Origin of the sequence: Polaribacter sp. 11A2H, from assembly GCF_011379025.1 — a bacterium.
Classification (GTDB): Bacteria; Bacteroidota; Bacteroidia; order Flavobacteriales; family Flavobacteriaceae; genus Polaribacter.
In genome coordinates this window covers 57,672-115,342 of the sequence record NZ_WTLD01000009.1, presented here as the reverse complement: position 1 = coordinate 115,342, position 57,671 = coordinate 57,672, and the positions used below count along the sequence as shown (strand labels likewise).

The following is a 57,671-nucleotide window of genomic DNA, read 5'->3' as shown; positions in this document are numbered from 1 at the left end:
TCTGGCTTTGTTAATTCACCAATAGGAAATAATGCTTTTGTTAATTGTTCTTGAGATAATTGACATAAAAAATAAGACTGATCTTTATTATTATCTTTACCTGCTAATAATTTATATACTGGTTTTCCGTCTATAATTTCTTCTCCTTTTCTACAATAATGACCTGTTGCAACATAATCTGCACCTAATTTTAAAGCGATATCCATAAAGACATCAAACTTAATTTCTCGGTTACAAAGTACATCTGGGTTTGGCGTTCTACCTTTCGAGTATTCATCGAACATATAATCTACAATACGTTCTTTGTATTGCTCACTTAAATCTACCACCTGAAAAGGAATTCCTAATTTTTCTGCAACAATCATTGCATCATTAGAATCTTCTAACCAAGGACATTCATTAGAAATAGTAACAGAATCATCGTGCCAATTTTTCATAAAAAGCCCAATTACCTCATACCCTTGTTCCTTTAATAAATGTGCAGTAACACTACTATCTACACCACCAGAAAGACCAACAACTACTCGTTTCATTTTTATTTTTTGAGGTTGCAAAGATACAAATTAGAAATGGTTTTTATAGATTGAAAGAATTGATGTAACCATTGTTTTGATTTATATAAGTTTGCTAATTTTAAAAGTAGCATTCTAAAAATATAAATCCCAAAAAATTAATCTTCTTTTTTACGAGAGAAAGTACTTTTCTGTCTTAGTTCTTTTTCCGTGGCCACTTCTCCGTCCAAATAATACTCCCAATTGCCAACTCTTATTCCGTTTTTATAATTTCCGGTTTCTAATAACTTTCCGTCTAGTTCAAAGTATTTTGCCAAACCGGTTAACTCCCCGTTTTTATAAGTAAGCTCCTCTATAAGTACTCCATTACTAGCGTATCTAGTTTTTACACCATCTAACAAACCATTTTTGTAATTAGAAAACTCTGTAACTTGACCATCTTGATAGTAAATTATTTGGGCACCGTGTAATTTACCTTTTTTATAATTTTCTTCTGACATGATTACACCATCAGGATAAAAATATTTCCAATTACCAACACGGTCTTTCCCCTTTAAAACTCCTTCTGTTTCTATTTTACCTTTTAAAGTAAAAAACTTAACATAAAGCGAATCTGAGTTTTTATAAAATGTTTTAATAATTACCGGATGCGCAGAACTTGTAATGTCGTAAAACTTAAAAACACCTACCTCTTTACCGTTTTTAAATTGACCAACATAACGTATTCGCTTATTCGAATAATATTTTTTCCAAACGCCTACCCTTTCATTATTTGCATTTAATTGATTAATTTTTTGTGCATTAAAATTTTCACTTGTAAAAAAACAAGCAAAAAATAGTAAAATAAAAAACAGTCTTTTTATCTTTATCATTCAAATATAATTTAAAACAAAGATACATTAATAGTGTCAAAAACAAATCTCCTTTTTGTAACCGAACAACTCCACAACATGGAAACCCCTAAAAGGGAAAATCGACAAAGAGTTGCCAATATTATTTTAGAAAACCCACAACTATTTAAAGAACTGGTTACTATTACGTTTACTATTGAAAATAAAGTTTCTATAAAGGCTGCTTGGATTTTAGAATGGATTTGCACACACCATCATTTAGAATGGGTTTTACCGCATTTAGATACTTTTACTTCAGAAATAAAAAACGTAAAATTTGATAGCGCCATAAGACCATGTGCTAAGGTTTGTGAACATTTAGCAATTGCCTATTATGCAAAAACAGAAAATAATACACAAGAAAAGCTTACAAAAAACCACATAGACAGCATTGTAGAAACAGGTTTCGATTGGTTAATTTCTCCACAAAAAATTGCAGTAAGAGGCTATACGATGAATACTTTATATTTATTTGGATTAGAAAAAGAATGGATTCATCCAGAATTAAAACATTTAATAGAAACTAAAATCATACATGAAAGCAAAGGCTGTAAAGCGCGTGGAAAATTCATTTTAGGTTTGATTGAAAAAAGAGGTTAATAAGACATGGACTTCTTTGAAAAAAATTATTTGCAGAGATTTAAGCAGAGTTTCAAAGAAAAATATAGTTAATAGGACGTACAAAAAGACACTAATTTTACAGATTTCAGGGATTAAATTGTTCTCATTCAAATAATAATAACATCAGAATATGATTTATTAATTATTTTGGCTAAAGCCAATAATACTCACTATTATCAATCACAGGCTAAAGCCTGTGCCTATAAAAAAACAAATTTTTAAATTTAAACTATTCAAAAAAAAACATTTAGAAGATTATAAATAGCCTGTGGATTTATCCACAGGAATTCAATTTTAAACGTTATCAAGGCTTTAGCCAAACTTCATCATCCAGCAAGGTTATTTCTATTTAAAAACACCTACAGAATTTAATAAAAAAAATCGTGAATTCGGGGCTGTTAAGTTTTGAAACTTCAACTATTTATTTGTGATAATCCTAGAAATTCGTGTATAAAAAACATCATAAATCTGCTAAATTCACTATTTTTGCAATTAACAACATAACGAAAAAATGGAATTAACACAATTAAATGCCATCTCTCCTATTGATGGTCGCTATAGAGGTAAAATATCAAAATTATCAGATTATTTTTCGGAAGAAGCTTTAATAAAATACAGAGTTCGAGTAGAAATTGAATATTTTATTGCTTTGTGTGAAATCCCATTACCTCAATTAGCAGATTTTAACAACGATTTATTTGACGATTTACGTAAAATTTATATTGATTTTACTACAGAAGATGCTCAGAAAATAAAAGATATTGAAAGCATTACAAACCACGATGTAAAAGCTGTTGAATATTTTATAAAAGAAAAGTTTGATGCATTAGGTTTACAAGCACATAAAGAGTTTATCCATTTTGGATTGACTTCTCAAGACATAAACAATACCGCTATTCCGCTTTCTATAAAAGAAGCAATGAATGATGTTTATGTACCTCATTATTTTGAACTTTTAGAAAAATTACAAGAATTAGTTATTGAATGGAAAGATATTTCTATGTTGGCAAGAACACATGGTCAGCCAGCATCTCCAACAAGATTAGGGAAAGAAATAGACGTTTTTGTGGTACGTTTAAAAGCGCAATTCAACTTATTAAATGACATACCAAGTGCTGCCAAATTTGGTGGAGCAACAGGTAATTATAATGCACATAAAGTAGCGTACCCAAATATAGATTGGAAAGAATTTGGAAGTACTTTTGTACAAGGAAAATTAGGTTTACACCACTCTTTTCCTACAACTCAAATAGAACACTACGATCATTTAGCGGCTCTTTTTGATAATTTAAAACGTATAAACACTATTATTTTAGATTTAGATAGAGATTTCTGGACATACGTTTCTACAGATTATTTTAAACAAAAAATTAAAGCAGGTGAAGTTGGTTCTTCTGCAATGCCACATAAAGTAAATCCTATCGATTTTGAAAATTCTGAAGGAAACTTAGGTTTGGCAAATGCAATTTTTGAGCACCTTTCTGCTAAATTACCAGTTTCTCGTTTACAACGTGATTTAACAGATAGTACTGTTTTACGTAATGTTGGTGTACCATTTGGTCATACAATTATTGCATTTACATCTACCTTAAAAGGATTGAATAAATTATTGTTAAACAAAGAAAAGTTTGCGCAAGATTTAGAAAACAATTGGGCAGTTGTTGCAGAGGCAATTCAAACTATTCTAAGACGTGAAGCATATCCAAATCCTTATGAAGCATTAAAAGGATTGACGAGAACGAATGCTAAAATCAACCAAAAATCTATTGCAGACTTTATTGATACTTTAGAAGTTTCATCAGAAATTAAAGAAGAATTAAAAGCAATTACACCAAGTAATTATACAGGTATTTAAGCTATGTTAAAAACAGAACCAAGAAACAAGAATCAAGAATCAAGACAAAAGGATGCTAAAAAACAGTATCCTCTTGTATCTTGTTTCTTGGTTTTATTCAGTATTATATTTTTCTCTTGTCAGTCAGATATAAAAGATAACTCAGATCGCTTTAAAAAAGGTGTTTTTGAGATTCCTGCAGGAAATGGATATAGTAAAACAACCATCACTAGAAAAGATAGCCTTCAAATTGAAAAGTATGATAAAATCATAAGTATCTCTAATGATAGTACTTCTGGAGAAAAAAAGATAAAACATATTGATACATTATATATCAAATGGAAAAATAATTTTTTCTATACTTTAAAGATGAAATCTCCAAAAAAAGAGATCGATAAGGAACCTATTTATGTTCAAATTACGAAAGTAACAGATAGTTCTTTTAGTTTTTCTGCAAAAATTGGCTTTAGTAAATTTGCTACAGATGGTACTATTTATAAGGTGAAATAAATTACATAAACTTTTGTTTAAAAGAATACTCAGCATTTTTTTCCTTTTCCTATTGATGATACCAACATCAATAGAAATACTGCATGATTTAGCAAATCATGAGCACGCTGTCTGTACCTCTATTACAGATCATCACATACATAAACAGCATTTAGACTGTGCTGAATTCCACAAGCAATTAACCATATTCTCTATGGACTTTACATCTAATTATGATGTAATTCCCAAACACTTTTACGCTTCAACTTTTATTGATAAACCACAGAGAGTTAAAAAGGTTTATCGATCTATAAAACCTCCGAGAGGCCCCCCTTATTTTACTATTTAAATATATCATTGTGAAAGAGAAATAATTGAAAAAATCTATTAATTCCATTTCACTGTGTACTGTATTAAAACCCTTTGTGTTAAAAAACCTAAGGGTCTAAATTAATTTTAATAGTAAAATAACATCAATGAAAACATTTATAAAATTGCTACTTTTAGTAGCAGGGTTTTCTGTGAATGCACAAAACAGCATTTCAGGAACTATTACAGATAGCAACAATAATCCATTGGAGCAAGTACAAATTTATGCACAAGAATTGCATAAAGGAACCACAACCAAAGAAGACGGAAGCTATATTTTAAGAAACATTCCGAAGGGAAAAATAAAAATAACTTTTAGCTATTTAGGGTTTAGAACATTTTATAAAATAATTGAATTTAACAAAGAAAACATAACTCTAAACATTCAATTACAAGAAAGTCCATTTAACATGGATGAAGTTGTAATATCTGCTCCTTTTAATAAATTACAGTCAGAAAATGTAATGAAAATAGAAAGCCTTTCTGCTAAATCTATTATTAAATCTGGCGCGACCTCTCTTGTAGAAGGAATTACAAATATCCCTGGAGTTTCGCAAATATCTACGGGAGGTTCTATAGGAAAACCTGTAATTAGAGGTTTAAGCGGTAATAGAGTTTTAGTCTACACGCAAGGTATTCGTTTAGAAAATCAACAATTTGGTGGTGAACACGGTTTAGGTATTAACGATGCCGGAATAAGTAATATTGAGGTAATAAAAGGACCTGCATCTCTACTTTATGGATCGGATGCACTAGGTGGTGTTTTATATCTAATTCCAGAAAAATTTGCGGCAGAAAACTCTAAAGAACTAAATGTTAGTCATCGTTTTTTTGGTAATACATTAGGAACAAATACATCTGTTGGTGCTAAATTATCTTCAGAAAGCTGGAAATTTTTAGCAAGAGGAACGTATGCAAATCATGTAGATTATAAAATCCCTACGGATGAAAGAGTTACCAACACCCGTTTTAACGAAAAAGATTTTAAAACAGGAATTGCTTATTCTAAAAACAATTTTACATCAGAGGTTCGTTATAATTTTAACAGATCTAAATTAGGCTTGCCAGAAGAAGGTGTTGCAGAACAATCTACCAGTAGAACGCTTTTAGAACCTTATCAAGCAATAGACAATCATATTATAAGCTCTCATAATCATTTCTTTTTGGGCGATTCTAAAATAGATTTAGACTTAGGGTATACTTTTAATGATAGACAAGAATTTGAAGAGCATCATGACGAACATGAAGATGAAGATGACCATGGAGATGAACATGGAGAAGAAGAACATGAAGAAGCTGCTTTAAGAATGAAATTAAAAACATTTAGTTATAATGCTAAATATCATTTTCCTAAAATAGGAAATGTTGAAATTTTAACCGGAGTACAAGGATTACATCAAACAAATACCAACTTTGGAGAAGAGATATTAATTCCGGATGCAACTATAAACGATTTCGGAGTTTTTACCACGGCTTACTATTCTTGGAATAGAAATACATTACAAGCAGGAGTGCGTTATGATAATAGAAATATAGAAACAGAAAGACACGAAGTTGCACATGAAGACGAAATCCATATTTTTGAAGCAGTTGATAAATCTTATAATAGTTTTACATCTTCATTAGGTTTTAAAACCTCTATAACAGACAATTTTGTAGCAAGAATAAATATAGCAACTGGTTTTAGAGCACCAACTTTAGCAGAATTATCTTCTAACGGAGTGCATCATGGTACCAATAGATTTGAAAAAGGAAACAACAATCTTGCCAATGAAAAAAATACGCAGTTTGATCTTTCTTTAGAATATAAAACAGAACATTTTGAGTTGTTTGCAAACGGATTCTATAATTTATTAAACGATTATATTTTTATTTCTCCAACAGGAGAAGTTGAAGACGGAGAGCCTGTTTATAGTTACTTACAAGAAGACGCTAAATTATATGGTGGTGAATTTGGCTTTCACTTACACCCACACCCTTTAGATTGGTTGCATTTAGAGAGTTCTTTTGAAACCGTAATTGGCGAACAAGATAATGGAGATTACTTACCTTTAATTCCAGCTAATTCTTGGAAAAATACGCTAAGAACTGAATTTGACATAAAAAAATGGATGCAACAAGGTTACGCTTCATTAACTTTAAAAAGTACATTTTCTCAAAATAATATTGGTCCATTTGAAAGCTACTCACCTAGTTATAACCTAATCAATTTTGGTCTTGGTGGAGACATCTCTTTAAATGATATTACCTTTTCTACAAGTTTATCTGTAAACAACCTATTGGATACAAAATATATAGATCATTTATCTAGATTAAAATCTGATGAAATTTTAAACCAAGGAAGAAATATAATCTTAGGAATTAATTTTAATATATAAAAAGCACTAAGAAGTTTAAAAAAAGTGCTGTACTTAAAATACAGCACTTTTTTTATTTCACATATTTTGTTTTCTTAATCCTACTTAAAGAAATAAAAGCAGCTAGAAAGAAAACGGCTAATGCCAATACACTAGACTGTATTGATATCATTGAATTTAAGATTCCGAAAGTTACCATACCTACTACTAAGGCTATTTTTTCTGTCACATCAAAAAAGCTAAAATAAGATGCATTATCTTCTGTTTTTGGTAGCATTTTTGAGTATGTAGATCTTGCTAAAGACTGTATAGCTCCCATTACCAAACCTATTAAGGCTCCTAAAATATAAAAGTACATTTCTATATTCGGAGTGTCTTTAGTTAAGTTAAAACCTATAAAACAAACCAACCCCCAAATAGCAATGGTAATTTTTAATGTTTTTATATTCCCTATTTTATTTGACAATCTAGAAAATAAAAAAGCGCCTATAATTCCTACAAACTGAACTAATAAAATAGTTGCAATTAAGTTTAAAGTTTCTAAACCTAAAATAGTCCCAAAAATACCTGCCATTAATATAATCGTTTGCACGCCGATACTCCATAAAAAGAATGAAATTAAAAATATCTTTAATTCTCTGTATGCAAATAATTCTTTAGCAACTTTTTTTATCTCTTTTAATCCTTTCGCAAAATAATTGTCTTTAGGTATTTCTTTTTTCTCTTCGTTTGGCAATTTAGCATAGGTTATTTGTGCAAAACCAAGCCACCACAAACCTACTAAGACAAAAGATAATTGTGAGCCAAATTGTTTATCATAAAAACCAAAAACTTTAGTTTCTATTAAAACTAAGCACAAAAGCAATAATAAAATAGAGCCCAAATACCCTAACATAAACCCTTTTGCACTTGCATTGTCTTGTTGTTCTGGTAAAGCTACCTCTGGTAAATAGGCGTTGTAAAACACTATACTTCCCCAGAAACCAATACTTGCTAAAATGGTAAAAAGGATTCCCACCCAAAGCGTTTCTTTTCCTGTAAAAAAGAATAAACACATTACAGAGAGCGCACCTAATAAACAAAAACCTTTTAAAAATTTCTTTTTATTACCAGCATAATCTGCAATACCAGAAAGCATTGGCGAAATAAAAGCTACCACTAAAAATGAAAAAGCCATTGCATAATTATACAAGGTTGTCGGATTCCAAAGTGTGCCTAAAAAAGTAATTTTTCCTGCTGCATTTGCAAAACCTTCCGAAGCGGTTAAGCCTGCATAATAAATAGGAAAAATAGCGGTACTAATTACTAAAGAATATACTGAATTTGCCCAATCATAAAAAGCCCAAGCATTGATTAATTTTTTATCTCCAATTTTTAACATAAAATCTATTTTATAAAAAAACCGTTCAAAAAAATATCTTTTTTTGAACGGTTACAATATAGGAAATCTATTTGTTTCCTTATTTTTTATTTATACCTTTTACTTGGCATTATACTCTGCAGCATATTTTTTAGCCGTTGGTAAATAATTTCTTAAATCTTGTATTCTAGACTCATTAGAAGGGTGTGTACTTAAAATTTCTGGTTGAGAACTTCCGTTAGATAAATTACTCATTCTTACCCAAACCTCAGCAGCTTCTGTACCATCATAACCTGCCATAATCATAAAAACCAAACCTAATCTGTCTGCTTCTTGTTCATGAACTCTACTGTATTTTAACATTCCTAAACCAGTAGTAACACCAAATGCAGTATTCCATAATTGTTGAGATTCTTCACTTTTACCAGAAGTACCCAATGCTACGGCAACACCACCTAATTGTTGTAATTGTCCTTGAGACATTCTTTCTTGTCCGTGTTTTGCAAAAGCATGCGCAACCTCATGCCCCATTACTGCTGCAACTCCGTTTTCATTTGCACAAATTGGCATAATACCCGTATAAAAAACAACTTTCCCTCCTGGCATACACCAAGCATTTACAGTTTTATCATCTACTAAATTAAATTCCCATCTATAAGAATCTGCTTCTGAGCTCATATTATTTGCTCGCATAAAACGATCTACTGCTGCAGCAATATTTTTACCAACATTTTTAATTTGGTTAGACATTGCAGTATTTGTAGATAATTTATTTTCTTCTAAAAAAGTACTGTATTGGGCAAAACTAGTAGGTAACACTTGTGCATCACTTACAAAGTTAACACGACTTCTCCCCGTAATTGGTACGGTACTACATTCTACAAAAAGTAAAACTGTTAAAACTAAAACTGCTATTTTTTTCATCTATTTATTTTTATGATCACTAATTATTAAGACACATCTATTTCTAAATTGTCACTACAAGGTAATTCTTTATAATTCTATAAAATTACATATTCTATCTTTATCAAAAAAATAATTTATTGCTGAAAGTTAAATCTGTAATTTTCTGATAAAATTTTCGTCTAAAATAAAAACATTTAAAAATTATGAAAAATATATTCTCCTTGCTAGTTGTAATTTTAATGATTAGCTGTAGTAGTAAAGCACAGACTCCATCCAAAGAAAAAAACACATACACTATTGAAAAAACAAATGCTGAATGGAAAAAAGAATTGACAGCTAAACAGTACTATATATTGCGAGAAGCGGGTACAGAAAGACCTTTTTCTAGCTCTTTTAACAAAAACAAAGCAAAAGGAACTTACGTTTGTGCTGCTTGTAAAACACCTCTATATAAATCTGAATACAAATATGATTCTGGTTCTGGTTGGCCTGCATTTGACAGAGCAATAACGAAAAATGTAGAGTTAGATGTAGATTATAAAATAGGGTATGCAAGAACAGAATTAAAATGTAATACATGTGGTGGCCACTTAGGACATTCTTTTGATGATGGCCCAAAAAACACTACTGGAAAACGTCATTGTATTAATGGTGATGCTTTAGAATTTATTGCTAACTAATCAATAGAAATAAATAAAATACTTTATTTTTAGTTAATTTCTTGTTAATAATGCATATATTTAAAAAAATAACTCCATTATAATTAAAAAGAAATTTTCATTGATTAAAGAATCACTTTTAATAATACTTGTTTTATTTGTATTTGAAGCTTATTCTCAACAGACAAAACGAACTCTTTTAAATTCTACAATATCTACTGTAGGTAGCAATTCTGTACAATCTATTTCTAAAAATAAAATAAGGTACCAAATTGCGCAAAGCATTGGTCAATCTAGTATTATTGGCACAAAAAGTACTAGTAAAATAAATGTTCAACAAGGGTTTTTAAATAATAGTAAAATATTTAACATCAATAATTCTAACTTAGATATTATTGATGAATCTCTTAGACTTGTAATTTCTCCAAATCCTTTTATAGAATTTATAACACTTAACTTCTCTAAAGAAACTAAGCATAAAATTCATATACGAATTTATGACATCAATCGTAAAATCATCTTTACAAAAGAATACACCCCTACAGACAATTTACTTATCCCCCTTAAACATTATAGTATAGGAACTTATATTATACGCATACAAAGTGGCACTAGTACATTTACAGAAAAGCTTCTAAAAACAGAATAAGAGATGTTGAAAAATATCTCACATATTATAATTATAACTGTTATATTTATTTTCATAAATTATACAACAGAAGCACAACAGGTCTATATTGAAACTGGTTTTGAAAATGCCTATTTTAAAAATTATGTAAATAATTTAGGTAATAACTCTTTAGATTTAAGTTATTCAAAAGCACAAGATTTTTTTATGGAAGGTGGTTTTAGGTTTAAATTATATGAAGAAAGATATACTTGGGATTTAGGTCTCGGATACAACAAATATAAAATTAACATTGGTTATTATTCAGGTAATATTAGCATACCAGCAACCTATGATTTAAGTTATATAACCTTAAAAGCAGGCGCTAATTTTGCTATTGTTAATGAAAGACGATTAAAAGTACAAATACACGCACATGTTTCTTACGATTGGCTTATTGCTGGAGCAAGGACCTCTAAAGACAATACAGTTAATTTATACAAGGAAAATACATTCGACAAAAATCTACTTAGAATACACAGAGGAATAAGTGTAGAGTATGTTATTCATGATAATCTATCTACCTATATAAAATATAATGTAGCCGATAGTTTTAAAGAAAAAAGCCAAGACAGTAATATAGAAGAATCATATTCATTTCACACCAAGGCATTTTCGTTCGGATTGTTATTCTATATTTTAAGATTAAACAATAGAAGACGATTCTAAAAACATGAAATTTTCGCATAAAACACTGCTTATTTTACTTTTATTAGCCAGCACTTTTGTGTTTGGTCAAACACCAGGTTTTAATTATCAGGCGCTAATTTTAAATACTAAAGAAATTCAGATTCCTGGAACAGATGTATTAGAGAACCAGGTTCCTTTAGGTCTAGAAGAAATTGCTTTGCGTTTTACAATAACAAATAAAGCAGGTACAGAATACATAGAAGAACATACAATTAATACAGATGAAAACGGAATGGTTTCCGTTATTATAGGTGAAGGAACCCCCATTAACAATACTTTTTATGATATTAATTGGGATGGAAAATTAAAATATTTAAATGTTGAATTAAATATTTTGAACAATAACGATGGTTTTGTCTTTTTAGACAGTCAGAAGATACTATACATACCTCAACCTGAAAATGGAAACGGAAATAGAAATGGAAACATAAAAATAGTAAACTCTTTAGGAGACTTATCTCCTCCTTTTCAATTGGGAGATATTATTTGGCTTACAAATTATGGTATAAATAACACCCCATCATTAATGATTTGGGATGACACAAAATGGATTCCTATTAATGATGATTTTGATCCTACAAATGAATTTGGACTTATAGTAGTAAATAATGATAGCTTTAGAGATATACAATTTAAAGATCCTGTAACTGGAGATCAAGTGTGGAACCAGACTTGTAAATGTATTGAAATATTTGATGGAACTCATTGGGTATCTTCTAAAAACACCGAGGCAATAAATGGACTTTATACAAATGGTGATAACATAAAACTAGGGGGCATTTTAATTGAACCGACTATAATTACTACAGATGTAAGTAACACATTTGCCATTGCAGGGTTATTAGAAAGTACAAATACCGAAGATAAAATAATTGTAATAGATAAAAGTACCGGTGTCTTAAGACAAAAACCTACTTCTACTTTCCTTCAAAAAAAACAAGTAGTTATAATTGCTTATGAAGGACAAATTGATTTTACTACTCCCCTAAACATTACAAATACGGATAAAATAGACGTTTATAGAAATGGTGTTCGTATCAATTTTACAGCAATTAATACTACTACTATAAAATTAGAACGAGAAGCAAAATGCTACCAAGACGATAAAATTAGAATAGTACAATTCTATTAAATGATAATAAAAACTAAAAGCCTGTGAATAAAAACAAATGAAAATGAAAACGTAAAAAACTAAATCAATTAAAAATGAAAACTATGAAAAGAAATTATTTAAAATTAACAGTATTAAGCCTTATAATAATGATAAGCACTGCAATAAACGCGCAAAGAACGAATACATCAACAAATGCTGCTACAGATTTTACAAAACAAGCAAATACTGTTTTAGGTGAAGCTGGCGGTTCTATTAAAGTGATTGATAATAAAGGTACAATTAAGTATTTACAATCTAGTAATGGCGTAACAATGTTTACTGATACCGCACCCAATGGAGGTATAATTACCACCTGGCAATTAGGAGGCACTTTAACTGATGATACTTATATTGATGCATCTGGAGCTATTTTTGCAATTACAGGAATTGATGGAATTGATGCTACGGCCGGAGATGCCGAAAACTCTGCTGCTACTGCTTTTGATACCACTGGGTACTCATTATTAGTTAGGGATGAAGCTAGTGGCGAAACAAAAAAACTTTTATTGACAAACTTTATTGACGTTCTATGGGATGAAACAGAATTAACTGCAGATGTAACAACCGATTTTACTGTGGATGCTATTGGTATGTTAGCAACTACAAACGTTAATCGTGTATCTGTTTATAGAAATGGGGCTAAATTAAGATCTGGTACAGATTATACAATTACAACAGTTAATGAAGTCAACATAGTTGTCGCTGCATTAGGTGGTGCTGCTTATACTGGAGATGTTTTTGAAGTACACTTTATTAAATAAATAGCATATTTAAAATTATGACTTGTAAATTACAGGTCATAATTTTACTTTTCTTAAAATAATTCTAGTCGTTTATAAAAGAATTAGTTCTCTTAACTTTAAAATTATTTTTTATCAATAAAAATGCACAAATTTCTAAAACTACATATTATATCTTTTTTACTACTGCTAGTAAATTGTATGTATACACAAGAAATTCGTGTTATAAATAGTAAAGGTACCATACTGAATGTAAGAAATAATACAGTTACAACCTCTAATACGGGTAATCTAAATCCAGTAGAAAACGATATTTGGTTTGATACCTCCTCCTCACCCACTACTATTAAAATTTATAACGGAACTACTTGGGTAAAACTATCTCCAACAGCTACCGAAGGATCTATATTTTTTGGAAGTGTAACAGGTGAACTAACAGAAGATAATTCTCAATTATTCTGGGATAATATCAATAATAGATTGGGTATAGGAACAAGTTCTCCAACCAATAAACTTCATGTTACAGGGGCCATGAGAACGGAAGGCATTTTAAACTCTGATGGCACTTTAGGTAGACCATCATATAGATTTAAAAATGATACAGATACAGGAATGTACAGCCCTGTCGCAGATGAAATTAGCTTTTCAGTTGGTGGTATTGAAGCTCTAAACATAGATGAAATATCTAATAATACTACTGTAACAATAAAACAGACATTAAAATTAAATGGTCATATTCTAGATGAAAATAATTCTGCAGGAAATACTGGACAAATTTTATCTGCAACCACTACTGGTACAGGTTGGGTAAATTCTTCAACTATAAATACGGATACTCAAAAAATTGATATTTATACTTTAAATGCAGATGGTAAAAATTTAGAAATTTCATTAGAAAACGATGCAGAAATAGCAAAACAAACCAATTTATCTGCGTTAATAATTACAGGAGATGTTTCCGGAACTTTGGCTGCAGCAACCGTTAAAAAAATACAAAGCATAGATGTTTCCAACATAAATCCAATAGACGGACAAACTTTAGTTTATGATAGTACAATTTCTAAATATATTCCTAAAACAACTTTTACACCTACAGTAAGCGAATGTTACCCAAATGCAATACAAACAGTTGCAGAATCTTCCAATTTTACAACCATCAACTTTCAATCTCAAGATTTTACTCCCAACTCTTCAGACTACACTAATACTTCAGATGGTATTATTGTACTTAAAGCAGGACGTTATAAAATTACTTACAGAATTACATCCGAAGTAATAAATAATGTTCGAGTTGGAGGAGAATTTCAACTTATAAAAAATACAATATCAGTAAATAACACAAAATCTTATAGCTATCAAAATAGTAGTTTGGTGAATAAAAGTACTGTAATGATGGTGAAAATTTTAGATTTACTTAAAAATGATAAAATTGGAGTTGAAGGTAGAGTTTTCGAGAGTGATAGAGGAATTCCAGATAGTTTAACTATAATACCCTCTGGAACTATGTTAACTATTGAAAAAATTAATTAAGATAAGTAGTTCATTAAATCGATTATGTTTAAAAAAGTAATATGTCTGTTTGAGTTGAATAGTATTGTATAAAAAATAGCACTTGCTGAAAAAAAACAACTATTTACAATTAAACAATGCTATAAAGACATATTTAGTCTTAACAATTAGTAACGTATTTTTTTGTATCTTACTTTCTTAATCTATTATTAATGGAAAAAGAGGCAATTGCAGATTTATTAGAAGAAAAATACACCGATTTATTTAAATGGTTAGAAAAGGAACCCAATGATAACTGGGAAAAAGGACCTGATGGTAAATGGACCGTTGGCCAGCAAATACAGCATTTAGTAGACAGTTTACAACTTTTAAACAATGCCTTAAGTTATCCTCGATTTTTTTTAAAATATAAATTTGGATTGTGTAATAGAAAGCCTAGAAATTATAAAACGATTGTAAATAAGTACCATCAAAAATTACTAGAAAATAACGATAAAACTAAAGCATATAACCAAAAGGTAAAAAAGCCATTATTAAAAGATAGAGAACGTCTATTAACTAGACTACAAATACAGAGTAAAAAACTACAATATAAAATTAAAAAAATTAGTGATGTTAATTTAGACACATTGGTACTTCCGCATCCTTTAATGGGAAAAATGACGATTAGAGAAATTATTATGTGGACGGCATATCACACAGAACATCATACAGAAACATTAATAATGACTTATAGTGAAGAGTTTTATTGCTAAACTTACTTAGTTCTAAATTACTCAATTTTACTTAGTGATAAAATCATCGATTTTAAAATTATATTATTACATAATTTAATTAGAAACTTCGTTGTTACTTTACATATTTTCTTTTAATTGATATTAAATCCACTAATAAGTATCTTTAAATACATATTTTCTAATTCTGATTCAATAAAAAACTATTCTAATTCATATATTTGTATTTCCTAAAAAAGAAGACGAATTATGTTTAATAATTTAAGCGATAAATTAGATAAAGCTTTACACACCTTAAAAGGTCATGGTAAAATTACAGAGGTTAATGTTGCAGAAACATTAAAAGAAGTTAGAAGAGCATTATTAGATGCCGATGTAAACTTTAAAATAGCCAAAGAATTTACCAAAAGAGTTCAAACCAAAGCATTAGGTCAAGACGTATTAACAACGTTAAACCCAGGGCAATTAATGGTAAAGTTAGTTAAAGATGAACTAACAAACTTAATGGGTGGAGAAACTGTAGGTGTTAATTTAGGGGGTTCGCCAACTGTAATTTTAATGTCTGGTTTACAAGGTTCTGGTAAAACTACTTTTTCAGGAAAATTAGCAAACTTTCTTAAAGATAAAAAATCTAAACAAGTTTTATTAGTTGGTTGTGATGTGTATAGACCTGCAGCAATAAATCAATTACAAGTTGTTGGAGAACAAATAGGAGTAGAGGTTTATGCAGAAGTTGGTAACAACAACCCTGTAGAAATTTCTCAAAACGCTATAAAGCATGCAAAAGCTACGGGTAAAAATGTAGTTATTATTGATACCGCTGGTCGTTTAGCTGTAGATACAGAAATGATGAATGAAATTTCTAACATTCATAAAGCTGTAAATCCACAAGAAACTTTATTTGTGGTAGATTCTATGACAGGTCAAGATGCTGTAAATACTGCAAAAGCCTTTAATGATATCTTAAATTTTGATGGAGTTGTTCTTACAAAATTAGATGGAGATACTCGTGGTGGAGCAGCACTATCTATTAAGTCTGTTGTTGATAAACCAATTAAATTTATTGGTACTGGAGAAAAAATGGATGCAATAGATGTATTCCATCCAGATAGAATGGCAGATCGTATTTTAGGGATGGGAGATGTTGTGTCTTTAGTAGAAAGAGCGCAAGACCAATACGACGAAGAAGAAGCTAGAAAATTACAGAAAAAGATTGCTAAAAATCAATTTGGTTTTGATGACTTTTTAAGTCAGATTCAACAAATCAAAAAAATGGGTAGCATGAAAGATTTAGTAGGTATGATTCCTGGAGCTGGTAAAGCAATGAAAGATGTAGATATTGATGATGATGCTTTTAAAGGTATTGAAGCAATTATTCATTCTATGACACCAGAAGAAAGAAGCACACCAACAACTATAAATGCCAGTAGAAAAAAGAGAATTGCAAAAGGATCTGGAACTTCTGTTAATGAAGTAAACCAATTAATGAAGCAATTTAACCAAATGAGCAAAATGATGAAGATGATGCAAGGTGGCGGCGGCAAAAAGATGATGCAAATGATGCAAGGAATGAAGTAAGTTTCTAGTCTCAGTTTTCAGTAACAGTTCAAACTAAAATTATGGATTTTAAAGAATTATTGGCTTATAAAAAGGCATTTAATTTATCAATGAAAATCTTTGAATTGTCTAAATCTTTTCCAAAAGAAGAAAAATATTCATTAACAGATCAAATAAGAAGAAGTTCACGTTCTGTTTGTGCAAATATTGCTGAAGCCTATAGAAAAAGAAGATATCCAAAACATTTTATAAGTAAATTGACAGATTCTGATGGTTAAAATTCAGAAACAAATACTTGGTTAGATTTTGCATTGGCTTGTAAATATATTTCCGATAATGATTACAATAATTTTTCTAATCAAAGTAAAGAAATAGGGAAATTAATAAATTATATGATTAATAATCCAGATAAAATTGGAGTTAAAATTAATTAAATTAAAGAAAATAAATATTTGCCGTTAAATTTACAGCGTACAAACTGTGACTGAAAACTGCGACTGAATACTGAAAATATGATTTTATTAGACGGAAAAAAAACATCTGCAGATATTAAAGAAGAAATTGCTTTAGAGGTAAGAGATTTAAAAAGTAAAGGAGCTGAGACGCCACATTTAGCAGCAATAATCGTTGGAGACGATGGTGCAAGTATTACGTATGTAAATGCTAAAGTAAAAGCTTGTGAGCTTGTTGGTTTCGAATCTACTTTAATTAGATTACCAGAAGATACTACCGAAGAAGATTTATTAAATGAAATTGCAATTTTAAATATTGATAAAGACATTGATGGTTTTATAGTACAACTTCCTTTGCCTAAACATATAGATGAACAAAAAATATTAATGGCTATAGATCCTGATAAGGATGTAGACGGATTTCATCCAACGAACGTTGGAAAAATGGCTTTAAACTTACCTACTTTTATCTCTGCAACTCCTTTCGGAATTTTAGAGTTATTAGAAAGATATAAGGTTGAAACTTCTGGAAAACATGTGGTCGTTTTAGGTAGAAGTCATATTGTTGGTAGCCCAATGAGTATTTTATTATCGCAAAAAAGAAAGGTTGGTAATGCAACCGTAACGATGTGCCATAGTAGAACTAAAAACTTAAAAGAAATAACTTTACAAGCAGATATTATTATTGCTGCAATTGGTATTCCAGAGTTTTTAAAAGCAGATATGGTAAAAGACCATGTTACGGTAATAGATGTTGGTATTACTCGTTTAGAAGATGCAACTAAAAAAAGCGGATTTAAATTAGTTGGTGATGTCGCTTTTGATGAAGTTGCTAAAAAATCTGATTTTATTACTCCTGTTCCTGGAGGAGTTGGTCCAATGACTATTGCCATGTTATTAAAAAACACTTTACTAGCTTGCCAAAGAAAAAGCTAATTTTTCATAGAACATAAAAAAAGCGATGCATTAAATGCATCGCTTTTTTTATGTCTTATATATTCTATTAAATATTGTTTTCGGCAAATTCTTTTCTATAAATTTTTACAATCACTAAAAATAGACTGATTAATAATGGTCCAAAAATTAAACCAATAAACCCGAATAAAGGTACCCCAACAATAACACCAATTAAGGTAATTAAAGGATGTACATCATCTAATTTTTTTAAAACCAAAAGCCTTATAATATTATCTGTAGAGCCTACTACTACTATTCCATAAATTAAAATTCCCCATGCAGCAAATCCATCTCCAGAAGCTAACGTTAAAATAAAAACGGGTAAAATACCAACAAAAGTTCCTATAAAAGGAATCATAGAACCTACGGTAACAATGGTAAACCAAAAGAATGGGTTATTTATATCGAAAATTAGAAAACCTATTAATGCAATAATACCTTGTGCAATAGCTACTAAAGGAATTCCTATGGTATTAGAACGAACCATAGACTGTGCTTCTGCTCCTATTACTTTTAAATTTACTTCATTTATTGGTAGGTACCTATATAAAGATTTTCTTAATATCTTTTCATTTACCAACATAAAGTATAGTATAAAATACATTAACCCAATAGATATAAATATATTAAATGTACTCCCTACAAAACCTTGTAAGTTATCGGTTATCCAACCAGAAACCTCAGCGGCATCTATACTGTCTGTAAAATTATAACCTACTTTACCTTCTAAAGAAGTCATTTGTGTTTTTAATTTTTTTATAACTTCTTCAGAATTGCCTACTACACCACTCACTTTATTAGCCAACATTAGTAAAATACCAGAAATTGGTAAGAGTATCCCTATAAAGGAAACTAGTATTAAAAAGGCTGCAGCAAGATTAGGTTTCCAATTTTTATTTACTAAAAAAAGCATCGCTTTTCTTAATAACACAAAAATGGTTACAGCTCCTAAAACACCTGATAAATAAGGCATTAATTCCCTGAAAATTAAAATCAAAATAAATAAAATAAGAAATAAAACAAAAATCTGTCTTATTATTCTTGGTGCAATAGTATCTTTCATATTTAGTAGTTTCTCGCAATTTAAAAATAATATAATGCTAATATTATAACAATCAATTTAGAAAGTATCGCAAATGTAATTTATGCTTCTTCTCTATGTACCAAATCTACAGCAAAAGCAGGCAAACAAATTGCCATATACTCACAGGGTTCTATAAATGGGTTTGAATATTGTACTCTAGTATTTTTTTCTATTTTAATAGATTCTCCAGCAGATAATACAACCGTGTCACCATCAATAATAAATTGTTTTTTTCCTTTAATGATATAAGTATATTCATCAAATTCTGGTTTTTGAAAAGGTTCACTCCAACCAGAAGGAGCAATCATGTGCGCCAAACTTAGTTGAGCATTTCCATCGGTTGCTTGTCCGAAATGTTCTCCTATTACTTTACCGTCTGTAGTTGGAACTATAAAAGGTGATTTTTGAATGGTATATTTTTTATTCATAAATATTAGTTTTACAAAAGTGATTAAAACGGTATCTTATTAATATAAAAACACCTACTTAATAAATATAACAAAATATTATTTATTAAACAGGTGTTTTTTTAATATCAGTTTATTTCTATATAAAAAGATATTGCCTTTAGATTTTGCTCAAGATAAATTTGAAGCACAGTTTTGTTAAAAAAATTAAACGGACAAAATTTGCCCTAAAATTAGATTTAATTAAACCAAACGATAAATGATTTCATTTTTGCTAAATCTGGAATTTGCTCTTTCGTTACCTTTTGAGTTGAAAAGTTTTTTAATCCTAATTCTTCTTTATCTATAACTATAGTTGTATTTAAGTCGTTTAAAAAAAGCGTTGCAGAAGTTAAAGTAGTCTCTATTCTGTTAATATTGTTATTAGCATTTATTTCTGAAAAACTAGATTTTAAATTAATACCAGAAGCTGTAGTATAACGTACATCATTAATCTCTATACTTTTTATGGTAGATGTAGAGTCTAATTGTTCTTTTGGTAAAATGGTAAGTAATAGCTTCCCTCCTTTTTCAAAAATAAAATATTCATCATCATCTTGAAAATAATTATCGCCTTGTGCCCCTTCACTTAAACTCTTTACAATAGAATCATTTTTAAAAATAGAACTTAAATCTTTAATTGTGGTGGTAGTTGTAAGCTCACCAACTTTACCTTTTTCTATTTTAAATTTACTATTATTATCACAGCTAATTACAAATAGTGAAAATGCGATTACAATAATTGGTAAGATATTTTTTTTAATCATTATATTGAATTTGTTATTTAAAGATTCTTTTTATTTGTTGTTATTTTAATACTTTTCTTAAGATACCAAAGGCTGCTCTAATAAAAGTAGCACTAGTTAATACTTTTATTAATGGGTTTTGTGCCGTACTTCTGCGCCTGGTAGTGCTTCTAGAAGCTCTTTCTTCTCTTATTCTTTCCTTCTCTTTTTCTTTTGCTAATTTTTCTCTTTCTTTTTCATCCGCTTCTACTTGTATCGCTTTTGCTTCTGCAATATTAACCTTTTCTATCTTTTCATTCAATAATTCGTAGGCACTTTCTCTGTCTAAATTTTCATTGTATTTATAGAAAAGTCGCGAGTTGTTAATTACACTCTTTAACTCTTTATCAGACAAAATATCCATTCTACTCATTGGCGCGCATAGCATGGTTCTTGCCAAAGGTGTTGGAATTCCTTTTTCGTTTAAAACGGATACAAATGCTTCTCCAATTCCTAATTGCGTTAACACTTCTTTGGTATCATAATATTCTGAAGAAGGATAATTTTCTGCGGCTAACTTAATGGCTTTTCGGTCTTTTGCCGTAAAAGCTCTTAACGCATGTTGAATTTTTAAACCCAATTGTGCTAAAATATCTTCTGGTACATCTTTTGGATTCTGAGTTACAAAATACAATCCGATTCCTTTAGAACGAATTAATTTTACAATACTTTCTATCTGATTTAATAAAGCCTTAGAAGCTTCTTCAAATACCAAATGTGCTTCATCAATAAAAATAATCAACTCTGGTTTGTCACTATCTCCTTGCTCTGGGAAAGTTTCATAGACCTCAGCTAATAATTGTAACATAAATGTAGAAAACAACTTTGGTTTATCTTGAATATCTGTTAAACGCAATACCGAAATAATTCCTTTTCCGTCTTCATCTACTCTTGTTAAATCTTCTACTTCAAAAGATCTTTCGCCAAAGAATAAATCTCCGCCTTGTTGTTCTATTTCTACTATTTTACGCAAAATTGCACCTGTAGAAGATGATGAAATTCGCCCATATTCTGCTTGAATTTCTTCTTTCCCTTCGTTAGTTACATATTGTAATACTTTTTTAAAATCTTTTATCTCTAAAAGCGCAAACTTATTATCGTCGCAATATTTAAAAATGATGGCAACAATGCCGCTTTGTGTTTCTGTTAAATCTAAAATTCTTGATAATAAAACAGGTCCGAATTCTGAAATTGTAGCACGCATTCTTGTCCCGTCTTGTTCAGAGATGGTTAAAACTTCTATAGGAAATTTTTGTGCCGTAAACGGAAATCCAATTTTTGCATGACGTTCGTCTATTTTTGCGTGTCCTGGGCTTGGTTGTGCCAAACCAGAAAGATCTCCTTTTATGTCCATTAACAAAACAGGAACTCCTTTTTCTGATAGGTTTTCTGCTAAAACTTGTAATGTTTTTGTTTTTCCTGTACCTGTTGCACCGGCAATTAAACCGTGTCTGTTTAAAGTTTTAAGCGGAATTTTTACAATAGCATCTGTTATGGTTTCTTCTCCCAACATTGCAGCACCTAGTGCTATAAAATCGCCTTTGGTTTTGTAACCGTTATTAATGTATTCGAAAAATTCTTCTTTCTGACTCATCTAAAACTAAATTTTGATAAAAATAATCAAACTTTAATTGTTGTGAAATTATTTAAAGATTTTGTTTTACTTATTTGATAATTTCTACAAACATATCTGCTACATTGCCATTATAACCATCATAATAAGAATTTCTAGGAAAACCAGAAGACAGACTAATGATGTTTCCAAAATTATCTTCTACAATGTATAGCGGAAATCCTTTTGTGGGAATTGTTCTAAAATTATTATTTAAAATACTATAAACTATAACTTCCTTTTTGAAATTTTTATAATTGTCATAAACTTCTGGATCATTGTTTGTACCGTAAATTTCAGTCCCATTTTTACTAAAATTTGATGTAACTATTGGAGTAGAATAAGTCACCGTTTTAGAAAAATCATCTAAAGAATAAACGGTATTTCTTTTTTTGTTAAGCAAATAAGAACTTGTTGTATTTACTATTACATCACTATTGTATTTAAAGCTTAAAGGAATTTCTTTTATTCCATTATTGGTAATTTCTCCTGCATTACTAATGCTATAATGTATTGCTCTGCCTTCGTTATTATGACTTAATAAGAAGTTGTTTTTATCTAATTTTGTAATTTCATAATTCTGACCTCCTTGATGATCAGGAAAATGTGGTTTTTCATCAATTTGTACAAATTGATCTCCATTTCTTTTGTAAGTAAAAACATCATCACTGTCAGATAAAACCCAAATATTATCATCAAAATACTCAAAACTATCCATAGAAGAATAAGATGCATTTAATGAGTGTTTGAAAATTAAGGTTTCTGCATCATAAATAAACAATTCATTACTTTGAGAAAAAACTAGTTCTTTTCCATTTTCTGAAGTAATTAATTTCATTTCCACTTCTGTGTACGACGTTGGTAGTTTAAAAGCTTCTGCAGTTATTTCTTGCTTGATATAATCATATTTTACCAATCTTGGCTCGTTTTTGGTATTTCTTAAATAAAAGAAAAAAGATTGACCTTCCGGATCAAAACTTACATATTTAATATAATCAGCGTCTAGCAATTCTGGTCTTGTAAAAGCTGTTTTCACAACTGACTTCTCATCATTTAAGTTACTAATATTCCCAAAAATATTGTACACATAAATAGAGTAAATAGGGTTGTTTACATACGGTGGATTCGTATCTATAAAAGTTGTGGTATTGATATCTGTAATAATTTTAACGCTTTCTATATTAGGTGCCCAATTTTCATTCTGATCTTGCACTCTTATCTCATAATGAGAAAAATAATAACCCGAATATTTTTCCCAAGATAAAGAAACCTCATTCTCAATTACTTCTGCATTTTTAAAAAGAACATTTTCTGGAAATATAAATTCAGGGTTTATATATCTAGGATCACTTTCTCCCAAAAGACCTTTGTTTGTATAAATTTTTAAGAAATAACACGCTTCGCTATTAGGCAAAGGTTCTTCATCTATAAAAGTATTTAAATTTACATCTGTAATTGTCTTTAATAAAGTAGCTGAATCTATATTACAATCTTTACCACTTCTATAAATCTCGTACTTTTCAAACATATTGTATCCGTCATAAGCGTCCCAACCAAATTCTATGTGATTTTCAAAAGGCGCCTCTTCCTTTTTTTGAAAAGTACTTGTATATAAGTCCATTTCATTTGGAGGTAAATACCTGTAAGCTGTAAAAGTAAATTCCTCTTTAATAGCGTCTCCATCTATGTCTACACTGGCAATGAAAACAAAATTATCTTTGCTTAAGTTTACAATTTTTATAATATCCGAATTGCTATTATCGATAGTACTTAACGTAATTATGCCGTTATTTAAAGTCCATTTTAATTTATTGAGTTAGTCATTTAGTTTCCGTATCTTATAGCTTTAAAACATTGATATATGGATAATTTTGAAGGTCAAGATATACTAAACTTTATAAAAGAACTACCAAATGATGAAGCCTGTAAAGCTTATTTATCAAAAATAAAATGGCAGGATGGTTTTAAATGTAGTAAATGTGGACATACAAAAGGTTGTGAAAAAGCTGGATATAATTATCACTGTTATGCTTGCCATCATGTAGAAAGTGCTACTGCAAATACACTTTTTCATAAAGTTAAATTTGGATTGCAAAAAGCGTTTTGTGTTGCTTTTGAAATGAGTACAAATAGTAAAAGTACTTCAAGTATTCAAATGGGTAAACGCTTTAGTATTCGTCAAGGAACTGCATGGTATTTTATGCAAAAAGTTCGTAAAGCAATGAAAAGTAGTCAAAAATATCCTCTAGAAACCTTAATTCATGTTGATGAGTTTACTGTTGGAGGAAAAGAAGAAGGAAAACAAGGTAGGAGTTACGATACAAAAAAGAAAAAAGCCGTAATTGCAGTAGAATTAACAGATAACAATAAGGTGAAAAGAGTTTACATTAAATCTATAAACGACTATTCTGCAAAATCATTAACACCAATTTTTGAAGAACACATAAGTAAATCTGCTAAAATAATAACAGATAAATGGAGAGGATATGAACCTTTGAAAGAAGTTTATAACATTGAGCAAATCTATAGTAATAATGGTGCTAACTTTAAACAATTACATGTCATGATTATGCAAGTTAAGTCTTGGCTTAGAGCAATACCAACTCATGTAAGTAAATGGCATATTCAAGCTTATTTTGATGAATTTTGTTTTAGAATTAATAGATCTCAATTTCAGAAAAGTATATTTCATAAAACAATTGAAAGAATGGTAGTTGCCAAACCAGTTTATCAAAATCAAATAAAACAGAAGCTAAACGTATAACTCAATTAATTTATTTTGTACGGGCTGACAAGTAAAAGATTCTTGATACAGAAATTCTTCATAAGTACCAGAACTATTGTAAATAAAAAAATCTCTACCACACTCTTCGGTTGTTGCAGGTACAGAAGCTTCATTTCCATCATATTCAACTTTATAAATAGACCAAGCACCTGCTAAATCTTTTATTTTAGCATCTTTTTGTATAATTTCTTCCTCGTTAAATAAATCATCATCGGTACTATTACAAGAAAATAATATTGCTAGAAAAGAAACCACTACTAACAGATTAAAAATTCTTTTTGTTATGCCATTTCTATTAACAAACTCGTAATGTTGCATCATGTTTATCTAATTTTTGATAAAAATAATCAAAGTTTTATTTAAGTTAAATAAATCTTTGAACTAGTTTTGAATAAAAATTAAAATCAACCTCAAGAAAATAAATCGTTGATATTTGCTAAAAAATAGATTTAATGGTATTTAATAATGAGCTTGGTGTTGTTTTATGGACTTCTATACCTGAACAATTATTAAAACTTTTGAATGCCTCTATCTCTTTAATAAAAGCTGCTTTAAAAGATTCATTAAAAGAAAAGTTTTCTTCAAAAAATAAATGATGAATATGAAGAGTAGCACTTTTTTTATCTGCCTTACAATCCATTCTTGCCACTAATTTACCATCCCAAAGAATGGGTAATGAAAAATAGCCATACTTTCGTTTTACAGCCGGAGTATAACATTCTATTTTGTAATCAAAATTAAATAAGTGCTGCATACGTTTACGCTGAATCAATAAATTATCAAAAGGAGAAAGAATTTTCAGTTGACTATTCATTGGCTTACTTAACAAGCTCAAAGCATTAGGCAAGGCGTAATATACTTGTCCGCTAACATGCACTTCTTGTAATTCTTTGTTAGCATACATCTCCTTCAATACAGAAGTAACAAGTGCTTTGGTATTTTTAAGTAAATAGGCCATTTCACCTGCTTGACCAATACCATTAGCTCTTAGATAACTTGTAATTAAAAACCGAATATGTTCTTGTTCAGTAGGGCATTTCGCCTCAATATTCTCTGGTAAAACGCGCTCCGTAAGGTCATATACTTTATGAAAATTCTTACGACTAGAAATCATCAAATCTCCTTGCATAAACAAATTTTCTAAAGCTTGTTTTGCCGGTTTACTTTCCCATTCCCCAACTTTAGCTGTATGAGCAAAATCTTTTGCCATTAAGGGACCTTCGTTATCTATGCGTTTTAATATAACATCCATGAGTTTCGCATCTTTCTGAAACCAATGACTTTGTTCGTTATTTAGAATGGCATGTTTACGGGGAAGTGAATATTTAAAGTCTCGAATTGGCAGATATGCTGCCGCATGCGACCAATATTCGAAAACCTGTTTGGTTTCAATTAACGTATCAATATCAGAAAGTTGATATTCTGGATTTCTATTCCATAATGTATGATGATGAGCACGTTGAATAACCGAAATGGTATCTATCTGCACATAACCAAGATGTTCAATACTGGCAAGTGTATTAGCTAATGATGTACCTTTTAACTTACCAGGAAAAACACGTTGAGAAAGCAAGACTATCTTTTGGGCTTCTATTGGAGAAAGTATTTCTTTCATGCAGAGTCTTGTATTTATTTTTAACCTATTTTACAAGACTATTCTTACTGTTTTTGAAAATACTCAGGAATCAATCCTTTTAATTTTTCTAAAGTTTCATCAACAGTTAAATCACTCATTCCTCCAGAAGCATTTGCATGTCCTCCTCCATTAAAATGTTCTTTTGCTAACATATTAACCGGATTTTCTGCTCCTTTAGAACGGAAAGAAATTTTCATAATTCCATCTCTTTCTGTAAATACAATAGCAGCTTTCATCCCTTTGATTGATAAAACTAAGTTTGCCAAACTATCTGTATCTCCTTTTTTATAGTGATATTTTGCTAATTCTTCTTTAGATAAAGAAATGATAGCAACATTATAATCGTATAAAATTTCTAATTTCTCACTCATTGCATATCCTTGTAAACGCAAACGAGTCTCTGTATTATTATCGCTTAATTTTTCGTGAATTAAATGATGTTCTACACCTGCTGCTAAAATCTTCCCTAAAACCTCATGTGTTCTTGGTTTTACAGAATTGAATCTAAAACTACCTGTATCTGTTAAAATTCCTAAATATAAAGGTGTTCCTATTTTTTCGTCTAACAATTCTAAGTTGCCAGATGCTTCAATTAAATCTACAATTAATTGTGATGTTGATGATGCCGTAGTTTCTAAAACCGTGATTGTAGGAAATTCTTCAGGATTCAAATGATGATCTATCATTATTTTCTTACAAGTTGCTGCTTCTAACAGTTCTTGCATTTCTGGTCCTACTCTATTGGTTGCATTGTAATCTAAACAGAAAATTAAATCTGCATTTTGCATTTGTGCTGTTACTTCTTCTGGATTTTCTTCCATTAAAATAATAGCAGAAGTATCTAACCAATATAAAAAATCTGGTGCTTTATCTGGATGACAAACCACAGCCTTTTTACCTAATTTTTCAATAAAATAAAGCAAACCTAAAGATGAACCAATTGAGTCTCCGTCTGCAGATTTATGTGCTGTAATAACAATATTTGATGCAGCTAAAATTTCTGCTTCTATTTCTTTATAAATATTCATGTAGTGTGTTTTTGCAATTGCCATTTATTATCGCAATTGTATCTTTTTAAGAAGCTGTAAAGTTAAGTTTATTATTGTGGAGCGTAAAAACGAATCTAGTTTTTATTATAAATACATTACTTTTTATTTTCTTAATTCTATTTTAAAAATTTGCACTAAGATTCATCAAGTATTAGTTTCTTACTCTTCATGTTATTTTGCCATTTATAAGGGAAAATTCCAAAATTATTTTCCTCTATATTATTCATTATTTCTTTTACTTTTAATTGAATTTTATAAGGTAACCTATAAAAACCAGCATCTACTTTTGCAATTCTTTCATAATCTGAAATTCCATTTTGATGTCTAATTACAACCTTTTTTCCTCTATTATAAACTACTATCTTAATCCTACCATCACTAAAATCATTTAAGCCTTTTGTACCATACACAATTATCGGATCAATAATTCCATTAGCATCAACATCACTTAAATTAAGGAATTTGGTCCAAAATGAAATTGAAAACTCTTCTGACACTTCATTTCCATTTGGAAGTATAAAATCATTTAAATTCCATTTTAGATGATAATTATTATTTTTATAATCTATGCAATATGCTTTTATAGCCTTATTACAATTAACATACTCATTACCACATTTTGTTTCTTTTACCGTTAAGAGTAAATAGTGTTTTCCTAAATTATCATTAAACTCATAAACTCTATTTATAGAATATTCTATTTTAAGTTTATTTTTAAGGTCTTCAGAAAAAATAGCTTTCACTTCTTGTGCAGATAATTTTTTACTATAAATTGATTTATTTTGCGCAAAACTTATGTTTGAGCATAGAAATAAAAGTATTAATAAGGTTCTTTTCATGTCTATAAAGTAATTATTGTTTTAAACTAGTTGTAAAAATACTAGTCTACTTTTAAACATAACCCAAAACAATAATTAATTTAGCTCTTTAACATCTAACAATCTTATTCTTTTAATTCATAAAAATCTCTTTTCCCTACTTTTACTTTCATGCCTTCTTTTAGGACAATTTCCGCATAAATCTCTTTATTTTTTATGGTATCAATTTGTACAGCTCCACTTTCAATTAACCTTCGTAAAGCAGATTTAGAAAGTCCTTTTTTAAGATGAACACATAAGTCTATTAAACTAATTGTATTCTCCTTATGTTGAATCTCTTTAATCAAAACAGATTCAAATTCTTTTTCTTCTAATTTTTTACTTTGAAATTGATTGACAAAGTACTCTTCTGCTTCTTCTGCTTGATTGCTACTATGGTATTGGGTAATGATGTTTTTAGCAATTAGCTTTTTTATTTCCATCGGATTTTCTCCGCTAGCTAACTTAATTTTAATAGCCTCATTTTCTCTTAAAGAAAAATCTGTTGTTAATTGTAAAAATTCATCTATTAAACTATCCGGAATAGACATTGTCTTACCAAACATTTCGTTAGGTTCATCTGTAATCCCTATAATATTGTGCAGAGATTTACTCATTTTCTCTTTACCATCTAGACCTTTTAGTAATGGCATACACATTACTATTTGCGGACTCATTTCAAAAGTTTCTTGTAACTTTCTCCCCATAGTACAATTAAAAAGTTGGTCTGTACCCCCCATTTCAATATCTGCTTTAATTTCTACAGAGTCAAATCCTTGAAGTATTGGGTACACTAATTCATGCATTGCAATTGGCGTATTTTCCGTAAACCTTTTATTAAAGTCGTTTCTATGCATTAACTGAGCAACGGTAACTTTAGATAAAATCTGAATAACCTCTGTAAATGATAGTTTGTCTAACCATTCTGAGTTAAAAACGATTTTAACTTTATCAACATCTATAACTTTAGATAATTGATTAATGTAGGTTTCTGCATTGTGCTGCACCTCTTCTAAAGATAAAGGTTTTCTACTTTTATTTTTCCCTGTAGGATCTCCTATTCGAGCAGTAAAATTCCCTACCAAAATTACAATTTGGTGGCCTAGATCTTGAAACTCCTTTAATTTCTTTAAAACAACAGCGTGTCCCAAATGTAAATCTGGTGCAGTCGGATCAAAACCTAGCTTAATTATTAGCTTTCGGTTCTCTTTTTTTGCTAATTCTAATTTTTCTTCCAGTCCGTTTTGAGGAAGAATAATCTCTACATTTTCTTTTAACTTATTAATTGTTTCCATCTTTTTTTAAATAAAAAAAGCCCGAGCAAATGCTCGGGCTTTTTAGTTATGTTATATTATTATTTATTATCAGATTTTACTTGAAGTATACACATAGCCATTCCGAGCAGTTATTATTTGATAATAATAAGTACTGAAAAAAGGAAGGCGTAATATGTTGTTCAATCTTTTCATTTCGACCGCAAATATATTTTTAATTTCCTTAATGTGCAATTTTATTTACTTGATAAAAAAATTGTCATTTCGAAATGAGCTTTTTCAGCGATTGAGAAATCTCATCAAAATAACTGAGAGTGTGATCCCTCCTCATTCTTCGTTCGGAATAATAATCGTAAGAACATTACGCCTTTGAAATACCAAAAGTAACTGCATCAATCAATCCAGTTCTTAAAGTCTTTTACACGTTCTCTACTCACAATAATTTCACTTTCAGAATAAGAGTGTAAAATCAATTTTAAATGAGAATTAGAATATGTAATTATATCTTTTGTAGTTTTTTTCACATTGAAAACCCTTTTACTTTTTCACTATTCAATTTGGTTCTTTTTCTCTTCTAGCATCTCCAAATAAACGTCCTCAACATGTTCTCGAGCCCAAGTTGTTCTTCTTAAAAACCCCAGACTAGATTTCATTGTAGGGTTACTCTTGAAACAACGAATATTTACACGTTCTCCTAAATACTCCCAACCATAATAAGCTACTAAACGTTCTAAAACCTGAACTAGTTTCACTCCATGAAACGGATTGTTTAATTGTTCTTCAGTGGCTTTTCTTCTTTTTCGTTTAGCGGGTTTCTCTTCAGCCAATTTTTCATTCGTTTGAAGATTAGAAACTGTATCTAAATATTCATTTGATTGATTCTTTTTATCAGTAGACTCGTTCTGGTGATTGGTTTTCATGTGCATTGTTGGCAAATTGTATTTTTTAATCCAATATTTTTCTAAATCAGAATTTAAAATGTTTTTGTATTCTTAAGTTAGCAAAGTACTAGTTTTCTTCATCATTCAGAAAACAGTCCTGTTACATATTTTACTTACTTTATAATTAATACTAGTCTATCCAGTTCTTAAAATCTTTCACCCTTTCCCTACTTACAATAATTTCAGTTTCAGAATAAGAATCTAAAACCAATTTTAAACGAGAATTAGAATATGCAATAATGTCTTTTATCGCATTTATATGCACAATAAAAGTTCGGTTGACTCTAAAAAAATGCTCCGGATTTAATTGCTCTTGCCAATACTCTAAAGAATTATCTAACAAGTAATTTCTATTCTCTTTGGTATGAATATAGGTGGATTTATTCTCACTATAGAAACACTCAACTTCATCAATATTTATAATTTTGATGTGCTGCCCTACTTTAATTGATAACCTTTTTTTAAATTTTCTATCTACCGGGTTTACTAATAGTTTACGAATTTCATCTAAGTTTACTTGAACATCAGATTGTTTTGGTTGATGTTCTTTAAACTTATCTACCGCAACTTTAAGTTCATCTTCATCTAAAGGCTTTAACAAATAATCTATACTATTTAATTTAAAAGCTTTTAAGGCATATTCATCATACGCAGTGGTAAAAATAATAGCCGATTTTACGTCTATTTCTTCAAAAATTTCAAATGACAATCCATCTGAAAGCTGAATATCTAAAAATATTAAATCGGGATGTTCATTATTCTGCAACCAATTTAAAGACTCTTCTACAGAATGTAACATTTGCTGAACCTCTATATCAATTGCAGCTAACATTCTACTTAACCTTCTTGCAGCTGGCTTTTCATCTTCAATTATTAATACGTTCATTTTTAAGTTCTTTTGGGTTATGAGACTCCTCTTCTTTTTTTGCTCGCAATTACAGAGATGCAACTTTCTTGTTTAAATTTAATTATCGTTTTTCATAAACTCGCCAATTTTTCTTTCTTCCCAATCTTTACCAAATAAATTAGAAAATCCAAAAGTCTTAATTCCATGAAACACTAAAAATACTCCCCATATAAACCAAATAGGCAAATAGATGTTTTCTCCTCTATTAAACTGATTACTAACAATAAAATCACCAAAGAGTTTAAAAGAAAAATTCCATATAAATGCTAAAAACAAATTTACCAAAACATAGGTAACCAAGTGTTTATAGAATTTTTTAATTTCGTCTACTCTATGTTTCGCTCTAATTAACTTCTTATTTTCTAAATTTTTCATCGTTTTAAAATTTTCTTATTTTAACATCTTCTTTCTCCATCAATTCTTTAATCTTCTTTTGTTCCCAATCTTTACCGAAACCTATAGATTGAAAACCAAAAACCCCCATCCAATGAAAAAATATTCCAATTCCCCAGAAAAGCCACGTAGAATATACTCCAAAATTAGAAAGAGCATCTACTACATGGTATCCACTTTGCAGTAAGCCAAAAAGAATAACCCCGCTTATAAAAATATTTACCAAAACGTACACTATTAAATGAACGTAAAACCCTTTAATAGCTTTTACTCTTTTTTTAGCACGTATATAACTAGCTTCTTGTGTAAATTTTTGTTCCATTATCTTCTATTTTTTCGTTGTTTATCGGCTTCCATCATTTCTTTAATCTTTTTATCTTCCCAATTACTACCTAAAAAAATGTTGTAATTATTTACTTCTAAAAAGTGAAATGCCAATCCCATTCCCCATCCAAAAACAGGAAACCAGAACCAGTGAAATCCAGAAGAAAATCTTAAATTAATAAAGATTAAAAAAGGAATTACAATACAGTAAGAGGCTAAATTCTGGTAAAATTCTTTCAATTTTTCAACTTTCTCTACAGCTTTTATATATTTGCTATTTTCTAAATCGTCATTGTACATCATATCATTCATTTTATAAAGGAGCGGTAAACTCACGGTAAATGTTTTGTTATTATTTTCTATTTTCACTCCTTTTTGAGTGATTAAACCATATCTATCAGCAATATTTTGCAGCCCAACTTTGGTACTTTTCCCTATTGCATCTTTCGGGTTTACGTTGTTTTCTATAATTAAATAAGTATCTTCTTCATAAATATGAACAGTTAAAGGTTTAGAAGACGAAACCACATTATGTTTTACAGCATTTTCTAACAAAAGTTGTAGAGAAAGTGGCACAATTTTTAACTCATCATTACTAATGGAATCTGGAATATTAAATTTTACAGCATCTTCAAAACGCATTTCTAACAATTGCATATAGGTTTTAGCAAACTTTAACTCTTCTTCAACTGGCACTAAATCTTTATTTCTTTGCTCTAAAACATATCTATATACTTTAGAAAGTTTTGTCGTAAATTTTTCTGCTTGCGCAGGATTTTCACCAATCAAACTCGTTAACACATTTAAGCTATTAAATAAAAAGTGAGGATCTAACTGATTTTTTAAAGACTCAAATTTTGCGGTTTCTGTTTTTGCTACAATCTGCTGTTGCGTACTTTCTTGCGTCATTGCAGATTTCCAGTTAATCATAAAACCTCTAGCATGCAAAAAAGCAGAAATTCCTAAGGAAAGAATAATGTAGAATAAATGAATCCAAAAATAATTTCCTTTAAAAAAAACAGCAACATCTACTCCATTTAAAACTACAAATACAATGTAGTCGATACTTAAAACTACAGGTACTGTATATAAAATAGTTGCAATAATACCAGACCAAATTCTTTGGTTTGTTAACGTAATCCAATCCCATTTAGAAGATAAATAGTTATTTATAAGTATGTTTCCAAAACCAAGACCAAAACAATACATACCAGAAATAATAAAAGACCATATAATATTTTCTAAGGTTCTTTGGCCAAATACAACTCCAAACAACAAACCAAATATTATAGTTAGCTTTAAGCACAAAAATGCTGATTTTTTAAAACTTTTTATAGTATAAACTTCTGGGTTTATCATGTTACTTATTCTTTAATAAAGACAATTATAGGAGCGTAATTTACTAAAATCTTATTTCTAAAGACACATTTGTATCAGTAACCCTAAATTTTGCGTCTTCAAATTTTGGAGGTCCAAAAGTCATATTATTATTAGAAGCACCATAATTTTCTAGCGGCATTCCGTTTTGTTTAAAATCCATTTTATTATTACCGTTTTTATCGTGATAACAAATAATTGCATATTCACCTTCATTTACATTTTTAAAAGTGACTGTACTTACACCTTCTTCAATTATAGCATTAGCACTTTGTATCGATTTTAATCTAAAATTAGTTTTATCATATAATGCAAATACTACTTTACCAGTATTAGAAGTAATATTTACAACGGTTGCAGTAACTGTTTTGTTTTGTGCTGTTATAGTGTTTGTAATACATAACATTGCAGTTATTAAAATGGCTAAGATAAGTTTCATAAGATGTTGTTTTAATGGTTAATTATGATACAAATATGCAACAGCAATCTAGTTTTTAAAATTAAAGAATACTGAGTTGTATTTTTTTAAGGATGAATTGTAGTTTTTATATGGAATAAGCGATAATAAATAAAGAACAGTAATTTAAACATCATAAAAATTATGAAAAAGAGATTATTTAAGATATCTGTTGATTTATTTTTAACGCAAACTTCAATTTTGTTTAAATTTAATAAAACTTATAAAAAAGCACTACACTTTTGATAATACCTTTAAAAAAATATATACTTTAGCAGTATGATTACTTCAAGAAGAAATAAATTATGTACTACAATAGGTCCCAGCTTGCGCTTGCGCAACCGCCGTCGCTAATATTTTATCCTAGCAACAAGTTATCTTATTATAGTATTTATCCATTTATTTTTTTATCGTGAACATTACCTACAAAACTTACCTACAGCCTTTCGTTATTTTAAACAATAACAATTTACGACGTAGTTTTTCTTTTCGCCCTTTGGGTGTTTAGATAATTATAGAGTTTAGGTGAGTCCGATTCTACATTCAAAAAGAACAAACAACAACTTTAACAACATAAAAAACACAATGCAATGGAAATTGTAATTGCTAACAAATCACATACTGTTTACGCAGATATTATTTGTAAAACCATAGAAGATGCCGCTCAAGTTAGAGGTACAGGTATCGCAAAAAGAAAACCAGAATACGTTGCCACTAAAATGGAAAACGGTAATGCTGTTATAGCATTAGACAATGGTAAATTTGCAGGTTTTTGCTACATAGAACAATGGGGACATGGTAAATTTGTTGCCAACTCAGGTTTAATTGTACATCCAGATTATAGAAATATAGGACTTGCAAAATCTATTAAACAAGTAATCTTTAAACATTCTAGAACAAAGTTTCCAGATGCAAAAGTTTTTAGTATTACCACTGGTTTAGCAGTAATGAAACTAAATAGCGATTTAGGTTACAAACCCGTTACTTTTTCTGAACTTACAGACGATCAATCTTTTTGGGATGGTTGCCAAACTTGTAGAAACTACGATGTTTTAACAAGAACAGAAAGAAAAATGTGCTTGTGTACAGGGATGTTGTTTGATCCAAAAAACAATAATAAAGAAGCCTCTAAAGAGGTTAAAGAAAGCGTTTTTCAAAAATTAAAAAATATTAAACAGAACTTGTTTCTAAAAAAAGATAAATAATGAAAAAATTAGTAATTGCTTATAGTGGTGGTTTAGATACCTCTTATTGTGCCGTAAGTTTATCCAAAGAATATGATGTACATGCTGTAAGTGTTAACACTGGCGGATTTACAACAGAAGAAATTAAACACATAGAAAGCAACGCCTATAAAATGGGAGTTTCTACTTATAAAAATATTGATGCTGTTGCTACATTCTACAACAAAGTAGTAAAGTATTTAATTTTTGGAAACGTTTTAAAAAACAGTACCTATCCGCTTTCTGTTAGTGCAGAAAGAATTATTCAGGCAATTGAAATTGTAGAATATGCAAAAAGTATTGGTGCAGAATATATTGCACACGGAAGTACAGGTGCAGGAAACGACCAAGTTCGTTTTGATATGATTTTTCAAACCTTAGCTCCTGGTATAAAAATTATTACACCAATTAGAGACGGAAAATTAACAAGACAAGAAGAAATAGATTATTTAAAAGCTGAAGGAATTGATATGCCTTGGGAAAAATCTAAATATTCTGTAAATAAAGGTCTTTGGGGAACTAGTGTTGGTGGTGTAGAAACGTTAAAATCTGAATTGCCTTTACCTAGTGAAGCATATCCTTCTCAATTAGAAAAAGAAGGCGAAGAGAAAGTAACATTGACTTTTAAAAATGGTGAATTTGTTGCCTTAAACGGACAAGCAAACTTACCTGAAGTAAATATTGAAAACCTAAACAATATTGCTTCTAAGTTTGCAATTGGTAGAGATATTCATGTTGGTGATACTATTGTTGGTACAAAAGGTAGAGTTGGTTTTGAAGCTGCTGCAGCTTTAATTACCGTAAAAGCACACCATTTGTTAGAGAAACATACCTTAACAAAATGGCAATTACAACACAAAGAATATTTGTCTAGTTTCTACGGAATGCACTTGCACGAAGGTCAATATTTAGATCCTGTAATGAGAGATACGGAAGCTTTTTTACAAAGTTCTCAAAAAATGGTTTCTGGTAATGTGGTGGTTTCTTTAAAACCCTATCATTTTTCTTTAGACGGAATTATTTCTGACCATGATTTAATGTCTAGTGCATTTAGTACTTATGGTGAAGAAAATAAAGCGTGGACAGCAGATGACGCAAAAGGTTTTATTAAAATTTTAGGAAATCAGAATAAAATATACAGACAAGTAAATCAATAATGTTGCCTCATCCTGCAAGGTTTCAAAACATCCTGCAAGGTTTTCAAAACTTTGTAGGTATTTAATTAGTAGGAAAATTAATACCTACAAGGTCAAAAAAAAGACCTTGCAGGATATTTAGATAATAAATACCATCAAAATGAAAAAATTAGAAGTAGGAATTATAGGAGGTGCAGGTTATACCGCTGGTGAATTAATCAGATTATTATTGAATCATCCAGAAACAAATATCAATTTTGTGTACAGTACTTCTAATGCTGGTAACAAATTATATAAAGTACACCAAGATTTAATTGGTGATACAGAAATTGATTTTACAAGCGACATAAATACAGATGTTGATGTTTTATTTTTATGCTTAGGTCATGGAAATTCAAAAGCTTTTTTAGAGAAAACTACTTTTTCTGACAAAACAAAAATCATCGATTTAAGTAACGATTTTAGATTACTTGCTGATAAAAATTTCGAAGGAAAAGACTTTGTGTACGGTTTACCAGAATTAGATAAAGAAAGTATAAAAACAGCTAAATATATTGCAAATCCGGGTTGTTTTTCAACTGCTTTACAATTGGCAATTTTACCTTTGGCGGCAAATGGATTGTTAAAAAATGATGTTCATATTAATGCCGTAACCGGTGCAACAGGTGCAGGAACTTCTTTGTCTGCAACAACACATTTTACTTATAGAGATAATAATTTTTCTCATTATAAAGCATTTAATCATCAGCATTTAGGGGAGATTAATCAGACTGTAAATCAGTTACAAAGTGATTTTAATTCTGAAATTAATTTTATGCCAAACAGAGGTAATTTCTCAAGAGGTATTTTTGCAACGACCTACACTAAGTTTGATGGCGCTATTGAAGAAGCTATAAAAATGTATAAGGAGTATTATAAAGATGCCGCTTTTACCTTTGTATCTGAAAACGATGTGCACATGAAGCAAGTAGTAAATACGAACAAATGTTTAATTGGTTTAGAAAAACACGGCAACAAATTATTAATTACAAGTACTATCGATAACCTATTAAAAGGAGCTTCTGGAGCAGCAATTCAGAATTTAAATTTAATGTATGGTTTTGAAGAATCGTTAGGTTTAAAATTAAAAGCAACTTATTTTTAATCCAATAATAGTATTCCTGCAAGATTTCAAAAACCTTGTAGGTATAAAAATTAAAGAATACGTTACAGAGTTACGTTTGTAGTTAAATAAATACCTTCAAGGTCAAAAAAAAAACCTTGCAGGATAAAAATAGAATATGAAAGCAGCAATTATTGGAGCAGGAAGTTTAGGACAATCTATCGCCAAAGGTTTATTAAAAAACAAGGTGGTAAGTTCTTTATATTTAACAAAACGAAATACAAAATCTATTACCGCTTTTAATATTTATGAAGAGGTAATTTTAACTTCGGATAATGAAGAAGCTGTTAAAAACTCTGATATTTTAATTTTTGCTGTTCAGCCAAGACATTTAGAAAATATTTTAAAAGATTTAAAACCACTTTTAAAAGAAAATCATGTGATTATTACAGTTATTACTGGGTTTTCTATCGCAAAAATTGAAGCGATTGTTGGAGTTGATAAATTTATTATTCGCTCTATGCCTAATACTGCAGCAGCAGTTGGACAATCTATGACCTGCCTTTCACCAAATACAAAAGGGAAAGAAAAAGTAGAGTTAGCAAAAACTATTTTTGATAGTTTAGGACAATCTTTAGAAATTCCGGAAGAGCAATTACAAGCAGCAACCGTTATTTGTGCAAGCGGAATTGCTTTTTGGATGCGTTTAATTAGGGCCACTACACAAGGTGCAATTCAGCTAGGTTTCGAAGCCGATGAAGCGCATAAATTAGCCATGCAAACTTGTTTTGGTGCCGCTAGTTTATTAAAAGAATCAGGCAATCATCCGGAAGCAGAAATAGACAGAGTTACCACTCCTGGAGGTTGTACCATAGAAGGTTTAAACGAAATGGAACACCAAGGTTTAAGCTCGTCTTTAATTAAAGGAATCAATAAATCTTTTGATAAAATAAATCAAATAAAAAACTAATCAACGGGTTTAAACCCATTGCTATAAAAAAATAATACTATGCCATTATTTAACGTTTACCCACTGTACAATGTTACTCCTGTAAAAGCTAAAGGAGTTTATGTTTATGACGAAAACAAAACGGAATATTTAGATTTATATGGCGGTCATGCTGTAATTTCTATTGGGCACGCACATCCAAAATATGTAGAAGCAATTACCAAGCAAGTTGCAAAACTAGGTTTTTATTCGAATGCAATTCAGAATCCGTTACAGGTTGAATTCGCGGATAAACTAGAAGCACTTTCTGGTTGTAAAGACTATGAATTATTTTTATGTAATTCTGGTGCTGAAGCAAATGAAAACGCCTTAAAGTTAGCTTCTTTTAAAACGGGAGAATCTAGAGTTATTGCATTTAAAAATGGTTTTCATGGTAGAACTTCTGCTGCAGTTGCTGCCACTGATAATAAAAATATTATTGCACCAATTAACGCACAACAAAAGGTTACTATTTTAGAGTTAAACGATATTGATGCTGTAAAAAAAGAACTAGAAAAAGGAGATGTTTGTGCTGTTATAGTAGAGTTTATTCAAGGAGTTGGTGGTTTAGACCAAGCAACTGCTGCGTTTTTTGAACAAGTAGACGTACTTTGTAAAGCAAACAATACTTTTTTTATTGCTGATGAAGTACAGTCTGGTTATGGACGTTCTGGTAAATTCTTTGCTTTTCAGCACTATAATGTAACTCCAGATGTTATTTCTATTGCAAAAGGAATGGGTAATGGATTCCCTATTGGAGGAATTTTAATTCACCCAGATATTGAAGCAAAATTCGGAATGTTAGGGACTACTTTTGGTGGAAATCATTTGGCTTGTGCTGCTGGTTTGTCTGTCTTAAAAGTAATTGAAGAAGAGAACTTAATAGATAATGTTAACGAAATGTCTGCATATTTTATAAAAATAGCAAAGACAATTCCGGAAATAAAAAATATTAAAGGTAGAGGTTTAATGCTTGGTTTAGAATTCGACTTTGAAGTTGGAGATTTACGTAAGAAATTAATTTATGTCTATCATATTTTTACGGGTGGCGCAATGAATAAAAATCTATTGAGAATTTTACCGCCTTTAACTGTTAGAAAAGATCATATCGATCAGTTTTTTGAAGCTTTGGTTGATGCTTTGGGGGAATAAATATTTTTCTCGCAGAGACGCAAAGGCGCAAAGATTTTCGTTGAAAGTAAATATAGAAAACTGTAACTGAAAATTGTAACCTGTAATATTAAACGCAGAGAATTTTCGCAAAGAAAGCATTTTTTTTTGTTGAATGATACTGAGAACTGCAACTGTAAACTGAATACTTAAAAACATGAACACATTATTATCCATAGAAACTAGAAACGCTGTTTTACTTACAATGGCAGAACTTCTTAATAAAGAAAGAGAAGCTATTATAAACATCAACAAAAAAGATTTAGAAGCTTATAAAGGTGATGACATTTCTATGTTTGATCGCTTAAAAGCGGACGATAAAAAAGTGGATGAAATGATTGCTGCTGCTAAACATTTAGCTTCTCAAGAAGATCCTGTTGGTGTAGAGCGTTTTAGTTTTAAGCATGATAACGGCATGCAAGTTTATAATAAGACAGCTTCTTTTGGTACCATTCTTATTATTTATGAATCGAGACCAGATGTTACTGTGGAAGCTGCAGGAATTGCTTTTAAATCTGGAAATAAAATACTTTTAAAAGGAGGAAAAGAGTCGTTAAATTCGAACTTAAAAATTGTAGCATTATGGCACGAGGCTTTAAAACAGCACAATGCTGCTACAGATTGGGTAGAATATTTACAATTTAACAGAACTGAGACACAGGCTTTTTTAGAAAAACCAACGCAGAAAGTAGATTTAATTGTACCTCGTGGTGGCGAACGTTTAATTGCTTTTGTAAAAGAACACGCTACTTGCCCAGTTATTATTAGCGGACGAGGAAACAACTTTGTGTATGTAGAAAAAGAAGCCGATTTAGAGATTGCAGTTGATGTGATTATCAATGGTAAATCTAAAATATCTGCTTGTAATGCAGTAGATAAAGTTTTAATTGATACAAACCTTCCGAATAAAGAAGTATTCATCAATAAATTAATAGCAAAATTAAATGAAGCTAAAATTCAGGTTTTGGGTGATGAAACTGTAGCTAAAAACCATCAGTTAGAACAAATTTCATCAAACGAAGTTTGGTACGAAGAGTTTTTAGATTATAAAATTGTGATTGGAGAAATTGCTACTAATTCAGATGCAATTGCCATGATAAATAAATATGCTGGCGGACATTCATCTGCAATTATTACAAAAGAAATTAATACAGCAAAAGTATTTATGGAAAACGTAGATACAGCAGTTGTGTATCATAACGCTTCCACTCGTTTTACAGATGGTGGGCAATTAGGTTTGGGTGGCGAATTGGCAATTAGTACAGACAAACTACACCAACGTGGCCCTATTGGTTTACAGCATTTGGTTACCAATAAATGGTACGTTCATGGAAACGGACAAGTAAGAAATTAGCAGTTTCACAGTGGCAGTTGGCAGTAACAGAAACTGTAAATTAACTACCTTAGAGAAATCAAGAAGTAATAGTTCGAAATTAAATTAGATGCAAAAAAAGAAACGTATTTTACTAAAAATAGGCTCTAACACGCTTACCAAAGAAACCGATAATATTTCTAGAGGAAAAATTGAAGATATTGCGAATCAGATTGTAAAATTACAAGATACTTGCGAGTTTATTATTGTAAGTTCTGGAGCAATTGCCGTAGCTAAACAGTTTGTAAAGCTAGAAAGTAAACACGAAGAAGTTTTTGTAAAACAAGCGCTGGCTTCTATTGGTCAGCCACATTTAATTAGAATTTATCAAGAAATATTTAGAGAATATGGCTTATTAAGTTCTCAGTGCCTTCTCTCCTATTCAGATTTTGAAAAACAACAAAGTAAAACCAATATTGTAAATACAATTAATGTGTTGGTTAATAACAACTATATTCCTATTATCAACGAAAATGACACCGTTGCAACGGATGAAATTCAGTTTGGTGACAATGATAAATTAGCTGCTTTAACAGCTACTTTATTAGAAGTAGATTTGTTAATCATTGCAACAAACACAAACGGAATTTATACTAAAGAATCATTCAAAAATAATACCCCAGAAACTATTTTAGAAGTTGATGATTTTGAAGGTTTAAAAAAAGAAGTTGTGAGTTCTAAATCATCCCACGGAAGTGGCGGAATGGCTTCTAAAATTGAAGCAGCAGAACTTGCTAAAAATGCAAACATAGAAACATGGATTGTAAACGGTTTAGAAGATAATTTTATTACCAATGCTTTTGAAAATAAGGTTGCGTTTACAAAAATAAAATAATGAATAGCAAGGGGTTTCAACCCCTTGTAAAAAAATAGAGAATGAAAAATTACACCTCCATTAACGACATAGACAACATTAATTCTTGGATTGAAGAAGCCAAAGAAATTAAAGCAAATCCTTTTAAAAACAAAGAATTAGGAAAAAACAAAACATTAGGATTGTTATTTTTCAACTCAAGTTTACGTACGCGTTTAAGCACTCAAAAAGCAGCTTTAAATTTAGGAATGGATCCTATTGTTATGAATGTTTCTGGTGATGCTTGGGGAATTGAATTTGGCGATGGAACGGTTATGAATGGTAACACAGCAGAGCATATTAAAGAAGCCGCAGCAGTAGTTTCTCAATATTGCGATGTTATTGCAGTAAGAGCTTTTCCGAGTTTAACAGATAAAGAAAAAGACGAAAGCGAACAGGTTTTAAAATCTTTTGTAAAATTTGCTTCTGTACCCATTGTTAGTATGGAGAGTGCTACTGGTCATCCTTTGCAAGGTTTAACAGATGCAATTACTATTGCTGAAAACTCGACTAAAAAGAGACCAAAAGTTGTACTAAGTTGGGCTCCACATGTAAAAGCTTTGCCACATGCTGTTGCAAATAGTTTTGTACAGGCAATGCAGAAAATGGATGTTGAATTTGTTATTGCTAATCCGGAAGGTTATAATTTGAATCCGAAAATTACAAAGGACACGCCTATTTATCACAACCAAGATGAAGCGTTTAAAGATGCCGATTTTGTGTACACCAAAAACTGGAGTTCTTATGAAGATTACGGACAAGTATTAAGTACAAATCCTAATTGGATGATTACCAAAGAAAAAATTGGTGATGCCAAATTTATGCACTGTTTGCCTGTTAGAAGAAATGTTGTAGTAGAAGATGCTGTTTTAGATAGTGATGCTTCTTTAGTTATTGAGCAAGCAAATAACAGAACATACGCAGCACAATTAGTGTTAAAGAAAATATTAGAAAACAATTAAAGTCATTGCGAGGCACGAAGCAATCTGTTTTATAATAGAGAGATTACTTCGTCATTCTTCCTCGCAATGACTTATATTTAAAATAAAATGGAAAAACTATCAATCATAAAAATTGGGGGAAACATTATAGAAGATGATACTTCTTTAAATGCTTTTCTAAAATTATTTTCTAATTTAGAAGGAAAGAAAATTTTAGTTCATGGTGGCGGAAAACGTGCAACTCATATTGCCTCTAAATTAGGTATTGAATCTAAAATGGTAAACGGTAGACGTATTACAGATGCGGAAACTTTAGAAGTAATAACCATGGTTTACGGAGGTTTAGTCAACAAAAATATAGTTGCTAAATTACAGGCTTTACAAATAGACGCTATTGGTTTAACCGGAGCGGATATCAATAGTATACAATCTGAAAAAAGACCCGTAAAAGAAGTCGATTTTGGTTTTGTTGGTGATGTAAAAAAAATAGCTTCTAATTCTATTGATAAATTAATTAAAGCTGATTTTACACCTGTTTTTTGTGCGATTACGCATGATGGAAACGGACAATTGCTAAACACAAATGCAGATACCATTGCAAGTACCATTGCTGTTGGAATGAGCAAAATATACGAAACATCCATTTACTATTGTTTTGAATTAAATGGTGTTTTAAGTGATTTTAATGATAAAAACTCAGTAGTTAAACAGATCAATTCTAAAACATATCAAGAGTTATTAGCAGCTGAAATTATTACAGACGGAATGATTCCGAAAATAGATAATTGCTTTGATGCATTAAACAATGGAGTCTCTAAAGTACATATTGGAAACACTGCTATGTTAACAAATGAAAACGATAATTATACGACCATAACATTATAAATATGACGTTACAAAAATTAACAGAAAACGCAATTTCACTTTTAAAGAACTTAATTGAAACACAATCATTTTCTACAGAAGAAGAAAACACAGCAAAACTTATTGAAGGTTGGTTTATAGAAAATAAAATCCCTTTTAAAAGAACAAAAAATAATATTTGGGCAACCAACAAACATTTTGATGAAAGCAAACCTACCCTATTGCTAAACTCTCATCATGATACTGTGTTCCCAAATTCGGCCTATACAAATGATCCTTTAAAAGCATTTGTAGAAGACGGTAAATTATACGGTTTAGGTTCTAATGATGCTGGTGGTTGTTTGGTTTCTTTAATAGCAACTTTCACCAATTTCTACGCACAAGAAAACTTAAAATACAACATTGTTATTGTAGCTTCTGCAGAAGAAGAAAATTCGGGTCCGGATGGATTAAATAGTATGTTAGCAATCATACCTCATATTGATGTGGCTATTGTTGGCGAACCTACTTTAATGAATTTAGCAGTTGCAGAAAAAGGATTAGTAGTTTTTGATGCGGTGGTAGAAGGAACTCCAAGTCATGCTGCACACCCAAATAATAACAATTCTATTTACAACACTATTGAAGTTTTACAATGGTTTAAGGATTTTAAATTTGAAAAACCTTCTGTTGCTTTAGGTGATGTAAAAATGACGGTTACTCAAATTTCTGCCGGTTCTCAACACAATGTTGTACCTGCGCATGTAGATTTAGTGGTAGATGTTCGTGTAAACGATGCATATTCTAATAAAGAAATTGCAGACATATTACAAGAAAAATCGCCTTGTACAAAAATTACTGCAAGAGGTTTAAAACACAACTCCTCTTCTATTTCTATAGAACACGATTTAGTAAAAGCAGGTATTGCAATGGGAAGAGAAACCTATGGTTCTCCTACATTATCTGACCAAGCTTGCTTAACTTGTCAATCTTTAAAATTAGGCCCTGGAGACAGCACGCGTTCTCATTCTGCAAATGAATTTATATATTTGGCAGAAATTGAAGAAGGAATTAAAATATACGTGGAGTTATTAAAACGTGTAATTGTTTAAATAATAATGTTATTCCTGCAAGGTTTCTAAAAACTTGTAGGTATAAAATATCTTACAAGGCTTCAAAATTCTTGTAAGTCTGAAAATTAATAATGTAATAATACCTACAAGGTCTTGAAGACCTTGCAGGATAAATAAAAAAATATGAAACTTTGGGATAAAGGATTTTCAATAGATCAGCAAATAGAAAAATTTACCGTTGGTAATGATAGAGAAATTGATATGCATATTGCAAAATATGATGTTCAAGCTTCTTTAGCACACGCTATAATGCTAGAATCTATTGGTATTATTACTGCTGATGAATTGAAAGATTTAAAAAGAGGCTTACAAGAATTAGCTGATGATATTGAAAACGGAACCTTTGTTATAGAAGCTTCTTTTGAAGATGTACACTCTAAAATTGAATGGGAATTAACAAATAAATTAGGCGAAGTTGGTAAGAAAATACACACAGCTCGTTCTAGAAATGACCAAGTTTTAGTGGCACTTCAATTATATTATAAAGAGAATTTAGCGATTATCAATGATAAAACGAAGACCTTATTTGATACATTTTTAGGTTTAGCAGAAACGCATAAAGAAAGCTTATTACCTGGTTATACACATTTACAAGTTGCTATGCCATCATCTTTCGGCTTATGGTTTTCTGCCTATGCAGAGTTATTAATAGATGATGTATATATGTTAAATGCAGTTGCTAAGGTTGTAGATCAAAATCCGTTAGGTTCTGCTGCTGGTTACGGTTCTTCTTTTCCTATTGATAGAGAATTAACCACTAAAGAATTACACTTTGCTACTTTAAAATATAACGTAGTTGCTGCGCAATTAAGTAGAGGAAAAAGTGAACGATCTATTGCTTCCGCCTTAGGCGGATTGTGTAATACCATGTCTCGTTTTGCAATGGATGTTTGTTTGTATATGAGTCAGAATTTTAATTTCATTTCTTTTCCAGATGAATTAACAACAGGAAGTAGCATTATGCCACACAAGAAAAACCCTGATGTTTTTGAATTAATTCGTGGAAAATGTAATAAAATTCAGGCGTTACAAACAGAAATGATATTAATTACAAATAACCTTCCAACTGGTTACCATAGAGATTATCAATTATTAAAAGAAAATATTATTGCAGCTTTTGAAGATGTAAAAGATATTTTAGACATCTTTAATTACTCTATTCAGCAAGTAATTGTAAAAGATATTGATTTGAATGATGAAAAATATCAATATTTATTTACGGTAGATAGCATTAACAATTTAGTGGTTGACGGTATGTCTTTTAGAGAAGCGTATCAACAAATAGGCGGACAGGTACAAGCAGGAACGTACAAACCAGATTTAGGGAAACAACATACACATGTGGGAAGTATTCACAATTTATCTTTGGATAAAATTGCTGAGAAATATCCGAAGTAAAATATTATTTATACACACAAAAAAAATCCAAATTCATAATGAATTTGGATTTTTTAATTTGTAAAATACTTTAATATAATTGCTATAAATAAAAGTTAACTCCAACGGATGTACTAAATACATCAAACACACTAACATCTTTTGCCGTAATTGCATACCATAAATAGGTTTCTACGGTTCCAAGTTCTAAATAAAAATCTACTCCTTTAAAAAGTTTTGGTTTCTTAAAATCTTTGTGCACTAAAGCTCCACCAAAAAAAGTAAAATGAACAGCCGTAGGTACATAATAGCCTTCTGGGTAAAAACTAGGAAGCGTTGTAAAAGAATTCGTTCCTATATCTAAAGTTGTAGTAAAACCTGCTATAGGTGTTATTGTTAAATTTTCTCCAATTACTTTTCTATAAATAGGAAACGTATTCTTAATTGTAATTAAATGTATATTATCTGCTTTAGAAGCAAATTCAGGTACAAATCCATACAATAATTCTGAATACAATACGTTATCAAATAACTGATAACCAGCACCTACTGAAAAAAGGCCTATATTTCCTGCAAATTGTGCTTTTACATAATCTGGCACATACCAAGATTTTTCTTTAACGATAACAGTTTCTTGCGCATAAACATTGTTAAATAATAACAACAATATAGATACTGTAAATATTTTTCTAATTTTCATTTAATTATAATTCTATCAATTCAACACTAAATCCTTTCTCTTTCACAGATACTATATTATACGCTTTCTCTTTCACAGCAGGCGCAGTTAGATAACTTACTTCACCTTCTTCATAAAGATAACTGTGCGTATGCCCATGAATAGATAATGGAACATTGTTTTCTAACATTATAGATCTATATTTTTCTCTTAATTCATCATCAAATTGATCTCCATAAGGAGGTATATGAGCAATAACAAATACTTGATTAAAAGAGGTATTGTCTTTTAATTCTAATTTTAACCAATCAAAATCTAACTCCTTTTCACTTTCCCAAACAACATCATCAAAAAGAACAAACTTATTATTATTAAACTCAAAAGAGTAATTATAATCACCGAACATTTTTTTATAAATAATACCTCCATTTATATTATAGTCATGGTTTCCAATAACTGTTAAATAAGGTTTCTTCAGTTTAGACATGATATCATGAAAAATTTCATACTCCCTTAATAATGCTTGATCTGCAATATCTCCTCCAAAAATTACAAATTTAATATCATCTCTTTTATTCATATCGTCAACAACTTTACTAAGTTGATCATAAAAAAAATGCACATCAGATAAAAAAGCGAATTTAAACTCTTTAGAATCTACCGGAATATTCTCCAATAATTTTAAATTTTTATCAGTAGTATTTTGTTGTTCGCTTTTAACGTTTGCTTCATAAACACTAAATTCAAAAGGATGTTTACAGCCTATAAAAACAACGGTAAGACTCAGTAATAGTATTCTAATATATTTCATTTATTTTATCTAAATTTTAAAATTTCGTGCAAACTTATAGAATAAGTAGACGACATAAAAACATAAACTTACATTAAGTAAAAGAAAAATTAAAATTAGAAAACTAGTTACACTTAACCCCCTATCTACCTTTAATTTAACTAATAAAAAAACAAGAATTAAATACCTAAGAATAATCTAATGACTCTTCAATTACCAAAACAGCAATCTATTAATTTGTCTACATAATAAGTTTCGAAAAAAAAATAAAGAAACAACCAAAGAGGATATTTATCTATTTTACTAAGAATTTCCCTTAAAAATGTATTAGAATCACTTAATTAAGCAATAATTATAGCTTATTTTGATTTTTAAATTTTATATTGAAAACTTAACCCTAAAAAAAATAATAGTAATGTTTTGGTTTCATCCAGATTTAGAACGCTTAGAAAATCAGATTCGAGAATTAGAATACAATCCTAAAACGATTTTTTACGGTAGTTCTACAATAACTCAATGGAATAGTTTACCCTCTACTTTTAAAGAGCACAGCACCATAAATTTAGGGTTTGGAGGCTCTACATTGGCTGCTTGTACTTGGTTTTTTGATCGTATTTTTAAAAACATAAAAGACATAGATGCAATTGTAATTTATGCTGGAGATAATGACTTAGGAGAAGGCAGACATCCTGAAGAAGTAATCTTATTTTTAGAAAATTTATTACTTAAAATAAGAACAAAATACGGTAATATAAAATGCTCTTATATTTCTATAAAACCCAGTATTGCACGAAGTCATCAGCTAGAAAGTATAAATTTTACAAATAAAAACATTCAAAAATTAATGTCTAAAGACGATAATTTTCATTTTGTAAATATTTATGATGCCTTATTAGATAAAAAAGGGAAACCTAATAGCAAGTATTTTAAAGAAGATGGATTGCATTTTAACTCTAAAGGTTACAATCTATTAGAGAAAGCACTCTTAAAACATCCTAAAATTTTTCCTCAAAAAATACTCGAAAAAATATATTAAAAGAGTACTTTAATGGAATAATTTTTTTCCATGAAAAGAGAATATCATAAATGGTATAGTCACAGTCTTAAAAAAGAAATGGAACTTCTTGTATTTGGTTATGCGGGAGCAAAAGTTTTATTTTTCCCACCAAGAATGGGACGTTTTTACGATTATGAAAATTGGAAAATTATTGCAGCCTTATCGCAAAAAATAACAAATGGAGAACTACAAATTTTTTGCGTAGATAGTGTAGATTTAGAATCTTTTTATAACAGTTTTAAAGACCCAGGATATCGTATTTATAGACACATACAATATGAAAACTATGTTCTAGAAGAAGTACTGCCTTTTGCAAATTTAAAAAACTCTAATGCAAATGTAGTTTCTGCTGGTTGCAGTTTAGGTGCATACCATGCAGTAAATATAGCCATGCGGCATCCCACATTGTTTTCTAAAGTTGTTGGTATGAGTGGCCGTTATGATTTAACAAAATCTAATGGTTCATTTAAAGATTTGCTAAGTGGTTTTCATAATGAGTTTGTGTATTTTAATATGCCAAATCAATACTTAAAAAATTTAAATGATCCCCATTTAATCTCACAATTGAGTAAAATGGATATTATATTAGCCATCGGAAAAGAAGACTCCTTTTTAGAAAGCAATTATAAATTATCTAATATTTTACAAGAAAAAGGAATTCCACACCACTTATTTCAATGGCAAGAAGAAGCACATAAAGCATACTATTGGCGTACAATGGTAGATATCTATTTTTAAAAACACATTTATGAAACTAAGACTAATTTTTTTCTTTATGGCTATATCCTTTGTTAAATTACAAGCACAAAATGAAGTTATCTCTCTTTGGACAACCATACCAAATAGCATAAAAACCAGCGAAGAGGAAGTTATAGAAAATGGAGATATTGTTAAAATATCAAAAGTTAAAAAACCAACATTAGAAATTTACACTCCATCAAAACGAAGTGCAACGGACAAAGCTGTAATTATATGTCCGGGTGGTGGTTATACCATGTTAGCCTATGATTGGGAAGGCACTGAAATTGCAAAATGGTTTAATAGCAAAGGAATTACTGCTTTTGTTCTAAAATATAGATTACCAAATTCTAAATCTCTAAAAACAACCAATGAAGCACCTTTACAAGATGCTCAAAGAGCTATTAGATGGGTTCGTTTTAATGCTGATAAATTAGGTGTTAATCCAAATAAAATAGGTGTAATTGGTTTTTCTGCTGGCGGACATTTAGCTGCTACTTTAGGAACTCAGTTTAATACTAAAAATAATTTTAAAGAAGAACCTATAGATACCATTTCTGCAAGACCCGATTTTATGGCTTTAATTTACCCTGTAATTACTATGCAGAATGATTATACACACAAAGGTTCTAGAAATCAATTGATAGGTAAAAAGCCTTCACAAGAATTAATAGAAAAATACTCTAATGAATTACAAGTTACAGAAAAAACACCTCCTACTTTTTTAGTACACTCCTCAAATGATGATGTAGTACCTGTAGAAAATAGTTTGCAGTTTTACAAAGCACTAAATGATAAAAAAATAAAAGTAGAAATGCATATTTACCCGTATGGTGGTCACGGTTTTTCTTTAGCTATACATCAAGAGGGATATTTACATACTTGGATAGACCGATTAGATGACTGGTTGAAAATACTTTAACTTAAATTGGTTGTATTTTACGCTATCACTATTTGCAAAAAACCACTTACTTTTAATAATGAGATCTCTTATTTATTTAATATAATTTAGAAGGAAATTGAGTCTTTATTCTTTAAAAATGGATGATACAATACCCCTCTTTTATATCTTCATTTTTAAATAATTTTATATGAGCTATTTATTTACATATTATATAATTTAAGGGTAAAATAATTACTAAAATCTCAACAAAAATCGGTTTTAAATGGCTCAAAAAACAAGTATCTTTGTGCTCTTAAATTTATAAAAATGCCAAAAATTTCATCAGTAAAACATTCCGAATTTGTACTTATTGGAGGCGGTATTATGTCTGCAACATTAGCCATCTTACTTTTTGAAAAATTTCCTGGAAAGAAAATAACCATTATAGAAAAGTTACCTACAATAGCTCAAGAAAGTTCTGAAGCTTGGAACAATGCAGGAACCGGACATGCAGGAAATTGTGAATTGAATTATACTCCAGAAAAAAAAGGTACTGTAGATATTACAAAAGCAGTCAATATTTCGGAGCAATTTACAGAAACCTATAATTTTTGGAAAGATTGTGAAGAAAAAGGATACATCAACAATTTATCAAAATGTATAAGTGAAGTTCCGCATTTAAGCTTTGTTAAAGGAAAAAAAGATGTTGATTTTTTAGAAAAACGTTACAACGTTATAAAAGATAACCCGCAGTTTAAGGGGATGCTTTTCTCTAAAGATAAAGAACAAGTAAAAAACTGGCTACCTTTAATGATGGAAGGAAGAGCTGATAAAGAAGAAGTTGCTGCTACCTTTTTTGAAAAAGGATATGATGTTAATTTTGGAGAAATAGCAGAACAAATTTTTCGTTATTTAAAAAAACAAGATAACGTAGAGTTATTAAATCATAGTAGTGTGTCTAATATTCAAAAGTCTAAAAGAGGCAATTGGGTAGTAACTATAAAAGGGCAAAACATTGGTAAAAATTGGATGATAGCTTCTAATTACCTTTTTATTGGTGCTGGTGGCGGTACATTGCCTTTGCTAGAAAAAGCAAATATTAAAGAAGCAAAAGGATATGGAGGTTTTCCTATAAGTGGTCTTTGGTTACGTTGTACCAACCCAGAAATTATAGAAAGACATAATGCAAAAGCTTACGGAAAAGCAGGTCGTGGTGCACCACCAATGTCTGTACCTCACATGGATTCTAGAATGATTAACGGTAGAAAAGAATTGTTATTTGGCCCTTTTGCAGGCTTTACAACTAAATTCTTAAAACATGGTTCTATGTTTGATTTACCTAGATCTGTAGAATTTGATAATATTATGAGCTTATTAGGTGCAGGTTACCAAAACCTACCGCTAGTAAAATATTTAATACAACAAGTAAGATTATCGTTTAAAGACAGAATGGATGAATTAAGAGCTTTTTATCCTGAAGCAAACAATGATGATTGGAAAACTGTAATTGCAGGACAACGTGTTCAAATTATAAAACGGAACAAGAAAGGATTTGGTAAATTAGAATTTGGAACAGAAATTATAATTTCTGAAGATAAAAAAATTGCTGCTCTTTTAGGTGCATCGCCAGGAGCATCTACTTCTTACTCTGTAATGAAAGAAGTATTTAATAAAAGTTTTAAATAGCGGTTTGAAATTATAAAATTCTATTAAAAAGAGCGATTATAAAGTCTTTTGGAGGCATTTTAAGTATCACTTGTAAATCTTCATACACAGAAGTTTCTTCATCTAAAAATTTCAATATTTTTTTAGGTGAAGAACGTTTAAATAAATTTGAAAAAAGAAAAGACCCTAAGTGGTTTTTTTTACTTAAAATATCTAATAACAATAAATCATAAAACCAAAATTTATTTATTTTATGAAATTTAAGTAAGGGTTTATTCTGTTTTAAATGATTGGTTAACTCAATTGTTTTTTTATTGATATTTTTAAAAGTAAAACCAGTACTTGCTTTAGACCAACCACCTGCAGTACCAATATGAATAATATTTTTAGAATTTTTATTCCAAAACTTATAGCACGTCATTGGTATCAAACCCTGTTCTTTTTCAATAATTTTATAATTGGTAATATTTTTACTCTCTAAGTAACTTTCTATCTCCTCTTTATAAATATTGTATGCCAATAAGTCTTTTGAAAATAATGTATATTCAAACAAAGCTTCTCTTTTACTGTAAGGAAGTATATACATAAAACGCGTATTTCCTTTTTGTGCCACTGTAAAATCCATAAAAGTGGCTGCACTATCATCAAAAGAATCTTCTTGTGTTTGTATAAAAAAACCAACAAAATGCTGTCTTAAAACAGGATATTTAGTCTGTTTTTTATAAGCATCACTCAAAATACTATTAAGAACTGTTGCTGTTTTTAAAACTTTATTTTCTGTAATTACTTCTGCTTCGGACGAATGTTGATTCATACTAATTACATTTTCTTCAAGAAAAGAAATGTTTGCTTTCGACGCTATTTGATTCCATATTTTTTTATAAAAATCTTTACTTCTAATCATTTTATATTGATAAGGAGTAATACATTCTACACTGCTATAAATAGCACTCTTAAATACAATTTTTTTCCAAGAAGCTGTTAAAATAGCATTCCACTCGCCATCTTCTTCTTCCCAATAACACCAAGTTTTATCGTTAACTTGCTTTTTAACTTTATCTATAATTAATATAGACTTATCATCAAAAAAAGAATCTTTAGACATTCTGTAAGCCATCATTAGGCCAGACGCTCCCCCACCAACAATTATGTAGTCGTAGTAATTCAAAATAGATATACAGTAGTGTGTTTAGTAATAAGTGATATAATTTCAGGAAATTAGTTTAAATTCAATACGTTCTAAACCCTTAAAGTTTTGGTTTTTTAAAATATTTAAACGGTACAAATAACATTCCAAAGCACTCTCCTTCTTCTTTTCCTAAATGCTTATGATGCATTTTATGAGCTTTTCTCAAACCTCTTAAGTAACGATTATTGGTATGTTTAAACCATTTAAAACGTTGATGAATTAAAACATCATGCACTAAAAAGTAAGCAACTCCGTAAAGTAAAATTCCAAGTCCTATAAAAAACAAGAACGTAAATTCTGTATACGTACCAAAATAAAAAAGCAATATACTTGGCATTGCAAAAACGATAAAATAAGCATCGTTTTTCTCAAAAATTCCTTGGTATTTTGGCTGATGATGATCTGCATGCAAATACCAACCAAAACCATGCATTACAAATTTGTGTGTAAACCAAGAAACACATTCCATAAAAAGAAAAACACCTAAAGTAATTAGAACAAAGACCATTAAATAATATTTAATTTATATTTTACGTAACTTCTAGCTAACAAATTTATTTTCATCGGATTTGATATACGAATTCTAGTATCCATAATTTTTTCTGATGGAACTTCTTTTAATTTTTTAAGCAATCTTTTATAATATCGATATGCCATATAAACACCAAACTTCGCTTCAACAGGCAATTTAAGAATTCCGTTTTGATAAGCAAATTCAAAATCTGCTTCAATTTCATCAATAATCAACTGTTTAGAAGATGCATTTAATTCACCTAAATTTATATTCGGAAAATAAGAGCGATTCAACACTTCAAAATCATCTTTTAAATCACGTAAAAAATTCACTTTCTGAAAAGCAGACCCTAAACTCATAGCAGCATCCTTTAGTTCATCAAATCTTTTATCGTCACCATCAACAAAAACCTTTAAACACATTAATCCAACAACATCTGCAGAACCATAAATATACGCATCATATTCCTCTTTCGTTTGATATTCTGTTTTAAATAAGTCTGCTTTCATACTTTTTAAAAAGGCTTGCACCATTTTGTCTGGTATTTTGTATTTATGAACCGTTTGATGAAAAGAATTTAAAATAGGGTTTAGACTAATACCAAGCTCTTTTGCTAGATAATAATCTTTTTCAAAATGATCCATTAAAAGCTCCTTATCATAATCATGAAAAGAATCTACAATTTCATCTGCAAAACGCACAAAACCATAAATATTATAAATATCTGTTCTAATTTTTGGAGACAACATATTTACAGCTAAAGAAAAAGAAGTGCTGTATTTTTTGGTAACCAATTTACTGCACTCACTAGAAACGCTGTCAAATAATTCTTTCATAATTACAGTTGTTTTTTAAATATTAATTCTGATGCAATTTTTCCTGATATTAAAGCAGGAGGAACTCCAGGACCAGGAACTGTTAACTGCCCAGTAAAATACAAATTTTTTATTTTACTACTTTTAATTTTTGGTCTTAAAAAAGCAGTTTGTAAAAGTGTATTTGCCATTCCGTATGCATTTCCTTTGTAAGAGTTGTATTCACTTTTAAAATCATTTACACAAAAAGACTTTTTAAACAACACATGTTTTTTTACTTCTTGACCTGTTAACTTCTCAAACCGATCCATAATTTTATGAAAATATTCTTCTCTCAATTCTTCTGTATCTTCTATTCCTGGAGCTAACGGAATTAAGAAAAAACCAGCTTCTTTACCCTCTGGTGCAGATGTTTTATCTGTAATAGATGTAAAATTCGCATAAAAAAGAGGATCTGTTGGCCATTGCGGATTGTCATAAATTTCTTTTGCATGCGCATCAAAATCGGTGTCAAAAAACAGCGTATGATGACTTACATTTTTTATTTTTTTATCAAAACCAACATAAAACAATAAAGAAGATGGAGCAAAAGTTTTTTTCTGCCAATAACTCTCTGAATATTGTCTTACATTTTTATCTAACAAAGTTTCTGTATGGTGATAATCTGCTCCACTTAAAACTAAATCGGTTTTAATTTCTTTTCCGTTTACCAATAAACCGGTTACATTTTTATTTGCATCAGTTATAATTTTTTCAACATTTGCACTTGTTTGAAACGTTACCCCTAAACTTTTAGCTAAAGATACCATACCTTCTATAACGGTATACATCCCTCTTCTTGGATGCCAGGTTCCGAGTCCGAAATCTGCATAATTCATAAAATTATAAAATGCAGGAGTGTTATTTGGTTTTGCACCTAAAAACAATACCGGAAATTCTAAAATCTTAATTAATTTTTCACTTTTTATATCTTTTCTAACTTGTTTTCTTATGGTTGAAAAAAACTGAGAAACTCTTGCAATAGTTGTTGTATTTACCAATTCTAAAGGAGAAACTCCTGGTTGATATACCAAATCTTTTATAGCTGTATCATAATTAGATTTTGCTGAATCTAAAAAAGTTTTTAAATGCTTGGCACTTCCTTTTTCTTCATCTTCAAAAAGTTTATAAATATCTTTTAATTCACTTGCTATTTTAACAGATGAATTTTCTCCAAAATAAACTTCATAACCAGGATTTAATTTATCTAACGTATAATAATCGGATGGTTTTTTACCAAAATCAGCAAAAAAACGCTCAAAAACATCTGGCATCCAGTACCAAGACGGACCAATATCAAAAGTAAAACCATCTTTTTTGTACTGTCTTGCTCTACCTCCTAAACTATCATTTTTTTCTAAAACAATAACTTCATACCCTGCTTTTGCTAGATAGCAAGAAGCAGATAAAGCAGAAAAGCCTGATCCTATTATATAAATTTTCTTATTCATTTTTAATTTTGTTTAACAAATATACAATTTTATTAAACATAAAATTGAAAATATCAAATTACATTATTTTTAAAAAATCGGTTATAACATCATATAACTCAATTCTTGGACTTAAATCTAAGTGTTTTACGAGGTTCACTTTTTGACCAATTGCTATAAACGTTTTATCTGAATTACGTATCATAGCATCTATATCTTTAAAATAATCTTCTATTTTATCGTCATAAGGCTTTATTGTTAAAGAGGTAATAAAACAAATTTCATTGTTACTCTCTAAAAAATAATCCAAATTATCTAAAGGCAAACTTTGGCCTAAATATACGGTATGAAACCCTCTTAAAACAAGTTCGTAATTTAAATATAAAAGTCCTATTTCATGAATTTCATTTTCTGGTAAAAACAACACAAATGTTTTACTTGTATTAGAAATATTAAACTGTAGTTCTTCTGTATTTATAAGAATTTTCTGTACTATTAAATTAGAAATAAAATGCTCATGTGCTGGTTTTAAAGTGTCTGTTTGCCACAATAAACCTACATCATTTAAAAAAGGAATAAACACTTCTTTAAAAATTTCTTGGAAAGTTTTTTCTTCTAAAAGCTTATGATAAACAGTATTAAACAAGAGTTTATCAAACTGAAACATCGATAGTTTTAGAGCATTAATAGATTCATCTTTTAAAGATTTTCCAAAAGCTAATGCTCTAGTTTGCAAAATTAGTTCTTCATCAGACATTTTTGCAATCTTAGAAATCTTAAAATCATTATTATTTAGTAAAACAATATTTAAAAGTTTCTGTAAATTTTCATTAGAATAAAAACGAATATTAGTTTCGGTTCTTTTAGGTTCTAAAAGATTATACCTCTTTTCCCAAATACGAATTGTATGTGCTTTTATCCCAGAAATATTTTCTAGGTCTTTAATAGTAAAATCTAATTTAATATTGTTCAATATATTTTATTTTTGGTTCAACAAAGTTAAAGAAAAAACAAAGAATAAAATATTTTTTATTTAAAATGTAACAATTTGTACTTTTCCACTACTAATAGATAACTAACTAATTTACACAAGTGCAAAAAGATTTAGAGAAAAACTTTTTATTGGACTTTGAAAAAAACCAGAATATTGCTCATAAAATTTGTAGAATTTATACTACAAACCAAAGTGCTCATAATGATTTATTTCAAGAGATAACCATTCAACTTTGGAAAAACTACCCAAAGTTTAGAGGAGATTCTAAATTTAGTACCTGGATGTATAGAGTAGCTTTAAATACAGCAATTTCGTTGTATAGAAAATCTACAAGAAGAGTTAAAACACAAGATATTA

57 protein-coding genes and 2 pseudogenes (2 of these 59 cut by a window edge) are annotated in these 57,671 nt (G+C 29.8%); 31 read left to right on the top strand and 28 right to left on the bottom strand.

Annotated features, from left to right (window positions below; all coding sequences use genetic code 11):
- Together mnmA and GQS58_RS12665 are read right to left on the bottom strand one after the other, a co-directional pair.
- Window positions 1-533, bottom strand: the beginning of a protein-coding gene (gene mnmA, locus GQS58_RS12670; RefSeq protein ID WP_166386445.1) for a tRNA 2-thiouridine(34) synthase MnmA. The gene continues 655 nt to the left of window position 1, outside the view; 533 of the gene's 1,188 nt are visible here — the first part of the coding sequence; the start codon lies at window positions 531-533; its stop codon lies off the left edge, out of view.
- 137 nt (window positions 534-670) lie between these two features.
- Window positions 671-1,384 (bottom strand): toxin-antitoxin system YwqK family antitoxin, encoded by a 714-nt coding sequence (locus GQS58_RS12665; protein WP_166386443.1) that lies wholly within the window; start codon window positions 1,382-1,384, stop codon window positions 671-673.
- Between the two features lie 78 nt (window positions 1,385-1,462).
- On the opposite strand from GQS58_RS12665, the gene GQS58_RS12660 reads away from it, so the two are divergent.
- From GQS58_RS12660 to GQS58_RS12645, 4 genes are all read left to right on the top strand, one after another.
- Window positions 1,463-2,002 carry an adenylosuccinate lyase gene (locus GQS58_RS12660; RefSeq protein ID WP_166386441.1) on the top strand — a complete coding sequence of 180 codons (540 nt, stop codon included), beginning with the start codon at window positions 1,463-1,465 and terminating at the stop codon, window positions 2,000-2,002.
- Between the two features lie 532 nt (window positions 2,003-2,534).
- On the top strand, window positions 2,535-3,878 hold the full coding sequence (gene purB / locus GQS58_RS12655) for an adenylosuccinate lyase (protein ID WP_166386439.1): 1,344 nt from the start codon (window positions 2,535-2,537) through the stop codon (window positions 3,876-3,878).
- Window positions 3,879-3,881: 3 nt separating this feature from the next.
- Window positions 3,882-4,367 (top strand): hypothetical protein, encoded by a 486-nt coding sequence (locus tag GQS58_RS12650; protein ID WP_240914610.1) that lies wholly within the window; start codon window positions 3,882-3,884, stop codon window positions 4,365-4,367.
- A gap of 455 nt (window positions 4,368-4,822) precedes the next feature.
- Window positions 4,823-7,093, top strand: a complete 2,271-nt coding sequence (locus GQS58_RS12645; protein WP_166386437.1) for a TonB-dependent receptor — start codon at window positions 4,823-4,825, stop codon at window positions 7,091-7,093.
- A 52-nt stretch (window positions 7,094-7,145) separates the two neighbouring features.
- Here the strand turns inward: GQS58_RS12645 and GQS58_RS12640 are convergent, their stop codons facing one another.
- The gene (locus GQS58_RS12640) at window positions 7,146-8,453 is read right to left on the bottom strand and encodes an MFS transporter (RefSeq protein WP_166386435.1); all 1,308 of its coding nucleotides are present in this window, start codon (window positions 8,451-8,453) and stop codon (window positions 7,146-7,148) included.
- A gap of 99 nt (window positions 8,454-8,552) precedes the next feature.
- Window positions 8,553-9,356 (bottom strand): M48 family metallopeptidase, encoded by an 804-nt coding sequence (locus GQS58_RS12635; RefSeq protein ID WP_166386433.1) that lies wholly within the window; start codon window positions 9,354-9,356, stop codon window positions 8,553-8,555.
- A gap of 185 nt (window positions 9,357-9,541) precedes the next feature.
- Between GQS58_RS12635 and msrB the strand changes: the two genes are divergently transcribed.
- The 10 genes and pseudogenes from msrB (at window position 9,542) to folD (ending at window position 18,435) form a co-directional block, all read left to right on the top strand.
- Complete coding sequence (gene msrB, locus GQS58_RS12630) at window positions 9,542-10,018, top strand: peptide-methionine (R)-S-oxide reductase MsrB (RefSeq protein ID WP_166386431.1); 477 nt, start codon at window positions 9,542-9,544, stop codon at window positions 10,016-10,018.
- A gap of 100 nt (window positions 10,019-10,118) precedes the next feature.
- A complete protein-coding gene (locus tag GQS58_RS12625) occupies window positions 10,119-10,646 on the top strand; it encodes a T9SS type A sorting domain-containing protein (RefSeq protein WP_166386429.1) in 528 nt (175 codons plus the stop codon).
- Window positions 10,647-10,649: 3 nt separating this feature from the next.
- On the top strand, window positions 10,650-11,333 hold the full coding sequence (locus GQS58_RS12620; RefSeq protein WP_166386427.1) for a hypothetical protein: 684 nt from the start codon (window positions 10,650-10,652) through the stop codon (window positions 11,331-11,333).
- 4 nt (window positions 11,334-11,337) lie between these two features.
- Window positions 11,338-12,486, top strand: coding sequence for a hypothetical protein (locus GQS58_RS12615; protein WP_166386425.1), 1,149 nt, complete (start codon window positions 11,338-11,340; stop codon window positions 12,484-12,486).
- An 83-nt stretch (window positions 12,487-12,569) separates the two neighbouring features.
- Window positions 12,570-13,268 (top strand): hypothetical protein, encoded by a 699-nt coding sequence (locus tag GQS58_RS12610; protein WP_166386423.1) that lies wholly within the window; start codon window positions 12,570-12,572, stop codon window positions 13,266-13,268.
- Window positions 13,269-13,448: 180 nt separating this feature from the next.
- The gene (locus GQS58_RS12605; RefSeq protein ID WP_166386421.1) at window positions 13,449-14,777 is read left to right on the top strand and encodes a hypothetical protein; all 1,329 of its coding nucleotides are present in this window, start codon (window positions 13,449-13,451) and stop codon (window positions 14,775-14,777) included.
- 191 nt (window positions 14,778-14,968) lie between these two features.
- On the top strand, window positions 14,969-15,511 hold the full coding sequence (locus tag GQS58_RS12600; RefSeq protein ID WP_166386419.1) for a DinB family protein: 543 nt from the start codon (window positions 14,969-14,971) through the stop codon (window positions 15,509-15,511).
- Window positions 15,512-15,739: 228 nt separating this feature from the next.
- Complete coding sequence (gene ffh / locus GQS58_RS12595; RefSeq protein ID WP_166386417.1) at window positions 15,740-17,068, top strand: signal recognition particle protein; 1,329 nt, start codon at window positions 15,740-15,742, stop codon at window positions 17,066-17,068.
- 41 nt (window positions 17,069-17,109) lie between these two features.
- Window positions 17,110-17,481, top strand: a pseudogene (locus GQS58_RS12590) (four helix bundle protein).
- A 78-nt stretch (window positions 17,482-17,559) separates the two neighbouring features.
- The gene (folD, locus tag GQS58_RS12585) at window positions 17,560-18,435 is read left to right on the top strand and encodes a bifunctional methylenetetrahydrofolate dehydrogenase/methenyltetrahydrofolate cyclohydrolase FolD (RefSeq protein ID WP_166386415.1); all 876 of its coding nucleotides are present in this window, start codon (window positions 17,560-17,562) and stop codon (window positions 18,433-18,435) included.
- Window positions 18,436-18,502: 67 nt separating this feature from the next.
- Here folD and GQS58_RS12580 read toward each other — a convergent pair whose 3' ends face one another.
- The 5 genes from GQS58_RS12580 to GQS58_RS12560 all read right to left on the bottom strand — a co-directional run bounded on the left by GQS58_RS12580 (window position 18,503) and on the right by GQS58_RS12560 (window position 24,004).
- Window positions 18,503-19,519, bottom strand: a complete 1,017-nt coding sequence (locus GQS58_RS12580) for an AI-2E family transporter (protein ID WP_166386413.1) — start codon at window positions 19,517-19,519, stop codon at window positions 18,503-18,505.
- 80 nt (window positions 19,520-19,599) lie between these two features.
- Window positions 19,600-19,968: a cupin domain-containing protein gene (locus tag GQS58_RS12575; protein WP_166386411.1), complete on the bottom strand. Its 369-nt coding sequence runs from the start codon at window positions 19,966-19,968 to the stop codon at window positions 19,600-19,602.
- A gap of 218 nt (window positions 19,969-20,186) precedes the next feature.
- Window positions 20,187-20,753 carry a hypothetical protein gene (locus tag GQS58_RS12570; protein WP_166386409.1) on the bottom strand — a complete coding sequence of 189 codons (567 nt, stop codon included), beginning with the start codon at window positions 20,751-20,753 and terminating at the stop codon, window positions 20,187-20,189.
- A 40-nt stretch (window positions 20,754-20,793) separates the two neighbouring features.
- Window positions 20,794-22,365, bottom strand: coding sequence for a helicase HerA-like domain-containing protein (locus GQS58_RS12565; protein WP_166386407.1), 1,572 nt, complete (start codon window positions 22,363-22,365; stop codon window positions 20,794-20,796).
- Window positions 22,366-22,435: 70 nt separating this feature from the next.
- Window positions 22,436-24,004 (bottom strand): hypothetical protein, encoded by a 1,569-nt coding sequence (locus tag GQS58_RS12560; protein WP_166386405.1) that lies wholly within the window; start codon window positions 24,002-24,004, stop codon window positions 22,436-22,438.
- A gap of 240 nt (window positions 24,005-24,244) precedes the next feature.
- Here GQS58_RS12560 and GQS58_RS12555 point away from each other — a divergent pair, with 240 nt between their 5' ends.
- Window positions 24,245-25,147 (top strand): IS1595 family transposase, encoded by a 903-nt coding sequence (locus tag GQS58_RS12555; RefSeq protein WP_165734421.1) that lies wholly within the window; start codon window positions 24,245-24,247, stop codon window positions 25,145-25,147.
- Here GQS58_RS12555 and GQS58_RS12550 read toward each other — a convergent pair.
- The 12 genes and pseudogenes from GQS58_RS12550 to GQS58_RS12495 all read right to left on the bottom strand — a co-directional run bounded on the left by GQS58_RS12550 (window position 25,136) and on the right by GQS58_RS12495 (window position 34,365).
- The gene (locus GQS58_RS12550) at window positions 25,136-25,489 is read right to left on the bottom strand and encodes a hypothetical protein (protein WP_166386403.1); all 354 of its coding nucleotides are present in this window, start codon (window positions 25,487-25,489) and stop codon (window positions 25,136-25,138) included. The two genes, GQS58_RS12555 and GQS58_RS12550, sit on opposite strands and share 12 nt — an antisense overlap.
- 115 nt (window positions 25,490-25,604) lie before the next feature.
- Window positions 25,605-26,783 (bottom strand): winged helix-turn-helix domain-containing protein, encoded by a 1,179-nt coding sequence (locus GQS58_RS12545; protein WP_166386401.1) that lies wholly within the window; start codon window positions 26,781-26,783, stop codon window positions 25,605-25,607.
- Window positions 26,784-26,827: 44 nt separating this feature from the next.
- Window positions 26,828-27,832, bottom strand: coding sequence for a DHH family phosphoesterase (locus GQS58_RS12540; protein WP_166386399.1), 1,005 nt, complete (start codon window positions 27,830-27,832; stop codon window positions 26,828-26,830).
- A 155-nt stretch (window positions 27,833-27,987) separates the two neighbouring features.
- Window positions 27,988-28,692 (bottom strand): M949_RS01915 family surface polysaccharide biosynthesis protein, encoded by a 705-nt coding sequence (locus tag GQS58_RS12535; protein ID WP_166386397.1) that lies wholly within the window; start codon window positions 28,690-28,692, stop codon window positions 27,988-27,990.
- Window positions 28,693-28,796: 104 nt separating this feature from the next.
- The gene (tyrS, locus tag GQS58_RS12530; RefSeq protein WP_166386395.1) at window positions 28,797-30,005 is read right to left on the bottom strand and encodes a tyrosine--tRNA ligase; all 1,209 of its coding nucleotides are present in this window, start codon (window positions 30,003-30,005) and stop codon (window positions 28,797-28,799) included.
- Between the two features lie 371 nt (window positions 30,006-30,376).
- A pseudogene (locus GQS58_RS17305) lies at window positions 30,377-30,493 on the bottom strand (DNA-binding response regulator); the annotation flags it as partial.
- 39 nt (window positions 30,494-30,532) lie between these two features.
- On the bottom strand, window positions 30,533-30,904 hold the full coding sequence (locus tag GQS58_RS12520) for a VF530 family DNA-binding protein (RefSeq protein WP_166386393.1): 372 nt from the start codon (window positions 30,902-30,904) through the stop codon (window positions 30,533-30,535).
- Between the two features lie 151 nt (window positions 30,905-31,055).
- The gene (locus tag GQS58_RS12515; protein ID WP_166386391.1) at window positions 31,056-31,811 is read right to left on the bottom strand and encodes a LytR/AlgR family response regulator transcription factor; all 756 of its coding nucleotides are present in this window, start codon (window positions 31,809-31,811) and stop codon (window positions 31,056-31,058) included.
- A gap of 78 nt (window positions 31,812-31,889) precedes the next feature.
- Complete coding sequence (locus GQS58_RS12510) at window positions 31,890-32,207, bottom strand: 2TM domain-containing protein (RefSeq protein ID WP_166386389.1); 318 nt, start codon at window positions 32,205-32,207, stop codon at window positions 31,890-31,892.
- A 4-nt stretch (window positions 32,208-32,211) separates the two neighbouring features.
- Complete coding sequence (locus tag GQS58_RS12505) at window positions 32,212-32,547, bottom strand: 2TM domain-containing protein (protein ID WP_166386387.1); 336 nt, start codon at window positions 32,545-32,547, stop codon at window positions 32,212-32,214.
- Window positions 32,547-33,908, bottom strand: coding sequence for a 2TM domain-containing protein (locus GQS58_RS12500; RefSeq protein ID WP_166386385.1), 1,362 nt, complete (start codon window positions 33,906-33,908; stop codon window positions 32,547-32,549). The genes GQS58_RS12505 and GQS58_RS12500 overlap by 1 nt, the downstream gene beginning before the upstream one ends.
- A gap of 43 nt (window positions 33,909-33,951) precedes the next feature.
- Window positions 33,952-34,365, bottom strand: coding sequence for a DUF2141 domain-containing protein (locus tag GQS58_RS12495; RefSeq protein ID WP_166386383.1), 414 nt, complete (start codon window positions 34,363-34,365; stop codon window positions 33,952-33,954).
- A gap of 608 nt (window positions 34,366-34,973) precedes the next feature.
- Between GQS58_RS12495 and GQS58_RS12490 the strand changes: the two genes are divergently transcribed.
- From GQS58_RS12490 to argH, 11 genes are all read left to right on the top strand, one after another.
- Window positions 34,974-35,588 (top strand): GNAT family N-acetyltransferase, encoded by a 615-nt coding sequence (locus tag GQS58_RS12490; protein ID WP_166386381.1) that lies wholly within the window; start codon window positions 34,974-34,976, stop codon window positions 35,586-35,588.
- Window positions 35,588-36,763 carry an argininosuccinate synthase gene (locus GQS58_RS12485; protein WP_166386379.1) on the top strand — a complete coding sequence of 392 codons (1,176 nt, stop codon included), beginning with the start codon at window positions 35,588-35,590 and terminating at the stop codon, window positions 36,761-36,763. Before GQS58_RS12490 ends, GQS58_RS12485 begins: the two co-directional genes overlap by 1 nt.
- Before the next feature lie 139 nt (window positions 36,764-36,902).
- Window positions 36,903-37,886, top strand: a complete 984-nt coding sequence (gene argC / locus GQS58_RS12480) for an N-acetyl-gamma-glutamyl-phosphate reductase (RefSeq protein ID WP_166386377.1) — start codon at window positions 36,903-36,905, stop codon at window positions 37,884-37,886.
- Between the two features lie 136 nt (window positions 37,887-38,022).
- Window positions 38,023-38,814 carry a pyrroline-5-carboxylate reductase gene (proC, locus tag GQS58_RS12475; protein WP_166386375.1) on the top strand — a complete coding sequence of 264 codons (792 nt, stop codon included), beginning with the start codon at window positions 38,023-38,025 and terminating at the stop codon, window positions 38,812-38,814.
- A gap of 39 nt (window positions 38,815-38,853) precedes the next feature.
- A complete protein-coding gene (locus tag GQS58_RS12470) occupies window positions 38,854-39,984 on the top strand; it encodes an aspartate aminotransferase family protein (protein ID WP_166386373.1) in 1,131 nt (376 codons plus the stop codon).
- Window positions 39,985-40,159: 175 nt separating this feature from the next.
- On the top strand, window positions 40,160-41,356 hold the full coding sequence (locus tag GQS58_RS12465; RefSeq protein WP_166386371.1) for a glutamate-5-semialdehyde dehydrogenase: 1,197 nt from the start codon (window positions 40,160-40,162) through the stop codon (window positions 41,354-41,356).
- A gap of 88 nt (window positions 41,357-41,444) precedes the next feature.
- Window positions 41,445-42,209 (top strand): glutamate 5-kinase, encoded by a 765-nt coding sequence (gene proB, locus GQS58_RS12460; protein ID WP_166386369.1) that lies wholly within the window; start codon window positions 41,445-41,447, stop codon window positions 42,207-42,209.
- 41 nt (window positions 42,210-42,250) lie between these two features.
- Window positions 42,251-43,189 carry an N-acetylornithine carbamoyltransferase gene (locus tag GQS58_RS12455; RefSeq protein WP_166386367.1) on the top strand — a complete coding sequence of 313 codons (939 nt, stop codon included), beginning with the start codon at window positions 42,251-42,253 and terminating at the stop codon, window positions 43,187-43,189.
- Between the two features lie 87 nt (window positions 43,190-43,276).
- Window positions 43,277-44,053 carry an acetylglutamate kinase gene (argB, locus tag GQS58_RS12450; protein ID WP_166386365.1) on the top strand — a complete coding sequence of 259 codons (777 nt, stop codon included), beginning with the start codon at window positions 43,277-43,279 and terminating at the stop codon, window positions 44,051-44,053.
- Between the two features lie 2 nt (window positions 44,054-44,055).
- Entirely contained in the window at window positions 44,056-45,123 is a 1,068-nt protein-coding gene (locus GQS58_RS12445) for a M20 family metallo-hydrolase (RefSeq protein WP_166386363.1), read from the top strand.
- 144 nt (window positions 45,124-45,267) lie between these two features.
- On the top strand, window positions 45,268-46,542 hold the full coding sequence (gene argH, locus GQS58_RS12440) for an argininosuccinate lyase (protein WP_166386361.1): 1,275 nt from the start codon (window positions 45,268-45,270) through the stop codon (window positions 46,540-46,542).
- Between the two features lie 82 nt (window positions 46,543-46,624).
- Here argH and GQS58_RS12435 read toward each other — a convergent pair whose 3' ends face one another.
- Both GQS58_RS12435 and GQS58_RS12430 read right to left on the bottom strand, forming a co-directional pair.
- Complete coding sequence (locus tag GQS58_RS12435) at window positions 46,625-47,221, bottom strand: hypothetical protein (RefSeq protein ID WP_166386359.1); 597 nt, start codon at window positions 47,219-47,221, stop codon at window positions 46,625-46,627.
- A 4-nt stretch (window positions 47,222-47,225) separates the two neighbouring features.
- Window positions 47,226-48,011: a metallophosphoesterase family protein gene (locus GQS58_RS12430; protein WP_166386357.1), complete on the bottom strand. Its 786-nt coding sequence runs from the start codon at window positions 48,009-48,011 to the stop codon at window positions 47,226-47,228.
- 394 nt (window positions 48,012-48,405) lie between these two features.
- Between GQS58_RS12430 and GQS58_RS12425 the strand changes: the two genes are divergently transcribed.
- The 4 genes from GQS58_RS12425 to mqo all read left to right on the top strand — a co-directional run bounded on the left by GQS58_RS12425 (window position 48,406) and on the right by mqo (window position 52,354).
- The gene (locus GQS58_RS12425) at window positions 48,406-49,026 is read left to right on the top strand and encodes a GDSL-type esterase/lipase family protein (protein WP_166386355.1); all 621 of its coding nucleotides are present in this window, start codon (window positions 48,406-48,408) and stop codon (window positions 49,024-49,026) included.
- 30 nt (window positions 49,027-49,056) lie between these two features.
- The gene (locus GQS58_RS12420) at window positions 49,057-49,785 is read left to right on the top strand and encodes an esterase family protein (RefSeq protein ID WP_166386353.1); all 729 of its coding nucleotides are present in this window, start codon (window positions 49,057-49,059) and stop codon (window positions 49,783-49,785) included.
- Window positions 49,786-49,795: 10 nt separating this feature from the next.
- Window positions 49,796-50,707, top strand: coding sequence for an alpha/beta hydrolase (locus tag GQS58_RS12415; protein WP_166386351.1), 912 nt, complete (start codon window positions 49,796-49,798; stop codon window positions 50,705-50,707).
- Between the two features lie 288 nt (window positions 50,708-50,995).
- A complete protein-coding gene (gene mqo / locus GQS58_RS12410; RefSeq protein WP_166386349.1) occupies window positions 50,996-52,354 on the top strand; it encodes a malate dehydrogenase (quinone) in 1,359 nt (452 codons plus the stop codon).
- A gap of 10 nt (window positions 52,355-52,364) precedes the next feature.
- On the opposite strand, the gene GQS58_RS12405 is transcribed toward mqo, so the two are convergent.
- The 5 genes from GQS58_RS12405 to GQS58_RS12385 form a co-directional block, all read right to left on the bottom strand.
- The gene (locus tag GQS58_RS12405; protein WP_166386347.1) at window positions 52,365-53,501 is read right to left on the bottom strand and encodes a lycopene cyclase family protein; all 1,137 of its coding nucleotides are present in this window, start codon (window positions 53,499-53,501) and stop codon (window positions 52,365-52,367) included.
- 79 nt (window positions 53,502-53,580) lie between these two features.
- The gene (locus tag GQS58_RS12400) at window positions 53,581-54,030 is read right to left on the bottom strand and encodes a sterol desaturase family protein (RefSeq protein WP_166386344.1); all 450 of its coding nucleotides are present in this window, start codon (window positions 54,028-54,030) and stop codon (window positions 53,581-53,583) included.
- Entirely contained in the window at window positions 54,030-54,872 is an 843-nt protein-coding gene (locus tag GQS58_RS12395; RefSeq protein WP_166386342.1) for a phytoene/squalene synthase family protein, read from the bottom strand. Before GQS58_RS12395 ends, GQS58_RS12400 begins: the two co-directional genes overlap by 1 nt.
- A 2-nt stretch (window positions 54,873-54,874) precedes the next feature.
- The gene (locus GQS58_RS12390; RefSeq protein ID WP_166386340.1) at window positions 54,875-56,341 is read right to left on the bottom strand and encodes a phytoene desaturase family protein; all 1,467 of its coding nucleotides are present in this window, start codon (window positions 56,339-56,341) and stop codon (window positions 54,875-54,877) included.
- A gap of 58 nt (window positions 56,342-56,399) precedes the next feature.
- Complete coding sequence (locus GQS58_RS12385; RefSeq protein WP_166386338.1) at window positions 56,400-57,293, bottom strand: MerR family transcriptional regulator; 894 nt, start codon at window positions 57,291-57,293, stop codon at window positions 56,400-56,402.
- 119 nt (window positions 57,294-57,412) lie between these two features.
- On the opposite strand from GQS58_RS12385, the gene GQS58_RS12380 reads away from it, so the two are divergent.
- Window positions 57,413-57,671, top strand: the 5' portion of a protein-coding gene (locus tag GQS58_RS12380) for an RNA polymerase sigma factor (RefSeq protein ID WP_166386336.1). It continues 236 nt past the right edge of the window; only the first 259 of its 495 coding nucleotides appear in the window; it begins with the start codon at window positions 57,413-57,415; its stop codon lies beyond the right edge, outside the window.

Excerpts from the sequence above, each read along its gene's own strand:
- GQS58_RS12665 (WP_166386443.1), bottom strand. The coding sequence starts at position 1,384 with ATGATAAAGATAAAAAGACTGTTTTTTATTTTACTATTTTTTGCTTGT.
- GQS58_RS12660 (WP_166386441.1), top strand. The coding sequence starts at position 1,463 with ATGGAAACCCCTAAAAGGGAAAATCGACAAAGAGTTGCCAATATTATT.
- purB (WP_166386439.1), top strand. The coding sequence starts at position 2,535 with ATGGAATTAACACAATTAAATGCCATCTCTCCTATTGATGGTCGCTAT.
- GQS58_RS12650 (WP_240914610.1), top strand. The coding sequence starts at position 3,882 with ATGTTAAAAACAGAACCAAGAAACAAGAATCAAGAATCAAGACAAAAG.
- GQS58_RS12645 (WP_166386437.1), top strand. The coding sequence starts at position 4,823 with ATGAAAACATTTATAAAATTGCTACTTTTAGTAGCAGGGTTTTCTGTG.
- GQS58_RS12640 (WP_166386435.1), bottom strand. The coding sequence starts at position 8,453 with ATGTTAAAAATTGGAGATAAAAAATTAATCAATGCTTGGGCTTTTTAT.
- GQS58_RS12635 (WP_166386433.1), bottom strand. The coding sequence starts at position 9,356 with ATGAAAAAAATAGCAGTTTTAGTTTTAACAGTTTTACTTTTTGTAGAA.
- msrB (WP_166386431.1), top strand. The coding sequence starts at position 9,542 with ATGAAAAATATATTCTCCTTGCTAGTTGTAATTTTAATGATTAGCTGT.
- GQS58_RS12620 (WP_166386427.1), top strand. The coding sequence starts at position 10,650 with ATGTTGAAAAATATCTCACATATTATAATTATAACTGTTATATTTATT.
- GQS58_RS12615 (WP_166386425.1), top strand. The coding sequence starts at position 11,338 with ATGAAATTTTCGCATAAAACACTGCTTATTTTACTTTTATTAGCCAGC.
- GQS58_RS12610 (WP_166386423.1), top strand. The coding sequence starts at position 12,570 with ATGAAAAGAAATTATTTAAAATTAACAGTATTAAGCCTTATAATAATG.
- GQS58_RS12605 (WP_166386421.1), top strand. The coding sequence starts at position 13,449 with ATGTATACACAAGAAATTCGTGTTATAAATAGTAAAGGTACCATACTG.
- GQS58_RS12600 (WP_166386419.1), top strand. The coding sequence starts at position 14,969 with ATGGAAAAAGAGGCAATTGCAGATTTATTAGAAGAAAAATACACCGAT.
- ffh (WP_166386417.1), top strand. The coding sequence starts at position 15,740 with ATGTTTAATAATTTAAGCGATAAATTAGATAAAGCTTTACACACCTTA.
- folD (WP_166386415.1), top strand. The coding sequence starts at position 17,560 with ATGATTTTATTAGACGGAAAAAAAACATCTGCAGATATTAAAGAAGAA.
- GQS58_RS12580 (WP_166386413.1), bottom strand. The coding sequence starts at position 19,519 with ATGAAAGATACTATTGCACCAAGAATAATAAGACAGATTTTTGTTTTA.
- GQS58_RS12575 (WP_166386411.1), bottom strand. The coding sequence starts at position 19,968 with ATGAATAAAAAATATACCATTCAAAAATCACCTTTTATAGTTCCAACT.
- GQS58_RS12570 (WP_166386409.1), bottom strand. The coding sequence starts at position 20,753 with ATGATTAAAAAAAATATCTTACCAATTATTGTAATCGCATTTTCACTA.
- GQS58_RS12565 (WP_166386407.1), bottom strand. The coding sequence starts at position 22,365 with ATGAGTCAGAAAGAAGAATTTTTCGAATACATTAATAACGGTTACAAA.
- GQS58_RS12560 (WP_166386405.1), bottom strand. The coding sequence starts at position 24,004 with ATGGACTTATATACAAGTACTTTTCAAAAAAAGGAAGAGGCGCCTTTT.
- GQS58_RS12555 (WP_165734421.1), top strand. The coding sequence starts at position 24,245 with ATGGATAATTTTGAAGGTCAAGATATACTAAACTTTATAAAAGAACTA.
- GQS58_RS12550 (WP_166386403.1), bottom strand. The coding sequence starts at position 25,489 with ATGATGCAACATTACGAGTTTGTTAATAGAAATGGCATAACAAAAAGA.
- GQS58_RS12545 (WP_166386401.1), bottom strand. The coding sequence starts at position 26,783 with ATGAAAGAAATACTTTCTCCAATAGAAGCCCAAAAGATAGTCTTGCTT.
- GQS58_RS12540 (WP_166386399.1), bottom strand. The coding sequence starts at position 27,832 with ATGAATATTTATAAAGAAATAGAAGCAGAAATTTTAGCTGCATCAAAT.
- GQS58_RS12535 (WP_166386397.1), bottom strand. The coding sequence starts at position 28,692 with ATGAAAAGAACCTTATTAATACTTTTATTTCTATGCTCAAACATAAGT.
- tyrS (WP_166386395.1), bottom strand. The coding sequence starts at position 30,005 with ATGGAAACAATTAATAAGTTAAAAGAAAATGTAGAGATTATTCTTCCT.
- GQS58_RS12520 (WP_166386393.1), bottom strand. The coding sequence starts at position 30,904 with ATGAAAACCAATCACCAGAACGAGTCTACTGATAAAAAGAATCAATCA.
- GQS58_RS12515 (WP_166386391.1), bottom strand. The coding sequence starts at position 31,811 with ATGAACGTATTAATAATTGAAGATGAAAAGCCAGCTGCAAGAAGGTTA.
- GQS58_RS12510 (WP_166386389.1), bottom strand. The coding sequence starts at position 32,207 with ATGAAAAATTTAGAAAATAAGAAGTTAATTAGAGCGAAACATAGAGTA.
- GQS58_RS12505 (WP_166386387.1), bottom strand. The coding sequence starts at position 32,547 with ATGGAACAAAAATTTACACAAGAAGCTAGTTATATACGTGCTAAAAAA.
- GQS58_RS12500 (WP_166386385.1), bottom strand. The coding sequence starts at position 33,908 with ATGATAAACCCAGAAGTTTATACTATAAAAAGTTTTAAAAAATCAGCA.
- GQS58_RS12495 (WP_166386383.1), bottom strand. The coding sequence starts at position 34,365 with ATGAAACTTATCTTAGCCATTTTAATAACTGCAATGTTATGTATTACA.
- GQS58_RS12490 (WP_166386381.1), top strand. The coding sequence starts at position 34,974 with ATGGAAATTGTAATTGCTAACAAATCACATACTGTTTACGCAGATATT.
- GQS58_RS12485 (WP_166386379.1), top strand. The coding sequence starts at position 35,588 with ATGAAAAAATTAGTAATTGCTTATAGTGGTGGTTTAGATACCTCTTAT.
- argC (WP_166386377.1), top strand. The coding sequence starts at position 36,903 with ATGAAAAAATTAGAAGTAGGAATTATAGGAGGTGCAGGTTATACCGCT.
- proC (WP_166386375.1), top strand. The coding sequence starts at position 38,023 with ATGAAAGCAGCAATTATTGGAGCAGGAAGTTTAGGACAATCTATCGCC.
- GQS58_RS12470 (WP_166386373.1), top strand. The coding sequence starts at position 38,854 with ATGCCATTATTTAACGTTTACCCACTGTACAATGTTACTCCTGTAAAA.
- GQS58_RS12465 (WP_166386371.1), top strand. The coding sequence starts at position 40,160 with ATGAACACATTATTATCCATAGAAACTAGAAACGCTGTTTTACTTACA.
- proB (WP_166386369.1), top strand. The coding sequence starts at position 41,445 with ATGCAAAAAAAGAAACGTATTTTACTAAAAATAGGCTCTAACACGCTT.
- GQS58_RS12455 (WP_166386367.1), top strand. The coding sequence starts at position 42,251 with ATGAAAAATTACACCTCCATTAACGACATAGACAACATTAATTCTTGG.
- argB (WP_166386365.1), top strand. The coding sequence starts at position 43,277 with ATGGAAAAACTATCAATCATAAAAATTGGGGGAAACATTATAGAAGAT.
- GQS58_RS12445 (WP_166386363.1), top strand. The coding sequence starts at position 44,056 with ATGACGTTACAAAAATTAACAGAAAACGCAATTTCACTTTTAAAGAAC.
- argH (WP_166386361.1), top strand. The coding sequence starts at position 45,268 with ATGAAACTTTGGGATAAAGGATTTTCAATAGATCAGCAAATAGAAAAA.
- GQS58_RS12435 (WP_166386359.1), bottom strand. The coding sequence starts at position 47,221 with ATGAAAATTAGAAAAATATTTACAGTATCTATATTGTTGTTATTATTT.
- GQS58_RS12430 (WP_166386357.1), bottom strand. The coding sequence starts at position 48,011 with ATGAAATATATTAGAATACTATTACTGAGTCTTACCGTTGTTTTTATA.
- GQS58_RS12425 (WP_166386355.1), top strand. The coding sequence starts at position 48,406 with ATGTTTTGGTTTCATCCAGATTTAGAACGCTTAGAAAATCAGATTCGA.
- GQS58_RS12420 (WP_166386353.1), top strand. The coding sequence starts at position 49,057 with ATGAAAAGAGAATATCATAAATGGTATAGTCACAGTCTTAAAAAAGAA.
- GQS58_RS12415 (WP_166386351.1), top strand. The coding sequence starts at position 49,796 with ATGAAACTAAGACTAATTTTTTTCTTTATGGCTATATCCTTTGTTAAA.
- mqo (WP_166386349.1), top strand. The coding sequence starts at position 50,996 with ATGCCAAAAATTTCATCAGTAAAACATTCCGAATTTGTACTTATTGGA.
- GQS58_RS12400 (WP_166386344.1), bottom strand. The coding sequence starts at position 54,030 with ATGGTCTTTGTTCTAATTACTTTAGGTGTTTTTCTTTTTATGGAATGT.
- GQS58_RS12395 (WP_166386342.1), bottom strand. The coding sequence starts at position 54,872 with ATGAAAGAATTATTTGACAGCGTTTCTAGTGAGTGCAGTAAATTGGTT.
- GQS58_RS12390 (WP_166386340.1), bottom strand. The coding sequence starts at position 56,341 with ATGAATAAGAAAATTTATATAATAGGATCAGGCTTTTCTGCTTTATCT.